Annotated in this window: 54 protein-coding genes, 2 tRNA genes and 1 other RNA gene; 23 read left to right on the plus strand and 34 right to left on the minus strand. The window is 55.2% G+C overall.

Features of this window, described 5'->3' with window-relative positions; genetic code table 11:
* The 3 genes from D5066_RS15475 to D5066_RS15485 all read left to right on the plus strand — a co-directional run.
* Positions 1-342: STM2901 family protein (locus D5066_RS15475; protein WP_119916462.1), on the plus strand; the 342-nt coding region annotated here is incomplete at its 5' end.
* 2 nt (positions 343-344) lie between these two features.
* Complete coding sequence (locus tag D5066_RS15480) at positions 345-662, plus strand: DUF1493 family protein (protein WP_080328283.1); 318 nt, start codon at positions 345-347, stop codon at positions 660-662.
* A 21-nt stretch (positions 663-683) separates the two neighbouring features.
* Positions 684-1169, plus strand: a complete 486-nt coding sequence (locus D5066_RS15485) for an Hcp family type VI secretion system effector (RefSeq protein ID WP_010435904.1) — start codon at positions 684-686, stop codon at positions 1167-1169.
* A gap of 75 nt (positions 1170-1244) precedes the next feature.
* Here the strand turns inward: D5066_RS15485 and D5066_RS15490 are convergent, their stop codons facing one another.
* The 9 genes from D5066_RS15490 to garL all read right to left on the minus strand — a co-directional run bounded on the left by D5066_RS15490 (position 1245) and on the right by garL (position 11528).
* The gene (locus tag D5066_RS15490; protein ID WP_119916463.1) at positions 1245-1655 is read right to left on the minus strand and encodes a Spy/CpxP family protein refolding chaperone; all 411 of its coding nucleotides are present in this window, start codon (positions 1653-1655) and stop codon (positions 1245-1247) included.
* A gap of 151 nt (positions 1656-1806) precedes the next feature.
* Complete coding sequence (gene pflB / locus D5066_RS15495; protein ID WP_119916464.1) at positions 1807-4101, minus strand: formate C-acetyltransferase; 2295 nt, start codon at positions 4099-4101, stop codon at positions 1807-1809.
* Between the two features lie 15 nt (positions 4102-4116).
* The gene (gene tdcD / locus D5066_RS15500) at positions 4117-5325 is read right to left on the minus strand and encodes a propionate kinase (protein WP_119916515.1); all 1209 of its coding nucleotides are present in this window, start codon (positions 5323-5325) and stop codon (positions 4117-4119) included.
* A gap of 30 nt (positions 5326-5355) precedes the next feature.
* Positions 5356-6687, minus strand: a complete 1332-nt coding sequence (gene tdcC, locus D5066_RS15505) for a threonine/serine transporter TdcC (RefSeq protein ID WP_061096983.1) — start codon at positions 6685-6687, stop codon at positions 5356-5358.
* Positions 6688-6696: 9 nt separating this feature from the next.
* Complete coding sequence (gene tdcB / locus D5066_RS15510) at positions 6697-7686, minus strand: bifunctional threonine ammonia-lyase/L-serine ammonia-lyase TdcB (protein WP_119916516.1); 990 nt, start codon at positions 7684-7686, stop codon at positions 6697-6699.
* 115 nt (positions 7687-7801) lie between these two features.
* Positions 7802-8722, minus strand: a complete 921-nt coding sequence (gene tdcA, locus D5066_RS15515) for a transcriptional regulator TdcA (protein ID WP_080328286.1) — start codon at positions 8720-8722, stop codon at positions 7802-7804.
* Between the two features lie 687 nt (positions 8723-9409).
* Positions 9410-9786: RNase P RNA component class A (gene rnpB / locus D5066_RS15520), an RNA gene on the minus strand.
* A gap of 59 nt (positions 9787-9845) precedes the next feature.
* Positions 9846-10736 (minus strand): 2-hydroxy-3-oxopropionate reductase, encoded by an 891-nt coding sequence (garR, locus tag D5066_RS15525; RefSeq protein ID WP_080328287.1) that lies wholly within the window; start codon positions 10734-10736, stop codon positions 9846-9848.
* 21 nt (positions 10737-10757) lie between these two features.
* Entirely contained in the window at positions 10758-11528 is a 771-nt protein-coding gene (gene garL / locus D5066_RS15530; protein ID WP_032659754.1) for a 2-dehydro-3-deoxyglucarate aldolase, read from the minus strand.
* A 357-nt stretch (positions 11529-11885) separates the two neighbouring features.
* Between garL and garD the strand changes: the two genes are divergently transcribed.
* Positions 11886-13457 (plus strand): galactarate dehydratase, encoded by a 1572-nt coding sequence (garD, locus tag D5066_RS15535; RefSeq protein WP_119916465.1) that lies wholly within the window; start codon positions 11886-11888, stop codon positions 13455-13457.
* A 46-nt stretch (positions 13458-13503) separates the two neighbouring features.
* On the opposite strand, the gene D5066_RS15540 is transcribed toward garD, so the two are convergent.
* Positions 13504-14307: a DeoR family transcriptional regulator gene (locus D5066_RS15540; RefSeq protein WP_061096978.1), complete on the minus strand. Its 804-nt coding sequence runs from the start codon at positions 14305-14307 to the stop codon at positions 13504-13506.
* Between the two features lie 239 nt (positions 14308-14546).
* Between D5066_RS15540 and kbaZ the strand changes: the two genes are divergently transcribed.
* From kbaZ to D5066_RS15580, 8 genes are all read left to right on the plus strand, one after another.
* The gene (gene kbaZ, locus D5066_RS15545; RefSeq protein ID WP_119916466.1) at positions 14547-15854 is read left to right on the plus strand and encodes a tagatose-bisphosphate aldolase subunit KbaZ; all 1308 of its coding nucleotides are present in this window, start codon (positions 14547-14549) and stop codon (positions 15852-15854) included.
* 19 nt (positions 15855-15873) lie between these two features.
* On the plus strand, positions 15874-16347 hold the full coding sequence (gene agaV / locus D5066_RS15550; protein ID WP_061096976.1) for a PTS N-acetylgalactosamine transporter subunit IIB: 474 nt from the start codon (positions 15874-15876) through the stop codon (positions 16345-16347).
* A gap of 10 nt (positions 16348-16357) precedes the next feature.
* Positions 16358-17137 carry a PTS N-acetylgalactosamine transporter subunit IIC gene (gene agaW / locus D5066_RS15555; protein WP_119916467.1) on the plus strand — a complete coding sequence of 260 codons (780 nt, stop codon included), beginning with the start codon at positions 16358-16360 and terminating at the stop codon, positions 17135-17137.
* On the plus strand, positions 17127-18005 hold the full coding sequence (gene agaE / locus D5066_RS15560; RefSeq protein WP_119916468.1) for a PTS N-acetylgalactosamine transporter subunit IID: 879 nt from the start codon (positions 17127-17129) through the stop codon (positions 18003-18005). Before agaW ends, agaE begins: the two co-directional genes overlap by 11 nt.
* Before the next feature lie 16 nt (positions 18006-18021).
* The gene (agaF, locus tag D5066_RS15565) at positions 18022-18456 is read left to right on the plus strand and encodes a PTS galactosamine/N-acetylgalactosamine transporter subunit IIA (RefSeq protein ID WP_080328294.1); all 435 of its coding nucleotides are present in this window, start codon (positions 18022-18024) and stop codon (positions 18454-18456) included.
* A 277-nt stretch (positions 18457-18733) separates the two neighbouring features.
* Positions 18734-19882, plus strand: coding sequence for an SIS domain-containing protein (locus D5066_RS15570; RefSeq protein WP_119916469.1), 1149 nt, complete (start codon positions 18734-18736; stop codon positions 19880-19882).
* A gap of 12 nt (positions 19883-19894) precedes the next feature.
* Complete coding sequence (gene kbaY / locus D5066_RS15575) at positions 19895-20767, plus strand: tagatose-bisphosphate aldolase subunit KbaY (protein ID WP_080328296.1); 873 nt, start codon at positions 19895-19897, stop codon at positions 20765-20767.
* A gap of 19 nt (positions 20768-20786) precedes the next feature.
* Positions 20787-22676 (plus strand): alpha-galactosidase, encoded by a 1890-nt coding sequence (locus D5066_RS15580; RefSeq protein WP_119916470.1) that lies wholly within the window; start codon positions 20787-20789, stop codon positions 22674-22676.
* A 64-nt stretch (positions 22677-22740) separates the two neighbouring features.
* Here D5066_RS15580 and rsmI read toward each other — a convergent pair whose 3' ends face one another.
* Positions 22741-23604 carry a 16S rRNA (cytidine(1402)-2'-O)-methyltransferase gene (gene rsmI, locus D5066_RS15585; protein WP_080328298.1) on the minus strand — a complete coding sequence of 288 codons (864 nt, stop codon included), beginning with the start codon at positions 23602-23604 and terminating at the stop codon, positions 22741-22743.
* Between the two features lie 62 nt (positions 23605-23666).
* Here rsmI and D5066_RS15595 point away from each other — a divergent pair, with 62 nt between their 5' ends.
* Genes D5066_RS15595 through dolP form a run of 4 tightly spaced genes read left to right on the plus strand, consistent with a single transcriptional unit; the run spans position 23667 to position 27364 of the window.
* Positions 23667-25814, plus strand: a complete 2148-nt coding sequence (locus D5066_RS15595; RefSeq protein ID WP_119916471.1) for a penicillin-binding protein activator — start codon at positions 23667-23669, stop codon at positions 25812-25814.
* Entirely contained in the window at positions 25772-26167 is a 396-nt protein-coding gene (locus D5066_RS15600) for a YraN family protein (RefSeq protein ID WP_028014533.1), read from the plus strand. The genes D5066_RS15595 and D5066_RS15600 overlap by 43 nt, the downstream gene beginning before the upstream one ends.
* A 21-nt stretch (positions 26168-26188) precedes the next feature.
* Positions 26189-26779 carry a DnaA initiator-associating protein DiaA gene (diaA, locus tag D5066_RS15605; protein WP_119916472.1) on the plus strand — a complete coding sequence of 197 codons (591 nt, stop codon included), beginning with the start codon at positions 26189-26191 and terminating at the stop codon, positions 26777-26779.
* A gap of 9 nt (positions 26780-26788) precedes the next feature.
* Positions 26789-27364, plus strand: a complete 576-nt coding sequence (gene dolP / locus D5066_RS15610) for a division/outer membrane stress-associated lipid-binding lipoprotein (RefSeq protein ID WP_014171764.1) — start codon at positions 26789-26791, stop codon at positions 27362-27364.
* A gap of 48 nt (positions 27365-27412) precedes the next feature.
* Here dolP and D5066_RS15615 read toward each other — a convergent pair whose 3' ends face one another.
* On the minus strand, positions 27413-28450 hold the full coding sequence (locus D5066_RS15615; protein ID WP_080328300.1) for a permease: 1038 nt from the start codon (positions 28448-28450) through the stop codon (positions 27413-27415).
* 40 nt (positions 28451-28490) lie between these two features.
* Entirely contained in the window at positions 28491-29135 is a 645-nt protein-coding gene (locus D5066_RS15620) for an NAD(P)H-binding protein (protein ID WP_119916473.1), read from the minus strand.
* Positions 29136-29263: 128 nt separating this feature from the next.
* Here D5066_RS15620 and D5066_RS15625 point away from each other — a divergent pair, with 128 nt between their 5' ends.
* Positions 29264-29782 (plus strand): type 1 glutamine amidotransferase domain-containing protein, encoded by a 519-nt coding sequence (locus D5066_RS15625; RefSeq protein ID WP_080328302.1) that lies wholly within the window; start codon positions 29264-29266, stop codon positions 29780-29782.
* Here the strand turns inward: D5066_RS15625 and D5066_RS15630 are convergent.
* A complete protein-coding gene (locus D5066_RS15630) occupies positions 29762-30196 on the minus strand; it encodes a YhbP family protein (protein ID WP_080328303.1) in 435 nt (144 codons plus the stop codon). The two genes, D5066_RS15625 and D5066_RS15630, sit on opposite strands and share 21 nt — an antisense overlap.
* Before the next feature lie 14 nt (positions 30197-30210).
* On the opposite strand from D5066_RS15630, the gene D5066_RS15635 reads away from it, so the two are divergent.
* Positions 30211-30540 carry a GIY-YIG nuclease family protein gene (locus D5066_RS15635; protein WP_045260079.1) on the plus strand — a complete coding sequence of 110 codons (330 nt, stop codon included), beginning with the start codon at positions 30211-30213 and terminating at the stop codon, positions 30538-30540.
* Here D5066_RS15635 and D5066_RS15640 read toward each other — a convergent pair.
* Both D5066_RS15640 and ubiT read right to left on the minus strand, forming a co-directional pair.
* Positions 30527-31030: a GNAT family N-acetyltransferase gene (locus tag D5066_RS15640; protein ID WP_080328304.1), complete on the minus strand. Its 504-nt coding sequence runs from the start codon at positions 31028-31030 to the stop codon at positions 30527-30529. The two genes, D5066_RS15635 and D5066_RS15640, sit on opposite strands and share 14 nt — an antisense overlap.
* The gene (gene ubiT, locus D5066_RS15645) at positions 31024-31548 is read right to left on the minus strand and encodes a ubiquinone anaerobic biosynthesis accessory factor UbiT (RefSeq protein WP_119916474.1); all 525 of its coding nucleotides are present in this window, start codon (positions 31546-31548) and stop codon (positions 31024-31026) included. Before ubiT ends, D5066_RS15640 begins: the two co-directional genes overlap by 7 nt.
* 211 nt (positions 31549-31759) lie before the next feature.
* On the opposite strand from ubiT, the gene ubiU reads away from it, so the two are divergent.
* The 3 genes from ubiU (at position 31760) to D5066_RS15660 (ending at position 34727) form a co-directional block, all read left to right on the plus strand.
* On the plus strand, positions 31760-32755 hold the full coding sequence (gene ubiU / locus D5066_RS15650; RefSeq protein WP_014885366.1) for a ubiquinone anaerobic biosynthesis protein UbiU: 996 nt from the start codon (positions 31760-31762) through the stop codon (positions 32753-32755).
* 7 nt (positions 32756-32762) lie between these two features.
* Positions 32763-33641, plus strand: a complete 879-nt coding sequence (locus tag D5066_RS15655; protein ID WP_119916517.1) for a U32 family peptidase — start codon at positions 32763-32765, stop codon at positions 33639-33641.
* 78 nt (positions 33642-33719) lie between these two features.
* A complete protein-coding gene (locus D5066_RS15660) occupies positions 33720-34727 on the plus strand; it encodes a luciferase-like monooxygenase (RefSeq protein ID WP_119916475.1) in 1008 nt (335 codons plus the stop codon).
* Between the two features lie 89 nt (positions 34728-34816).
* On the opposite strand, the gene mtr is transcribed toward D5066_RS15660, so the two are convergent.
* The 12 genes from mtr to D5066_RS15720 form a co-directional block, all read right to left on the minus strand.
* The gene (gene mtr, locus D5066_RS15665; RefSeq protein ID WP_119916518.1) at positions 34817-36061 is read right to left on the minus strand and encodes a tryptophan permease; all 1245 of its coding nucleotides are present in this window, start codon (positions 36059-36061) and stop codon (positions 34817-34819) included.
* Between the two features lie 142 nt (positions 36062-36203).
* Complete coding sequence (locus D5066_RS15670; RefSeq protein ID WP_119916476.1) at positions 36204-38099, minus strand: DEAD/DEAH family ATP-dependent RNA helicase; 1896 nt, start codon at positions 38097-38099, stop codon at positions 36204-36206.
* Positions 38092-38172, minus strand: coding sequence for a protein YrbN (gene yrbN, locus D5066_RS23355; protein WP_100122156.1), 81 nt, complete (start codon positions 38170-38172; stop codon positions 38092-38094). The genes D5066_RS15670 and yrbN overlap by 8 nt, the downstream gene beginning before the upstream one ends.
* Positions 38173-38279: 107 nt before the next feature.
* Entirely contained in the window at positions 38280-39164 is an 885-nt protein-coding gene (gene nlpI / locus D5066_RS15680; protein ID WP_061096959.1) for a lipoprotein NlpI, read from the minus strand.
* Between the two features lie 109 nt (positions 39165-39273).
* Positions 39274-41406: a polyribonucleotide nucleotidyltransferase gene (gene pnp / locus D5066_RS15685; protein ID WP_080328308.1), complete on the minus strand. Its 2133-nt coding sequence runs from the start codon at positions 41404-41406 to the stop codon at positions 39274-39276.
* 242 nt (positions 41407-41648) lie between these two features.
* Entirely contained in the window at positions 41649-41918 is a 270-nt protein-coding gene (gene rpsO, locus D5066_RS15690; RefSeq protein WP_003861789.1) for a 30S ribosomal protein S15, read from the minus strand.
* A 154-nt stretch (positions 41919-42072) separates the two neighbouring features.
* Positions 42073-43023 (minus strand): tRNA pseudouridine(55) synthase TruB, encoded by a 951-nt coding sequence (gene truB, locus D5066_RS15695; protein WP_119916477.1) that lies wholly within the window; start codon positions 43021-43023, stop codon positions 42073-42075.
* The gene (gene rbfA / locus D5066_RS15700; protein ID WP_041907887.1) at positions 43023-43427 is read right to left on the minus strand and encodes a 30S ribosome-binding factor RbfA; all 405 of its coding nucleotides are present in this window, start codon (positions 43425-43427) and stop codon (positions 43023-43025) included. The genes truB and rbfA overlap by 1 nt, the downstream gene beginning before the upstream one ends.
* A 102-nt stretch (positions 43428-43529) precedes the next feature.
* Positions 43530-46217, minus strand: a complete 2688-nt coding sequence (gene infB, locus D5066_RS15705; protein WP_080328310.1) for a translation initiation factor IF-2 — start codon at positions 46215-46217, stop codon at positions 43530-43532.
* 24 nt (positions 46218-46241) lie between these two features.
* The gene (nusA, locus tag D5066_RS15710) at positions 46242-47744 is read right to left on the minus strand and encodes a transcription termination factor NusA (RefSeq protein WP_014885374.1); all 1503 of its coding nucleotides are present in this window, start codon (positions 47742-47744) and stop codon (positions 46242-46244) included.
* 28 nt (positions 47745-47772) lie between these two features.
* Complete coding sequence (gene rimP / locus D5066_RS15715) at positions 47773-48225, minus strand: ribosome maturation factor RimP (RefSeq protein ID WP_165853353.1); 453 nt, start codon at positions 48223-48225, stop codon at positions 47773-47775.
* A gap of 207 nt (positions 48226-48432) precedes the next feature.
* A tRNA-Met gene (locus D5066_RS15720) sits at positions 48433-48509 on the minus strand.
* A 287-nt stretch (positions 48510-48796) separates the two neighbouring features.
* Here D5066_RS15720 and argG point away from each other — a divergent pair.
* A complete protein-coding gene (argG, locus tag D5066_RS15725) occupies positions 48797-50143 on the plus strand; it encodes an argininosuccinate synthase (protein ID WP_119916479.1) in 1347 nt (448 codons plus the stop codon).
* 141 nt (positions 50144-50284) lie between these two features.
* On the opposite strand, the gene D5066_RS15730 is transcribed toward argG, so the two are convergent.
* The 6 genes from D5066_RS15730 to rlmE form a co-directional block, all read right to left on the minus strand.
* Positions 50285-50371 (minus strand) — tRNA-Leu (locus tag D5066_RS15730).
* 9 nt (positions 50372-50380) lie between these two features.
* The gene (secG, locus tag D5066_RS15735) at positions 50381-50713 is read right to left on the minus strand and encodes a preprotein translocase subunit SecG (RefSeq protein ID WP_021242256.1); all 333 of its coding nucleotides are present in this window, start codon (positions 50711-50713) and stop codon (positions 50381-50383) included.
* Between the two features lie 223 nt (positions 50714-50936).
* Complete coding sequence (gene glmM, locus D5066_RS15740) at positions 50937-52274, minus strand: phosphoglucosamine mutase (protein WP_080328312.1); 1338 nt, start codon at positions 52272-52274, stop codon at positions 50937-50939.
* Entirely contained in the window at positions 52267-53115 is an 849-nt protein-coding gene (gene folP / locus D5066_RS15745; protein ID WP_080328313.1) for a dihydropteroate synthase, read from the minus strand. The genes glmM and folP overlap by 8 nt, the downstream gene beginning before the upstream one ends.
* Positions 53116-53211: 96 nt before the next feature.
* Positions 53212-55146 carry an ATP-dependent zinc metalloprotease FtsH gene (gene ftsH / locus D5066_RS15750; RefSeq protein ID WP_013098921.1) on the minus strand — a complete coding sequence of 645 codons (1935 nt, stop codon included), beginning with the start codon at positions 55144-55146 and terminating at the stop codon, positions 53212-53214.
* Positions 55147-55248: 102 nt separating this feature from the next.
* Complete coding sequence (rlmE, locus tag D5066_RS15755) at positions 55249-55875, minus strand: 23S rRNA (uridine(2552)-2'-O)-methyltransferase RlmE (protein WP_003861812.1); 627 nt, start codon at positions 55873-55875, stop codon at positions 55249-55251.
* A gap of 127 nt (positions 55876-56002) precedes the next feature.
* Here rlmE and yhbY point away from each other — a divergent pair, with 127 nt between their 5' ends.
* The gene (gene yhbY / locus D5066_RS15760; RefSeq protein WP_003861814.1) at positions 56003-56296 is read left to right on the plus strand and encodes a ribosome assembly RNA-binding protein YhbY; all 294 of its coding nucleotides are present in this window, start codon (positions 56003-56005) and stop codon (positions 56294-56296) included.
* The last annotated feature ends 150 nt before the right edge of the window (positions 56297-56446 follow it).

The raw sequence follows: 56446 nt of genomic DNA on the forward strand, positions 1-56446 counted from the left end.
TATGGTGGATTAAAGGATGTAGTAATGATGGCCACGATGATTCTTGGCTTACCTATACTTGAAACAAGAACAAAGCCAGAAACGGCAACTATAGGTACATCTGTGGCATCTAAGTACCTGCGAGATCTTCTGAATGTCCAGTTACCACATCGATTACCTACAATTACACTTGCAAGCTTTAAATACAGAAAACCAATGTATACCAAAAATTTAGGTGCGTTCATTGGACGATGGATACCTGCATTAGGGATAACCATACTTGCTGCAGATGTGGCAATGATAAGTTACAAAACGCTTTCAAGATATAATACGATTGCTCACCCAAAAGACCGGATTTGGTGAAGATGAACAGTGAAGCTGATGTTTTAAAATTCTTCAGGGATAATTTACCAGAACAAGGCACATTTACGGGTAAACGGATTCCCCTCGGGATAGATGATGTTTTACAGGATTACACGGATCTGGATGATATCGTATATGCCATTGAGCGATTCGAAAAAAAGTATCTTATTGAAGTTAACACTGGAAATTATTTCCCCTGGACTCAAACCTGGTTTTTCAGGAAATGGTTTACTAAAGAACCGGTTAAGCAAATATCAAAGCCATTGACGGTAAGAATGTTTGCCGAAGCGGTAAAAGCAGGAAAATGGATACACGATTGATTTATAGAAGGAGTTTTTATCATGGCCGTACCTGTTCACATTTGGTTCTATGACGACGGTGGCTCACTCATTAAAGGTTCATGTGATGTTCAGGATCGTGAAGGGAGTGTTGAAATTAGAGGTTTAACCCATAATTTGAGTATTCCAACCGATCCACTCTCCGGAAGATTAACCGGAACGAGGAAACACGCGCCTTTCCTGTTCGAGAAGGAAATTGATAGCTCATCTCCTTATCTTTATAAGGCGGTAGCGACAGGGCAAAACCTTAAGAAAGTTGAAATTAGATATTACCGAATTAATGACGCAGGTTGGGAGGTTGAATACTTTAGAACTGAGCTCGAAGGTGTGAAAGTTGTCTCTATCTCCCCTATTGTTAACGATACACGTAACTGCCCTGGTACTGGCCACCTTGAATCTGTTCAATTGCGCTACGAAAAAGCGACCTGGACCTATTGCGACGGGAATATTCAGTTTGCTGATGCATGGAATGAACGTGCGTCGGCATGATGTTTAGAATTCATTCTCACAGAATCTAATTAAAGCGATTCTGTGAGGTCTCATTTTAAATGATTGATTCCTGAATCACTCTGCCAGCGCGTTAGCCATATCGGTTCTAATCTGCTTACGCTGTTCCGGCGTCAATACCTGGCTGACGTCGAAGTAGTATTTCACACGGTAATAGCGGGTCTGCTCTTCAATTTTGCTGAAGGCGGCAAGCTGGTTTTTCACCGTGCTTTCGTCCCATTTACCCGCCTGGAACATATCAATCAGCGCGCCGTCCTTCACCCCCGTCATCGGGATCTTGCTGACGTTTTCTTCAAGCTGCTTATGCAGGCCTTCAATCTTCTGCACCTGCTCGTTGCTGAGCTTGAGATGCTGCACCAGCGGATCCTGTGATGGGGACGGGGCAGCTTCTACGTTCGCGGCCTGCGCCGTAAAACTGCACGCCGCCAGTGAGGCAGCAACCAAAACAATACGGGTCATTTTCATCATCTTACTGTCCTTACATTCTGTTATAGGAAAAAGCAGGAGCATTGTTTTTCAAGAGCGGATGAATATGTGTGAGTAATTATATAAACAATTTTGTATGGTTAGCGGGCAAAAAAAGCCCCCTGCACTGAGGGGGCATGAGGTGCCATTTGCGTCAGATGGATTGCGTAAACGTCCGCGAAATCACGTCCTGCTGCTGCTCGCGCGTCAGGGCGTTAAACCGTACCGCATAGCCGGATACGCGAATTGTCAGGTTCGGGTAGTTCTCCGGGTGTGCAATGGCATCCAGCAGCATCTCCCGGTTCATGACGTTGACGTTCAGATGCTGCCCACCCTCAATGGACGCTTCGTGATGGAAGTACCCGTCCAGCAACCCCACCAGGTTAGTTTTGCGCACCAGTTCGTCCTTGCCCAGGGCCTGCGGCACGATGGAGAAGGTGTAGGAGATCCCGTCTTTCGCATAGGTGAACGGCAGTTTGGCGACCGAGGTTAACGAGGCCACCGCCCCTTTTCTGTCACGCCCGTGCATCGGGTTTGCGCCCGGGGCAAACGGCGTGCCGCCGCGGCGTCCGTCCGGCGTGTTCCCGGTCTTCTGGCCGTAAACCACGTTGGAGGTGATGGTCAGGATCGACTGGGTTGGCACCGCGTTGCGGTAGGTTGGCAGCGCCTGAATTTTCTTCATAAAGCGCTCCACCAGATCGCAGGCAATGCTGTCCACCCGGTCGTCGTTGTTGCCGTACTGCGGGTAGTCCCCTTCAATCACGAAGTCGACCGCCAGGCCGGTATGGTCGCGCACCGGCTTCACCGTGGCGTATTTAATCGCCGACAGGGAATCCGCGGCTACCGACAGCCCGGCAATGCCGCAGGCCATAGTGCGATAGACGTCCCGGTCGTGCAGCGCCATCAGCGAGGCTTCGTAGCTGTACTTATCATGCATATAGTGAATGAGATTCAGCGCGCTAATGTACTGCACCGCCAGCCAGTCCATAAAGTGATCGAGGCTCGCCATCACGGTGTCGTAGTCCAGCACGTCATCCAGCAGCGGCTCGGTTTTCGGGCCGATCTGGATCTTCAGCTTCTCGTCCACCCCGCCGTTGATCGCGTACAGCAGCGTTTTCGCCAGGTTGGCGCGTGCGCCGAAGAACTGCATCTGCTTGCCGATCACCATCGGGCTTACGCAGCAGGCAATAGCGTAGTCGTCGCTGTTGAAGTCCGCGCGCATCAGGTCGTCGTTCTCATACTGCAGCGACGAGGTGACGATCGACACCTGCGCGGCGTATTTCTTGAACGCGATCGGCAGCTGTTCTGACCAGAGGATCGTCAGGTTCGGCTCCGGCGCAGGCCCCATAGTGTGCAGGGTGTGCAGATAACGGAAGCTGTTTTTGGTCACCAGCGTGCGCCCATCCAGCCCCATCCCCCCGATCACTTCCGTCGCCCAGATCGGATCGCCGGAGAAGAGCGTGTCGAACTCCGGCGTGCGCAGGAAGCGCACCATGCGGATCTTCATGATGAAGTGGTCAATCAGCTCCTGGGCCTGGACTTCGTCCAGCCGTCCTGCCTGCATGTCGCGTTCGATGTAGATATCGAGGAACGACGCCGTGCGCCCCAGCGACATCGCCCCGCCGTTCTGGGATTTTACCGCGGCAAGATAGGCAAAATAGACCCACTGCACTGCTTCCCGGGCGTTCATCGCCGGACGTGAGATATCAAAGCCGTAGTTCGCCGCCATCTGCTGGATCTGGAGCAGCGCGCGCCTGTGCTCCGCCAGCTCCTCGCGCAGGCGGATCGTGGCTTCCAGATCGTCACCGCGCTCCAGCCTGCCCTGCAGATCCGTAAACTGGAGTTCACGCTCGCGCACCAGATAGCTGATGCCATACAGCGCCACGCGGCGATAGTCGCCGATGATGCGCCCGCGCCCGTAGCCGTCCGGCAGGCCGGTCAGCACGCCGGATTTGCGGCAGCGCATCATCTCCGGTGAATAGACGTCAAACACGCCCTGGTTGTGGGTTTTGCGCAGGTCGGTAAACAGGTATTCGAACTGCGGATCCATCTCCCTGCCGTAGGCTTCGAACGAACTGCGGATCATGTTGATCCCGCCGTATGGATGCAGCGCACGCTTGAGCGGCTTGTCGGTTTGCAGGCCGACTATCGTCTCCAGATCCTGGTCGATATAGCCCGGTCCGTGGGCGGTAATGGTGGTGGCAATGTTGGTGTCGAAATCCACCGGGGCGTGGGTGGCGTTCTCCTGGCGAATGCCGACCATCACCTTCTGCCACAGCGCCGTCGTTGCTGGCGTCGCCTGCGCGAGGAAAGCTTCATCCCCTTCATAAGGGGTGTAGTTATGCTGAATAAAATCGCGGACGTTGACGGCGTTTTTCCATTCTTCACCGCGAAACCCGGCCCATGCGTCGCTGTAAGGCGCGACGCCCGTATCGATTGTTACTTTCATGTATTTCTCGCTTTATCAGGCGTAAGCCGCAGCCGGGGTGACCTTCCCAAGACGGAGGGCGTCCAGCGCGATCATTTTTTCTTCGTTGGTAGGAACTACCGCGCAGGCCACGCGGGACGACTCGGTGGAGATCACGCGCTCACCCACGCTGCCCGGCAGGGCGTTTTTGGCGTCGTCGAGGATGATGCCGAACACTTTCAGATGTTCGGCCACCAGCGCGCGGACAAGCATCGAGTTTTCGCCAATGCCACCGGTAAAGATCACCCCGTCCAGACGGTGCAGCGACGCGGCGTGGCCCGCAATGTGCCGCGCAATGCGGTGAACAAAGGTGTGTATTGCCAGTTGTGCCCGCTCGTTACCCTCGTGCCAGGCTTTTTCCAGCGCGCGTAAATCGGAGGAGATGCCGGAGATCCCCAGCAATCCGGACTCTTTATTGACCACGCGCTCCAGGTCCTCAAACGACTGCCCGGTCTGCTGGGCAATCCACGCCATCGCGCCGAAGTCCACGTCGCCGCAGCGCGTCCCCATGACCAGCCCTTCCAGCGGCGTCATCCCCATGGAGGTGTCGACGCTCTCGCCGTTGCGCACCGCGCAGATGGACGCCCCGTTGCCAAGATGGGCAATCACCAGGCCGCTGTCATCAGCGGAGAGTCCGAGAAGCGCGTGCGCCTGCCCGGCCACGTAGCGGTGAGAGGTGCCGTGGAAGCCGTAGCGCCGCACGCCCAGCGCTTCAAAATAGCGGTACGGCAGACCGTACAGATACGCCTGCGGTGGCAGCGTCTGGTGGAAGCTGGTATCAAACACCGCCACCTGCTGCACGCCAGGGAACAGACGTTCTGCGGCTTCCACGCCGCTCAGGTTGGCGTAGTTATGCAGCGGCGCCAGCGGGGAGACCTGGCGGATTTGCTCAATCACCTCTTCCGTGATCAGGGTCGACTCGCTGAAGAGGTCGCCACCGTGCGCAATGCGGTGGCCAATTAAGGCCACGCTGCTCGTCAGGTTACGCTTCTCCAGCTCCAGGGCGATGGCAGCCAGCGCCCCTTCGTAGTCCTGGTGAGCCAGCCTGGCCGGCTCACCCCCGTTCACGGAAATAAAGGCCTTCTCGGTGTTGATGCCCTCCGCGATGCCCGTCATCAGGGCATCGCAGCTTGCTGCATCCAGCACCGAAAACTTAACAGAGGACGATCCGCAGTTAATAACCAGTACTACCGGAAACTCAATCATCATGTGACTCCGCTCTTCCTGAGCTTTGGGTTAGAACAGTTTGTAAACGATATTCAGAATGGTCAGCAGGCCGACCACGGTAACGAAGATGTTCTCGGTGCGGCCTTTGTATTTCGCCAGCGCAGGCGCCTTGCGGATGGCGTACATCGGCAGCAGGCACAGCAGAGAGGCGATGATTGGCGCGCCCATGGCTTCAATAAGGTCCAGAATGTTCGGGTTGGCGTAGGCCACAACCCAGGTGGAGCCCATGATGAACACCATGCTGATAGTGTTCAGCTTGCCAACAGAGACTTTCTTCTTATCGCCCTTGTAGCCGAACTTGAGGATCAGGCCGTTCAGCCCTTCCAGCGTGCCCAGGTAGTGGCCAAAGAAGGATTTGAAGATAGCGACCAGCGCGATGATGGAGGCACCGTATTCGAGCACCGTCGCGAACGTGGATTTGCTTCCGGACATCGACGCGAAGTGGTTCGCCAGGTAAGAGAGCACCGGAATGTTCTGCGCTTTGGCGTCCGCCATGTTCTGCGGAGAGAGCGTAAACAGGCAGCTGAAGGCGAAGAACATCACCACGGCAACCATCAGCATGCTGGCGCGACCGATGATTTTGGAACATTTCTGCTCGGTAAACTCTTTTCCGAACTCCGGCTCGTACTCTTCGCGCTTGGAGACCACGAACGAGGAGACGATAGGTGAGAAGTTGAAGGAGAAAACCATGATGGAGATACCCAGCCACACCGTGACCAGAATGCCGTCATGACCGGTGAAGGCGATATCGCTCAGGTTGACCTGGTCGATTACCGCCGAGTTCCAGTACGGGATCAGCGACAGGGAAATCAGCACCAGGCTGGCGATGAACGGGAACACCAGGTAGCTCATCACCTTCACCATCAGGTCTTTACCGAACCAGATAACAAAAGCCATCAGCAGCAGCAGGAACAGCGCCACCACGCCGCGGTTCAGCGCGGGCATCTGGAGCTGGTTTTCCCAGAAGGTCATAAAGGTGTTGGTAATGGTGACGCCGTAAATCCACAGCAGCGGGCAAATCGCAAAGAAATAGAGGAAAGTGATCACCACCCCACCGGTTTTACCGAAGTGCTCTTCCACCGTTTCGGTGATGTTGCCGGAGACGTTACTGCCAGACAGGCACAGGCGCGCCAGCGCGCGGTGGCAGTAAAACGCAATCGGGAAGGCGAGTACCAGCATCAACAGGATGGGGATCAAGCCGCCAAAGCCTGCGCGAATGGGGAAGAACAGCACGCCTGCGCCAATGGCGGTACCAAACAGGCCAAGCGTCCATGTGGTGTCAGACTTACGCCAGGAGGACGTTTTTGTCTGGCCAACGATAATGCTTTCTGTGTTGCTCATAGGTCACCTTTATGCGTCAACGAAGCCGGTAATTTGGGAAACACGGGAGAGATCGATATTGCCACCGGAAATAATGCAGACGGTTTTACGGCCCTGAATATAGTGGTCAAGCTTGCCGCTTAATAACGCCGCGCAGGCCAGCGCGCCCGCGCCTTCCGTCACCACTTTATTTCGCTGAATAAGCGCGATCATGCTATTGCGAATATCGTCTTCGCTGACCAGTACAATGTCGTCAACTAATTCACGAACAATTTCGAAGGTTAATTTACCCGGACGAGACACGTCGCAGCCGTCGGCTAATGTGCCAGCAACACGATGATTGGTTATTTCTCCGGCCTGATAAGAGACCGCCATCCCGTGAACGTTTTCAGACTGTACACCGATAATATTAATGGTCGGGTTGATGGATTTAATTGCTGTCGCAATACCGGCAATTAATCCGCCACCGCCGATGGGTACAATCACGTTATCCACGTCGTATAAATCTTCGAGGATTTCCAGGCCGATGGTGCCCTGGCCGGCAATCACTTTCGGGTCATCATAAGGCGGGATAAATATGCGCCCTTCCATCTCGACGATTTCGCTCACTTTGGCGATGGTGTCGTTAAAGTTCTCGCCGTGCAGCACCACTTCAGCGGAGTAGTCGCGGGTAGCGGCAACCTTGGATTTCGGCGCGCCCATCGGCATCACCACTTTGCCGTCGATACCGAGCATGGCACAGGAAAGCGATACGCCCTGCGCGTGGTTTCCAGCGGAGCAGGCAACAACGCCTTTGCGTTTTTCCGCGTCTGTCAGCGAGCTTAACTTATTAAACGCACCGCGAATTTTAAACGAGCCGGTGCGCTGCATGTTTTCGAACTTCAGGAATATCTCACCTTTGCAACGTTCACTGAGATAATTTGAGCGCGGCATGCCGGTTTTATAGATTTTTCCTGCCAGCCGCTTTCTGGCATCCTGTATATCTTCAATCGTAACCGGGAGATCGTAAGTAATATGCATAATTTCCTCGTTATAATAATTCATTCTTTTCAGGCAAAGTCAGGGTATCAGAGCATAAAGAAAAAACTCTGGGTGTTTTTTTAAATGATTAAATACTTTCCAGGGAGTTAATATTTCATCGTCGTCTTTCGCTGGTCATTGAGGCATATTGTTTTGCCAGTTCAACTAATACTGACGCCGATTTTTTAATTCTGTAATTTTTCGACCACACGGCGGCATAACGCGCCACGGGTAATTCATCTTCCACCGGCAGCACAATAAATTGATCGGAACCGAACGGCGCAATCATGTCGCGGGGAATGACCGTCAGGTAATCGGCATTCAGCACAAGGTTATAGATGGTGACGACGGAATCGGTCTGGACGATGCTTTCAATGCTGATGTGGTTGTCTTGCAGGGTAGTCAGGAGTTCTTTGTAGTAGCCCATATCGGTTTGCGGCATCACCCACTGCTCATGCGTGAGCGATGCCAGTGTCGTCGGGCCGGTGCACGTTCGTGATTTACTGGCAACCAGCACAAATTCGGACTCAAACAGCGGCTCGACGTGCAGATCCTGCAACAGCATTTCGTCGCTCAGCGTGCCGATGGCGAAATCCAGCCGACCGTCGCGAATGGCCGGAAGGAAAGAGGAGAGCTGGGCTTCGTACATGGATACGCGCGCTTTCGGGAACACTTCCTTGAATTTTTTGATCATTTCAGACAGGAAGGTGAAGCCGATCAGCGATGGATAGCCAAAGGAGACGTCCATGACGGTACTGAAACTGAGGCTGTTAATTTCGCTCACCATGTTTTTCATTTCGCGGGTGATCGACTCTGAGTACGAGAGCAGAACCTGCCCGGCAGCGGTCAGTTTTACGCCGGTATTTTTACGCACCATCACTTCCACGCCGAAGTAAGATTCGATGTCGCTGATGATTTTGCTGACGGCGGGTTGCGTCAGGCCCAGCTGTCTTGCGGCAGAACCTATGGAGCCACTTTTAATGACTTCCTGAAATACAACGAGGTGCTGTGTTTTCGGTAGAATAATAGTGTTCATAATATTCTGCGCTTATTTCCCTATGACGCAGCGGATTCTACCCAATATTGTTTAAGGGGGTATGTGCTGTCACTCACAATTTGCTTTTTCGTGCATTATACGGGAACAACAAGAACCTAAAAAACATCATAAAATCAATATAATAGATAAATACAGGCACACCATTACGCTGATATCGATCAATAAAAGCAGCAGTAATAAATTTATTTTATGGCGATAACTTTGATAAATTTTTCTGCGTTAAAAAAATCAGTAAAGACGATCTTTCAGGCAATTAAAGGCCAATAAATAACCGTTATTCCGTTGAAACATTCTTTCAAATTATCAAATTTTGCAGTGGCTTTTTCGTCGGCGAAGGATAAAGAGTGGAATACGTCACACATTCACATGATGAATGTTTTTAATTTCAATATGTTTATATCAAATAAGAAAATATTTGCGATCGTTCAGTTAACATTCGCAACAAATTAACAATACTGTAAATTCACTCTTTTTTAGCGCGAAATTTTGTGATGACGATCATCTGCGAGAGGCACAGCGATACCGGAAGGGGTAATGCAGTGAAATGTGCTTAATGTCGCAAATATGAGAATTGATGTCGTTTGTGCAAGTTGCCGGGTGGCGATGCGCTTACCTGGCTACGACACCCTAAAAGCAAAAACCCCGCCGAAGCGGGGTTCTGAAAGAAGTTGAAGCTGACCGATAAGCCGGGTTCTGTCGTGGACAGTCATTCATCTAGGCCAGCAATCGCTCACTGGCTCAAGCAGCCTACCCGGGTTCAGTACGGGCCGTACCATGTGAACCCCTATTTGGCCTTGCTCCGGGTGGAGTTTACCGTGCCACGGACTGTTACCAGCCGCGCGGTGCGCTCTTACCGCACCCTTTCACCCTTACCTGATCCCGCTTGCGCGGGCCATCGGCGGTTTGCTCTCTGTTGCACTGGTCGTGGGTTTCCCCCCCAGGCGTTACCTGGCACCCTGCCCTATGGAGCCCGGACTTTCCTCCCCTCCGCCCGTCTCCCCCGAAAGGGACGACGACGAAGCGGCGACTGTCTGGTCAGCTTCGGCGCGCAGTATAGAGGGTTTGCGCGCCGCTGTCACCCTCAGGCGCAGGCAAGATGCTATTAACGCGCCACTTCCACCTTCGCCAGTTTTTCGTAGTAGCACGCAATCGCACTGTGATCGGCCGTGCCCAGGCCATCCGCACGCAGCGCCTGCATCATCTCCATGACCGCAGCGGTAAGCGGCAGCTGTGCACCTACGCCGTGAGACGTATCCAGCGCGTTCGCCAGATCTTTGATGTGCAGGTCAATGCGGAAACCGGGTTTGAAGTTACGATCCATCACCATCGGCGCTTTGGCATCCAGCACGGTACTGCCCGCCAGGCCGCCACGTATCGCCTGATAGACCAGATCCGGATTGACGCCCGCTTTGGTTGCCAGCGTCAGTGCCTCAGACATGGCGGCAATGTTCAGCGCCACAATCACCTGGTTCGCGAGCTTGGTGACGTTGCCCGCACCAATTTCACCGGTATGAACCACGGAGCCGGCCATCGCTTTCATCAGGTCATAGTATTTGTCGAACACGGCCTTATCGCCGCCCACCATTACCGAAAGGGTACCGTCGATGGCTTTCGGCTCGCCGCCGCTGACGGGCGCATCCAGCATCTCGACGCCCTTCGCTTTTAACGCCTCGCTGATTTCCCGGCTCGCGAGCGGGGCGATAGAGCTCATATCAATCAGCACCAGGCCCGGCTTCGCCCCCTCGATGATGCCGTTCTCCCCCAGCGCGACCTCTTTAACGTGCGGAGAATTTGGCAGCATGGTAATGATGACATCGCACTGCTCAGCAATGGCTTTGGCGGTACTGGCTGTTTCCGCGCCCGCCGCCATCACTTCAGCCACAGACTGCGGATTGTGATCGGATACCACCAGTGAGTAACCCGCTTTAATCAGGTTCTTACTCATTGGTTTACCCATGATCCCAAGACCAATAAAACCCACTTTCAGCGTCATAATCTGTTTCCTCAATGATGGTTATTTTTTAAAAGCGTCCGCTAATTTCTGCGTGGCCGAGCGGAATACGCCGAGGTCGCTGCCGACGGCAACGAAGGTCGCGCCCCATTCCAGGTAGCGGCGGGCATCGGCTTCAACCGGCGCCAGAATGCCGCACGGTTTGCCGTGCGCTTTGGCGCGGGCAAAGATGTGCTGGATAGCGCGCTGCACGTCAGGGTGGCTGGCGTTGCCCAGATGGCCAAAGGCGGCAGCCAGATCGCTTGGGCCAACGAAGATACCGTCCACGCCGTTTGTGGCTGCAATCGCATCGACGTTATCAACGCCCTGCTGGCTCTCGATTTGGACCAGAATGGTGATGTTGTTATTGGACTGGGCGAAGTAGTCCGGCACGGTGCCAAACATGTTGGCGCGGTGCGATACGGAGACGCCACGGATCCCTTCTGGCGGATAGCGCGTAGAGGCCACGGCCAGCGCCGCCTGTTCTTCCGTTTCCACAAACGGGATCAGGAAATTGTAGAAACCGATATCCAGCAGACGCTTGATAATCACCGGCTCGTTAGTTGGCACGCGCACCACCGGCGCGCTGGGGCTGCCTTTCAGCGCCATCAGCTGCGGAATAAAGGTGCTGATATCGTTCGGCGCATGTTCACCGTCCAGCACCAGCCAGTCGAACCCGGCCAGGCCCAGCACTTCGGTGCTGATGGGGTTTGCCAGCGCCGACCAACAGCCAATCTGAATCTGGTGCGCCGCGAGGGCGGCTTTAAACTTATTCGGGAAGATATCGTTATTCATCACTTAACCCTTTTTCATTCCGCAGTTTTAGCCAGTATTATTTATTCCAGAACAGATTCTTTATATTTATTTCTCTGACTGAATATTGGCGTTATAAAATCGTCATTCAGTATAATCGGCTCTACACGGCAGCACATTGTTTTGATGCTCAAGTATCGCGCTGCATTTCAACGCTATTTTGAGCATATGCACAAAGCAGTGGGCGCTAATGCACAGAATCAAGGATTAGTCCGCCTGAACCGATCGCGATCACATTTTCACGTTTCCTCTCCTGACATGCTTTATTTCTGCGTTAAGAAAACGATTATCCAACGAGTTATTTTTCATAGCTGAAACTTTGCCGGAGAAGAGTGAATAATGGCCGATATTGCAATTAGAGAGGCATCGCCGACAGCGTTTTATATTAAAGTTCACGATACGGATAACGTGGCGATTATTGTCAACGACAATGGCTTAAAAGCAGGCACCCGCTTCCCGGACGGGCTGGAGCTGATTGAGCATATTCCGCAGGGACACAAGGTCGCGCTGGTGGATATTCCTGCCCACGGAGAAATCGTGCGCTACGGCGAAGTCATCGGCTATGCGGTGCGCGCTATTCCCCAGGGTAGCTGGATTGAGGAGTCTCTGGTGACGCTGCCAGAAGCACCGCCGCTGAATACGCTTCCGCTGGCGACCCGCGTTCCTGAAGCTTTGCCGCCGCTGGAGGGCTATACCTTTGAAGGCTACCGCAATGCGGACGGCAGCGTCGGCACCAAAAACCTGCTCGGCATTACCACCAGCGTGCACTGCGTGGCGGGCGTGGTGGATTACGTGGTGAAAATCATTGAGCGCGATCTGCTGCCGAAGTACCCGAACGTCGACGGCGTGGTGGGTCTTAACCACCTGTACGGCTGCGGCGTAGCGATCAACGCACCAGCGGCGGTTGTGCCTATCCGTACCATTCACAATATCGCCCTGAACCCGAACTTTGGCGGTGAGGTAATGGTGATTGGTCTCGGCTGTGAAAAATTGCAGCCAGAGCGCCTGCTGCAGGGCACCGAAGATGTCAAAGCCATTCCGGCGGATGAGGCCAGCATTGTGCGCCTGCAGGACGAGCGCCACGTTGGTTTCCGGTCAATGGTCGACGATATTCTGCAGGTAGCAGAGCGTCATCTGGATAAACTCAACCGCCGCCAGCGCGAAACGTGCCCGGCGTCGGAACTGGTGGTGGGCACCCAGTGCGGCGGCAGCGATGCGTTTTCCGGCGTGACGGCTAACCCGGCGGTGGGCTATGCGTCCGATCTGCTGGTTCGCTGCGGCGCCACGGTGATGTTCTCTGAAGTGACCGAGGTGCGTGATGCTATCCATTTACTCACGCCGCGCGCCGTCAACGAAGAGGTGGGCAAACGCCTGCTTGAGGAGATGGCCTGGTACGATAACTATCTCGATATGGGCAAAACCGACCGCAGCGCCAACCCGTCTCCGGGGAACAAGAAAGGCGGCCTGGCGAACGTGGTAGAAAAAGCCCTCGGTTCGATTGCCAAATCCGGCCAGAGCGCGATTGTGGAAGTGCTCTCTCCGGGCCAGCGCCCGACGAAGCGCGGCCTGATTTATGCGGCTACGCCTGCCAGCGACTTTGTTTGCGGCACTCAGCAGGTGGCGTCGGGTATTACGGTGCAGGTGTTTACTACCGGGCGCGGCACGCCCTACGGCCTGATGGCGGTCCCGGTGATCAAGATGGCGACCCGCACCGAGCTGGCAAACCGCTGGTATGACTTAATGGATATCAACGCGGGAACTATTGCCACCGGGGAAGAGAGTATTGAAGACGTGGGCTGGAAACTGTTCCACTTCATTCTGGATGTGGCGAGCGGGCGGAAGAAAACGTTCTCGGACCAGTGGGGGCTGCATAATCAGCTGGCGGTGTTTAACCCGGCGCCGGTGACGTGATGGCCCCTCACCCTGCCCTCTCCCCATAGGGGAGAGGGTAAAAAACTTAAACCAGCACCACGTCAATCCCGCTTTTCCGCAGCCCATCCAGGCTTTCCGCAGGAATGCCTTCATCGACAATAATCATATCAATCCGTTGCGTATCAATGATTTTATGCAGGCTTGAGCGGTTAAACTTGCTGGAGTCTGTCACGACAATAATACGCTCTGCCACCTCGCACATTTTGCGGTTCAGGCGTGCTTCATCCTCGTTGTGCGTGCTCACACCGCGATCGAGATCGATAGCGTCAACGCCCAGGAACAGCAGATCAAAGTGATAATTCTGTAAGGACTGTTCCGCCTGGTCGCCGTAGAAGGACTGCGACTGACGCCGCAAGTGCCCTCCGGTCATCAGCAGCTCTACCCCTTCTGCTTCCAGCAACGCATTCGCCACGTTCATCCCGTTGGTCATCGCAATGACGTCCGTGTGCTGGCGCAGCATACGGGCGATCTCAAACGTCGTGGTGCCGGAATCCAGAATAATGCGGTGCCCCGGCTTCACCAGCGCGGCGGCGGCCTGGGCGATGCTACGCTTCACCGCCGTATTGAGCGAGCTTTTATCCTCAACGGAAGGCTCGACGCCAGGCGCATTCCCTTCGCAGATCAGCGCCCCGCCGTAGGCGCGAACGGCAATCCCCTGCTTTTCCAGAAACGCCAGATCGTTACGGATCGTCACCGTCGACACGCCGTACAGATGTGAAAGATCGTTAACCTGCACGCTTCCCTGCGCCCGCAACCGCTGAATGATCTGCTCTCGCCTTTCACTGGTACCGGTGATGCGCTTCTCTGCGGATGAATCGCTGCTGCTCATACGAGATCCTTAATAAATTAACTTTCGTTTCATTTCGTTTTGTCTATTAACGCCTTTCTTTTTAGCGAATGCAAGTGCTGTCTGGCGGACACACGTAAGCCTTCCTATAGCTGAAACCTTTCATTATGTTTCTTTTGTGAAACAGATCGGAAAACCATTATCTTTCGTTTTATTTTTACACCACCATAATGCAGGATTAAATGAAACAAAACGAAAGATAAATATCATTACCATCCGAAATGGAGAGGAAAGTGAAACATCTGACAGAAATGGTGGAACAACATAAACGGGGGAATGCAAACGGGATTTATGCCGTCTGTTCCGCACATCCACTGGTGCTTGAAGCTGCCATTCGTTACGCCCATTCACGCCAGACGCCACTGCTGATTGAAGCGACCTCAAACCAGGTGGATCAGTTTGGCGGCTATACCGGCATGACCCCCGCCGATTTCCACGGGTTCGTCTGTAAGCTGGCGCAATCGCTTGGTTTCCCGACATCACAGCTGATCCTCGGCGGCGATCATTTAGGACCTAACCGCTGGCAAAACCTGCCTGCTCTGCAGGCGATGACGAACGCCGACGATCTGATCAAAAGCTACGTGGCAGCCGGGTTCAAGAAGATCCATCTCGACTGCAGCATGTCCTGCGAGGACGATCCGGTCCCCTTGACCGACGCGATTGTCGCCGGGCGCGCCGCGCGTCTGGCTAAGGTTGCCGAAGCGACCTGTCGCGAGCAGTTTGGTGAATCCGATCTGGTCTACGTTATCGGCACGGAAGTGCCGGTCCCGGGTGGCGCACACGACACGCTCACCGAACTTGACGTCACCACGCCAGAGGCAGCACGCGCCACCCTTGAAGCCCACCGCCACGCGTTCGAAAAGGAAGGCTTAAACGACATCTGGCCGCGCATCATTGGCCTTGTGGTCCAGCCGGGTGTGGAGTTCGACCACGCGCACGTCTGTGACTATCAGCCCAAAAAAGCCGTCGCGCTGAGTGAAATGGTCGAAGGGTACGACACACTGGTGTTTGAAGCGCACTCCACCGATTACCAGACGCCGCAGGCGCTGCGTCAGTTGGTGAACGATCACTTCGCTATTTTAAAAGTCGGCCCTGCCCTGACCTTTGCCCTGCGCGAAGCGCTGTTCTCACTGGCCGCCATTGAAGAAGAACTGCTGCCAGCGAAAGCCAGCTCGGGTCTGCGTCACGTTCTGGAAAACGTGATGCTCGATCGCCCGGAATACTGGCAAAGCCACTACCACGGCGACGGCAATGCGCGGCGTCTGGCGCGCGGCTACAGCTACTCCGACCGCGTGCGCTATTACTGGCCGGACAGCCAGATTGACGACGCCTTTGAACGACTGGTGCGCAACCTGGCAGACGAACCCATCCCGCTGCCGCTTATCAGCCAGTATCTGCCACTGCAGTACAGCAAAGTTCGCGAGGACGCTCTCAAGTCAACGCCACGGGAACTCATCATTGACCACATTCAGGACATACTCCAGCAGTACCATGCCGCCTGCGAAGGCGTAACGACTCCACACGCATAATTAAAAAGAGGAAAACGCTATGCCAAACATTGTCTTATGCCGCATTGATGAACGCCTGATCCACGGACAGGTGGGCGTGCAGTGGGTGGGGTTTGCGGGGGCAAACCTGGTGCTGGTGGCAAATGACGAGGTTGCAGACGATCCGGTTCAACAAAACCTGATGGAAATGGTACTCGCGGAAGGGATCGCCGTGCGTTTCTGGTCGCTGCAAAAAACGATCGACAACATTCACCGCGCCGCTGACCGCCAGAAAATTCTGCTGGTCTGCAAATCACCCGCCGATTTTCTGAAGCTGGTTGAAGGCGGCGTACCTATCACCCGTATCAATGTCGGAAACATGCACTACGCCAGTGGCAAACAGCAAATTGCCAAAACGGTCTCTGTCGACGCGAACGATATCGCAGCGTTCAACGGCCTGAAAGCGGCCGGGGTGGAATGCTTTGTTCAGGGCGTCCCAACAGAGACCGCTTTGGATCTCTTTAAACTGCTTTGAGGGATTCACAATGGAAATCAGTCTGTTGCAGGCATTCGCGCTGGGGCTTCTTGCCTTTATCGCGGGCCTGGATATGTTTAACGGCTTAACACATATGCACCGCCCGGTGGTGCTTGGCCCCCTGGTCGGTCTGATTCTGGGCGATCTGCATACCGGGATCCTGACCGGCGGTACGTTAGAGCTGGTCTGGATGGGTCTGGTGCCGCTTGCGGGCGCGCAGCCGCCAAACGTGATTATCGGCACTATCGTCGGCACCACGTTTGCCATCACCACGGGCGTGAAGCCGGATGTCGCCGTTGGGGTCGCGGTGCCGTTTGCCGTGGCGGTTCAGATGGGTATCACCTTCCTCTTCTCCGTGATGTCCGGCGTGATGTCCCGCTGCGATCGCATGGCGGCCAATGCGGACACCAACGGCATTGAGCGGGTTAACTATCTCGCCCTGCTGGCGCTGGGTATCTTCTACTTCCTGTGTGCATTTCTGCCGATTTACTTCGGTGCGGAACACGCGAAAACCGCCATTGATGTCCTGCCGGAACGTCTGATAGACGGCCTTGGCGTCGCGGGCGGCATCATGCCAGCCATCGGCTTCGCCGTGCTGCTGAAGATCATGATGAAAAACGTCTACATCCCTTACTTCATTATTGGTTTTGTCGCCGCGGCCTGGCTGAAGCTTCCGGTGCTGGCGATTGCAGCAGCGGCACTGGCAATGGCGCTGATTGACCTGATGCGTAAATCACCTGAACCGGCGGCTCCCGCAGCTCAGAAAGAGGAATTCGAAGATGGCATCTAACCAAACCACCCTGCCGGGCATCTCTGAAAATGAAGAGACCCTGCTCACCGGCGTGAATGAAAACGTCTATGAAGACCAGACCATTGGCGCGGAGCTGACGAAGAAAGACATTAACCGCGTGGCCTGGCGCTCCATGCTGTTACAGGCGTCGTTCAACTACGAGCGTATGCAGGCCTCCGGCTGGCTGTATGGGCTACTGCCTGCCCTGAAAAAGATCCACACCAATAAGCGTGACCTGGCGCGCGCCATGAAAGGCCACATGGGGTTCTTTAATACCCACCCGTTTCTGGTGACCTTTGTTATCGGCATTATCCTGGCAATGGAGCGTTCCAAGCAGGATGTAAACAGCATTCAGAGCACCAAAATTGCGGTCGGTGCTCCGCTCGGCGGCATCGGCGACGCCATGTTCTGGCTGACCCTGCTGCCCATCTGCGGCGGTATCGGCGCCAGCCTGGCACTGCAGGGGTCGATTCTGGGCGCCGTGGTCTTTATCGTCCTGTTTAACGTGGTGCACCTCGGCCTGCGTTTTGGCCTGGCGCATTACGCTTACCGGATGGGCGTGGCGGCCATTCCGCTTATTAAAGCCAACACCAAAAAGGTCGGCCATGCTGCGTCCATTGTGGGGATGACGGTGATCGGTGCGCTGGTGGCGACCTACGTGCGCCTGAATACCACGCTCGAAATCAAAGCCGGGGATGCAGTTGTTAAGCTGCAAACCGACGTGATTGACAAGCTGATGCCCGCTTTTTTACCGCTGGTTTACACCCTGACCATGTTCTGGCTGGTGCGCCGCGGCTGGAGCCCGCTGCGCCTGATTGGCATCACCGTAGTGCTGGGCGTTGTCGGTAAATTCTGTCACTTCCTGTAAAAGCAAAGAGGTTGCGATGTTAGGCATTATTTTGACGGGGCACGGCGGCTTTGCCAGCGGGCTTGAACAGGCGATGAGGCAGATCCTTGGCGAGCAGCCGCAGTTTATCGCCATCGATTTTCCGGAAACCTCCACTACTGCCAGGCTGACCGCTCAGCTTGCGCAGGCGGTGAGTGAGCTGGATCCACAGCAGGATATTATTTTTCTCACCGATCTTCTCGGCGGCACGCCGTTTCGCGTGGCGTCAACGCTCGCGATGCAAAGACCGGGTAGCGAAGTGATTACCGGCACCAACCTGCAGCTTTTGCTGGAAATGGTGCTGGAACGTGACGGGTTAAGCAGCGAAGCGTTTCGTCTGCAGGCGCTGGCGTGTGGCCACCGCGGCCTGACCAGCCTGGTGGATGAACTGGGTCGCTGTCGCGAGGAAGCCCCCGCAGAGGAAGGAATATGATTCGGTTACTTTCCCAGCGCTCGCCTTTGTAGTCTTACATAGCGTGTTCCGGTGGCCTTACGGCATCAGATCGTAAGGCCTTTCTTTTCCTTTCCTTGATCCTTCCCTTTCCTTTCACGATCACACTTTTCGTTTTATTTCTTTTCTTTCATTGAACTTTCGATTTCTTTTCTATAGATTTTATTTAACTGCTAATGTGAACAAGTGAAACGAAACGAAAGATAGCGACACGTTTGCCAGCGTCTGATGTGGATTTCACACGACTAAGGACTGAGTTATGCCACAAACCACCGCCGCCGCCACAACCGGCACCTGGACCGAAGAGGAGATCCGCCAGCAGCCTGCCAGCTGGATCCGCTCACTCAACAACATTGATAATCTGCGCACCTCGATTGACGGTTTCCTGACGCCGCTGCTGCGTAAGCACGATCTGCGGATCGTCCTCACCGGCGCGGGCACCTCCGCGTTTATTGGCGAGATAATTGCCCCCTGGCTTGCGAGCCACACCGGGAAAAATGTTTCTGCCATACCGACAACCGATCTGGTCACCAACCCGATGGATTACTTCAGCCCGGCGCACCCGCTGCTGCTGGTCTCTTTTGCCCGCTCCGGCAATAGCCCGGAGAGCGTCGCCGCCGTTGAGCTGGCAAACCGGTTCGTGCCGGAGTGCTACCACCTGTCGATCACCTGCAACGAAGCGGGAAGCCTGTACCAGAACGCGGTCGACGGTGATAACGCCTTTGCCCTGCTGATGCCTGCCGAAACGCACGATCGCGGGTTCGCGATGACCAGCAGCATTACCACCATGATGGCAAGCTGCCTGGCTGTATTCGCACCAGAGACGATCGGCAGCCAAAGCTTCCGTGACGTGGCCGATCGCTGCCAGGCGATCCTCACCTCGCTCGGGGATTTCAGCCAGGGCGTCTTTGGCAACGAACCGTGGAAACGCGTTGTGTATCTGGGAAGCGGCGGTCTGCAGGGCGCGGCGCGCGAATCGGCGCTGAAGGTGCTGGAGCTGACCGCGGGCAAGCTGGCGGCGTTTTACGATTCGCCAACGGGCTTTCGTCACGGACCTAAGTCACTGGTGGATAACGAAACGCTGGTGGTGGTGTTTATCTCCAGCCATCCGTATACGCGTCAGTACGATCTGGATCTGCTGGCCGAACTTCGCCGCGATCGCCAGGCCATGCGCGTGGTTGCCATCGCCGCTGAAAACGATCCGGTTATTGAAGCGGGGCCGCATATCCTGCTGCCGCCTTCCCGTCCGTTTAACGATATGGAGCAGGCGTTCTGCTTCCTGATCTACGCCCAGGTCTTTGCACTGACCCAGTCTCTGCATGTTGGAAATACGCCGGACACGCCATCCGCCAGCGGAACGGTCAACCGCGTGGTTCAGGGCGTGGTTATTCATCCGTGGCAGGCTTAAGAGGATCGTATTATGAGTATTATTTCGACCAAATATCTTCTGCAGGACGCGCAGGCAAAGGGCTATGCCGTTCCGGCCTTTAACATCCATAACGCCGAGACGATCCAGGCGATCCTTGAAGTGTGCAGCGAAATGCGATCGCCCGTGATCCTCGCCGGGACGCCGGGCACCTTTAAACATATTGCGCTGGAAGAGATCTATGCCCTGTGCAGCGCATACTCCCTCAGCTACGACATGCCGCTGGCGCTGCATCTCGATCATCACGAATCGCTGGATGACATTCGTCGCAAGGTACATGCCGGCGTACGCAGCGCGATGATCGACGGCAGCCATTTTCCGTTTGAACAAAACGTGAAGCTGGTGAAATCGGTGGTTGATTTCTGCCACCTCAACGACTGTAGCGTTGAGGCCGAACTGGGGCGTCTGGGGGGTGTGGAAGATGACATGAGCGTCGACGCCGAAAGCGCATTTCTGACCGACCCGCAGGAGGCGAAACGCTTCGTTGAGCTGACCGGCGTGGACAGCCTCGCCGTCGCCATCGGCACCGCGCATGGCCTCTATACCAAACGCCCCAAAATTGACTTCCAGCGCCTGGCTGAGATCCGCGAGGTGGTAACGGTGCCGCTGGTGTTGCACGGTGCGAGCGATGTTCCGGATGACGATGTACGCCGCACCATTGAACTGGGGGTATGCAAAGTTAACGTCGCAACCGAGCTGAAAATCGCCTTCTCAGACGCGGTCAAAGCCTGGTTTGCCGAGAACCCGCAGGGCAACGATCCGCGCTTCTACATGCGCGTCGGGATGGACGCCATGAAAGAGGTGGTCCGAAGCAAAATCACCGTTTGCGGCTCAGCGAACAGGCTGCTGCTTCCGACAGAAGCATAACCAAAAGGATCTTACCCTGATGAAAAAAATCCTCACCCTCTCATTGCTTGCCCTGTGCGTTTCCCATGGCACGATGGCTGCGAACTACACGCTCACTAACGACAAAATTGCCCTGTCCTTTGATGACGCCAATTCAACGGTGGTGGTGACTGATAAAAAGGCCAACCACCCCATCACCCCGCAGGAGTTGTTCTTTCTGACGCTGGCGGACGAAACCAAAATTCACACCGCTGATTTCAAAATCAAGCACGTCGAAAAGCAGGACAGCGCCATTGTCATCGACTTTACCCATCCGGATTTTAACGTGACGGTGAAGCTCAACCTGGTGAAGGATAATTACGCCAGCATCGATTACACCCTCGCGGCTGTAGGCCAGCCGCGTGACGTGGCGAAAATCACCTTCTTCCCGACGAAAAAGCAGACACAGGCCCCTTACGTTGACGGGGCGATCAACAGCTCGCCGATTGTCGCGGACTCGTTCTTTATTCTCCCGGACAAGCCCATCGTTAACACCTACGCCTATGAAGCGACGACCAACCTTAATGTAGAGTTGAAAACGCCGATTCAGCCCGCAACGCCGGTCAGCTATACCACCTACTTCGGCACCTTCCCGGAAACCAGCCAGCTGCGCCGCAGCGTGAACCAGTTTATTAATGCCGTGCGTCCGCGTCCGTATAAGCCTTACCTGCACTACAACAGCTGGATGGATATTGGCTTCTTTACCCCCTATTCCGAACAGGACGTGCTGGGGCGGATGGACGAATGGAATAAGGAATTTATCGCCGGACGTGGCGTGGCGCTGGATGCCTTCCTGCTGGACGATGGCTGGGACGATCTTACCGGGCGCTGGCTTTTTGGCCCGGCATTCAGCAACGGTTTTGGCAAAGTACGGGAAAAAGCCGACAGCCTGCACAGCTCGGTCGGACTGTGGCTCTCACCGTGGGGAGGCTACAACAAACCGCGCGACGTTCGCGTCTCGCATGCAAAAGAGTATGGGTTCGAAACCGTCGACGGGAAGCTGGCGCTGTCAGGACCGAACTACTTTAAGAACTTCAATGAGCAGATCGTTAAGCTTATCAAAAACGAACACATTACCTCGTTCAAGCTGGACGGAATGGGTAACGCCAACGCGCATATCCCGGGCAGCCCGTATGCCTCGGATTTTGACGCCTCTATTGCTCTGCTGCATAACATGCGAAGCGCCAACCCGAATCTGTTTATCAACCTGACAACAGGCACCAACGCCAGCCCGTCCTGGCTGTTCTACGCGGATTCCATCTGGCGTCAGGGTGATGACATCAACCTGTACGGTCCCGGCACGCCGGTACAGCGGTGGATGACCTACCGCGATGCGGAAACGTACCGCTCCATTGTGCGTAAAGGCCCGCTGTTCCCGCTGAACTCGCTGATGTATCACGGCATCGTCAGCGCAGAAAACGCCTATTACGGGCTGGAGAAGGTGCAAACGGACAGCGATTTTGCCGATCAGGTCTGGAGCTACTTCGCCACCGGCACCCAGTTGCAGGAGCTGTATATCACCCCTTCAATGCTGAACAAGGTGAAGTGGGATACGCTGGCGCAGGCCGCGAAATGGTCGCGGGATAATGCCAGCGTGCTGGTGGATACACACTGGATTGGTGGTGATCCAACCGCGCTGCAGGTTTACGGCTGGGCTTCGTGGAGTAAAGAGAAAGCCATCCTCGGCTTGCGTAACCCGTCGGATAAGCCGCAAAGCTACTACCTGGATTTAGCGAAAGAGTTTGAAATCCCCACGGGAGACGCGGCGCAGTTTAGTCTGAAAGCGGTGTACGGCAGTAATTCAACCGTACCGGAGGAGTACAAAAACGCGGTGGTAATTACACTGCAGCCGCTGGAAACGCTGGTGTTTGAGGCGATGCCAGGTAAATAGAAGAGTACATAAATCTGTAGGCCGGGCAAGGCGCAGCCGCCACCCGGCAAAACAGTAGCAGGAGTTACTCCCCCTGCTGCTCCAGCGCATACTTATACAGCGCATTTTTCTTCACGCCATGGATCTCCGCCGCTAATGCCGCCGCTTTCTTCAGCGGCAGTTCGGCCTGTAGCAAGGCCAGCGTACGCAGCGCATCGGCAGGCAGGGCATCCTCTTCCGCTTTATGCCCTTCGACAATCAGCACCATTTCGCCTTTGCGGCGGTTTTCATCTTCCTTCACCCACGCCAGTAGTTCTCCTACCGGCGCGCCGTGAATGGTTTCCCAGGTTTTGGTCAGCTCACGCGCCAGCACCACGTAGCGGGATTCTCCCCAGACGGTCACCATGTCTTCCAGGCTTTCCAGCAGGCGGTGGGTGGATTCGTAAAAGATCAGGGTACGCGGTTCCGCTTCCAGATCCTTCAACACATCACGACGGCCTTTGGATTTGGCAGGCAGGAAACCTTCATAACAGAAACGGTCGGACGGCAGACCGGCCGCGCTCAGCGCAGCAATGGCGGCGCACGGCCCCGGCAGTGGCACAACGCGAATACCGGCTTCGCGACAGGTGCGCACCAGATGGTAGCCAGGATCGTTAATCAGCGGCGTCCCGGCATCGGAGACCAGCGCAATGTTCTGCCCCTCTTTGAGCTTCGCCACCAGCGTGTCGGCTTTTTGTTGCTCATTGTGATCGTGAAGGGCAAACAAACGGGCGTTAATCGCGAAATGTTGCAGCAGTAAACCGGTGTGTCGGGTGTCTTCAGCAGCAATTAAATCAACAGCTTGCAATACGGTGAGTGCACGTTGGGTAATATCAGACAAATTCCCGATAGGAGTAGGTACAATATAAAGCTGGCCTTGAGAATTATCTGCCGTTTCGTGTTGTTTCATTGTTTCGTCCGTATTGCCGATTTAATATTGAGCATTGCGTAAAAAAAATCACTGGATACAGTATGGTACCGTTAACGTTTCTTCGAAAAAAAGCCACGCGCAGCGTGCCGCTGCTGCTCGCAGCCCTGATTTTTGCAGGCTGTGGCACCCAGGCACCTGACCAGAGCACCGCCCATCTTCAGGGCTCCGCTCAGGCTGATTCTGGCTTTTATCTGCAACAAATGTCGCAGAGTACAAATGATACCAGGATCAACTGGCAATTACTCGCCATTCGTGCACTGCTGAAAGAAGGTAAAACCCAGCAGGCTGCTGAGCTGTTCAACCAGCTGCCGAAAGATCTTAACGATACCCAGCGTACAGAGCAGAGTCTGCTTTCTGCCGAGCTGAAGGTTGCGCAGAAAGATTATGATGGCGCGAAAAAGATCCTGGGGAGCATCGACCTGAGCGCGCTGGATAAAAACCAACAGGCGCGCTTCTGGCAGGCGGGCATTACCGCTGAGCAGGGACGCCCTTCCCTGACCCTGCTGCGCGCCTTGATCGCCCAGGAGCCGCTGCTCGCTGGTGCCGACAAGCAGAAAAACATTGATGCCACCTGGCAGGCGCTTGCCTCGATGACCCAGGATCAGGCAAAGGCGCTGGTCATCAACGCCGATGAAAACGTGCTGCAGGGCTGGCTTGATCTGCAACAGATGTGGTTTAACAACCGCAGCGATCCTAAGATGCTGAAAGCCGGTATTACCGACTGGCAGACCCGCTACCCGCAGAACCCGGGCGCGAAAATGCTGCCCACACAGCTGGTAAACGTGCAGAACTTTAAGCCCGCCTCGACCAGCAAAATCGCGCTGCTTCTGCCGCTAAATGGCCAGGCAGCCGTGTTTGGCCGCACTATTCAGCAGGGCTTTGAAGCGGCGAAAAACGGCACGACTCCGGTAACGGGCAGTGCGGTACCGGTACAGGCAGCGCAGGCGGCCAACGTGAACGACGTTGTCAGCCCGTCAGCAGCAGAGACCAGCGACCTGACCACAGCACAAACCCCACCGCAAGGCACGATGCAAAACCCGGTGACGGCACCGACTACGCCTCCGGCTACCTCAGCACCTGCAACACAGCCTCCGGCTGAGACACAGGCGACGCCTGCGCCAGAGGCAACAGCAGAACAGCCTCAACAGCAGCCTGTACAGCCAGCATCCCAACCTGCTGCACAGCCGCAGGCCGTGGCAACCACCAGCGCCAACCCGGGCGCTGAGCTGAAAATCTACGACACCAGCTCGCAGCCGCTTGACCAGGTGCTGGCGCAGGTTCAGCAGGACGGGGCAAGCATCGTTGTCGGCCCGCTGCTGAAAAACAACGTGGAAGAGCTGATGAAGAGCAATACCACGCTGAACGTACTGGCGCTCAACCAGCCGGAACAGGTTCAGAACCGGGCCAATATTTGCTACTTCGCGCTTTCCCCTGAAGATGAAGCCCGCGATGCGGCGCGTCATATTCACGAGCAGGGTAAACAGGCTCCGCTTCTGCTCATCCCACGCAGTGCGCTGGGCGATCGCGTGGCCAACGCCTTTGCCGATGAGTGGCAGAAGCTGGGCGGCGGCGTGGTGCTGCAGCAGAAATTCGGTTCAGTGTCTGAACTGCGCGCTGGCGTAAACGGTGGAGCGGGTATCGCGCTTAACGGCAGTCCTGTCACCGCGAGCCTGCCACAGCAGCAGAGCGTGACGATTGGCGGCCTGACCATCCCTGCCCCGCCTACCGACGCGCAGATTAGCGGCGGCGGGAAAGTAGATGCGGCCTATATCATTGCCACGCCGCAGGAGATCGCCTTTATCAAACCGATGATTGCGATGCGTAACGGCAGTCAGAGCGGCGCAACGCTCTACGCCAGCTCCCGCAGCGCGCAGGGCACCGCAGGCCCGGATTTCCGTCTGGAAATGGACGGCCTGCAGTACAGCGAAATTCCGATGCTGGCAGGTAGCAACCCGGCGCTGATGCAGCAGGCGCTAAGCTCCGTACGTAACGACTACTCTCTGGCGCGTCTGTATGCGATGGGTGTTGATGCGTGGGCGCTGGCAAACCACTTTACCCAGATGCGTCAGGTGCCGGGCTTTGAGCTTAACGGCAACACCGGCGATCTGACCGCCACTCAGGACTGTGTGATTAACAGGAAGTTATCATGGCTCAAATACCAGCAGGGGCAAATCGTCCCGGCCAGTTAAGCCGTAAAGAGACCGGCGATGCGTGGGAGTTAAAAGCGCGTCGCTGGCTTGAAGGCAAAGGACTGCGCTTTATCGCCGCTAACGTCCGCGGGCGCGGCGGCGAAATTGATCTGATCATGAAAGACGGTCAGGTGATTGTGTTTGTAGAAGTCCGCTTTCGACAGTCTTCCCGTTTTGGCGGTGCTGCCGCCAGCGTGACGCTCGCCAAACAACATAAATTATTACAGACTGCCCACTTGTGGCTTGCCCGCCATAATGGGAGCTTTGATACTGTGGATTGCCGTTTCGATGTGATAGCCTTCACCGGAAATGAGATCGAATGGCTTAAAAACGCTTTTGGCGAAGACGCATAATTAAGATTTAAAAGGGATAACGTGCTCGAAAGAATTAAAGTGTGCTTCACAGAAAGCATCCAGACTCAGATTGCCGCGGCGGAAGCCCTTCCGGACGCAATCTCTCGCGCTGCAATGACGCTGGTGCAATCCCTGCTTAACGGCAACAAAATCCTCTGTTGTGGCAACGGAACCTCAGCCGCCAACGCACAGCATTTTGCTGCCAGCATGATTAACCGTTTTGAAACCGAACGCCCGAGTTTACCTGCCGTTGCACTTAATACCGATAATGTGGTCTTAACAGCGATTGCTAACGATCGTCTGCATGACGAAATTTACGCAAAGCAGGTGCGCGCCCTGGGGCATGCCGGCGATGTGCTGCTGGCCATCTCTACGCGCGGCAACAGCCGGGACATCGTCAAAGCCGTTGAAGCCGCCGTTACCCGCGACATGACCATCGTCGCCTTAACCGGCTACGACGGCGGTGAGCTGGCGGGCTTGCTTGGGCCGCAGGATGTGGAAATTCGCATTCCGTCTCACCGTAGCGCACGTATTCAGGAGATGCATATGCTCACGGTGAACTGCTTGTGCGATTTGATCGATAACACGCTTTTCCCTCACCAGGATGATTAAGGAGTTTTTATGAAGGCTTTATCGACCCTCGCAGTCCTTATGTCTGCACTACTGCTGCAGGGATGTATCGCTGCGGCCGTTGTGGGTACTGCCGCCGTAGGCACCAAAGCAGCGACCGATCCGCGCTCTGTGGGAACGCAGGTGGATGACGGTACGCTGGAGCTGCGGGTCAACAGTGCGCTGTCGAAAGACGAACAAATTAAGAAAGAAGCGCGTATTAACGTAACGGCTTATCAGGGCAAAGTCCTGCTGACGGGCCAGTCACCGAATACCGAGCTCTCCAGCCGCGCGAAACAGATCGCAATGGGCGTTGAGGGCACAACGGAAGTCTTTAATGAAATCCGTCAGGGTCAGCCAATCAGCCTGGGCACCGCGTCGTCTGACACCTGGATCACCACCAAAGTCCGCTCCCAGCTGCTGGGCTCAGACCAGGTGAAATCCTCAAACGTGAAAGTGACGACTGAAAACGGCGAAGTGTTCCTGCTGGGTCTGGTGACCGACCGTGAAGGGAAAGCGGCGGCGGATATCGCCAGCCGGGTGAGCGGCGTGAAGCACGTCACCACCGCGTTTACCTACATTAAGTAATCCACGCCTGACTAAAAGCCCGGTAAGCGCGAGCGCTACCGGGCTTTTTTACATCAACGCAATACTCCCCACCATCACCCCGCTCAACGCCACAAGCCCCGCCGTCAGCCACAGCGCTTTCGCCGGAAAAGACTTACGCAGCATGATGAGCGACGGCAGGCTGATCGCCGGCAGCGTAATCAGCAGCGCAAGCGCCGGTGCGGTGCCCATACCGGCCAGCATCATGGTTTGCACGATCGGGATCTCCGCCGCCGTGGGGATCACGAACAGGCAGCCTGCAATGGCCATCGCAATCACCCACATCAGCGAGTTGTCGATGGCGCCATCCGCATGGGGGAACAGCCAGACGCGCGCCGCGCCCAGAACCAGTACCGCCAGGATATACACCGGGATGGTGCTCCAGAAAAGCTGCCAGAGCGCTTTGCCCCAGCGCGTAAAGAACCCTCCCTGCGGTTCGCTGACGTCCAGTTCAACGGAAGCAGGCTCTGGCGCGTTATCCTTCACCAGCTTTTGCACCAGCGTCGCCACCGCCAGCACCGTCACCAGCCCGGCAACCAGACGGATAGCGGCAAAATGCCAGCCGAGCACAAAGCCCATAAACACCAGCGTCGCCGGGTTGAGCAGCGGGTTACCCATCCAGAACGCCAGCGCGCCGCCCATCGACACCCTCTGGCGGCGCATACCCGCCGCCACCGGCGCGGCGCAGCAGGAGCACATCATGCCCGGCAGAGAGAAAATCGTCCCCAGCAGCGTGCCCTGAAAGCGCGGCTGACCAAGCGTTTTCATCAGCCAGTTGCGCGGGATCAGCACCTGAATCAGCGAGCCCAGAATCACGCCTAACACGGCGGCTTTCCAGACGGCAAGGAAGTAGACCATGGCGTAGTCCCATGCCGCCTGAAGCGGGCTGGCATCAGCCTGAGCGAGAATAGATTTACCGATGCTGTGCGTTTCGGCAGCGGTGAAGGCTTTACCGTAGTACGGCTGCCATTTCACATACCAGAGGCCAATGATGACCACGAGAAAGAAGAGTGCGGGCTTCCACCATTGGACAGGTGTTGCCGCCTGAGATGAAGACTGACCAGTCATACCATTCCCCGGAGAGTGTTATTTAATAAGCCGGAGAAGTTTACGCCTCGCCCTGTGCGATTTCACGCAGTTTTGCCGAAGGGATGATATTAACGCCCTCCTGCGACGGTGCCAGCGCCTCTTTCAGCATCGCCTGCGCGACGTCCCGTGCCTCAATGGACTTCCAGTTACCCGGCAGGATGCGAAACAGCGGGGCAAAAAAGGACTCGTTAAAACGCCGTTCGTCGCGGTGGCCAATTAGCATCGAAGGCCGCGCGATGGTCAGGCGCTCCCACTTCTGCGCAATCAGCGCCTCTTCCATCTTGCCCTTCACCTGGTTGTAAAAAAACGGCGAGCCTGCGTTCGCGCCGTGCGAGCTGACCACCAGGAAATGTTTTGCTCCCAGCTTTTTCGCCGTCAGGGCGGTATCCACCACCAGCGTGTAGTCCGCATGGACAAACGCCTCTTTACTCCCGGCCTCACGCCGCGTCGTGCCCAGGCAGCAAAAAGCGATATCAATCGGATCCTGCACCTGCGCCAGCGCGTCGGTGAGCTGCGGATCGTGCGGATTAAAGACGCCTGTGACATCCAGCAGCGGGCGCCGCGTCGGTGCGGCAATGTAGTTGATGTGGCGATCCTGGATCAGCAGCCGCAGCAAATGTCCGCCCACCAGCCCGGTAGCGCCGGTAATCAGTACCTGACTCATCGTATCCCCTTTACAGAATTGTCCGTTTGCGAACTCAGCGTGGTCGGCCACACTTAGAAGTCTGTTACAGGTAAGTATTTACCACAAGCGGAGAAAAATCAGTCTGAAGCCAAAACAACGGAGGAAGCATGGGTAAAAAAATCGCAGTCCTGATTACCGACGAGTTTGAAGATTCAGAATTCACCTCTCCCGCAGAGGCGTTCCGCAAGGCGGGACATGAGGTTATTACCATTGAGAAAGAAGCGGGTAAAACGGTGAAAGGCCATAAGGGCGAGGCCAGCGTGACGATTGATCAGTCTATTGATAACGTCAGCCCGTCCGATTTCGACGCTCTGCTGCTGCCGGGCGGCCATTCACCGGATTCCCTGCGCGGAGATGAGCGCTTCGTGACCTTTACGCGAGATTTTGTTTCTACGGGCAAACCGGTGTTCGCCATTTGCCACGGCCCGCAGTTGCTGATCAGCGCCGAAGTGGTACGCGGGCGTAAGCTCACGGCGGTGAAACCGATCGTTATCGATCTGAAAAACGCAGGGGCTGAGTTCTACGATCAGGAAGTGGTTAACGACAAGGACCAGCTGATCACCAGCCGGACCCCGGACGATCTCCCGGCGTTTAACCGCGAAGCGCTACGCCTGCTCGGCGCGTAGCCAGTGCAGCTTCTTGCCAAAGCCCAGGGTGTTATCGGTAAATTTCAGCTCATCGAGGCGGATTTCCCACACCGGGGCTTTTAGCGCAGCGGCAACCGGGAAGCGGCGCGTGTAGAGCTTACGGCGCGCGTCGCCCTCTTCTCCATCCAGACGACGGATCTCCCCTTTGAACTGCACGCCGCGGATCAGCGCGACGGTTTTCGGCTGCCCGTTTACCGTGCCCGCCACCTTTGCCTGCTGGCCGGTCATCTGCGCATGCCGGGTTTTGTCCTCACTCATGACGTAAAAAGCGACGCGTTCAGGATCGTAGTAGTAAAAGGCGTTGGCGCACCACATTTCGCCCTCGCGATATACGCACCAGGTCACGACATGCTGCTTCGCCAGCCAGCGGTTAATGGCGGCCAGTGTTTCCATTTTCGTTCTCTCTCATGCTATGGTGCGTTCACCTTAACATACTGAATCTGTTTACCGTGTGCTGGTTTCTCTATCTTGTCCGAACCGCTGATAACGCTCTCTACACCGGGATCACTACCGATGTGGCGCGGCGTTTTTTACAACATCAAACGGGGAAAGGGGCAAAAGCACTGCGGGGGAAAGGCGAACTGCAGCTGGCATTTTCAGCCGCGGTGGGCGACAGATCGCTGGCGCTCAGGCTGGAGTACCGCATCAAGCAGCTAACGAAGCGCCAGAAGGAGCGCCTCGTGACCGGAGACGGCTCCTTTGAGGCGCTACGCGAGAGCCTGATTAAAAGCGATTGAAATGATCGTGGTAGTCCACCAGACCATTTACGCCGTTCAGGGCATCATCCGCCAGGCGGTGCACCTGGAAAGCGGACTCGGTGCCCGGCCAGCGGCAGCGCAGATCGTAATGCGCCGCCTGCTCAAAGCCTAAGCGGCCATAGAACGCCGGATCGCCCAGCGTGACCACGGCGGCGTAGCCAAACTCATTCAGCGAGTCCAGCCCTTCATACACCAGCTGGCGCGCCAGACCCTGCCCGCGATAGTTTTCATCTACCGCCAGCGGTGCCATGCCCACCCACTGAATGTCTTCGCCCTGAACGATGACCGGGCTGAAGGCCACATAGCCGACAACCTGACCTTCGTCATCGGTAGCAACCAGCCCCAGCGTAATCAGGCCGTCTTCGCGGAGATCGTGGACCAGTTGGGCTTCCGCGTCGCTCTCAAAAGAGCGGCGTAATAACGCATCGATACCCGGTGCATCAATCCCTATTTCGACTCGAATCAGCATGGCTCACCTACTGAAGTGTGTTTACTGTCCGGCGGGTTTTTCAGCCCAGCCTCAACAAAATCGGCCATTTGCATCAGCATCACGCGCAGCGCTTTCGGCATCTGCTCCAGCTCAATGGCATCCATTAAATTCTTCACGTACAGGCCAAGCTCCGTGTCCCCTTCAATCACCAGACGGCGCTGGAAGAAGAGGGTGTCCGGGTCCTGCTTACGCGCGGCGATCATCAGCAGATCGCTGGCATCTGCGCTAAAGCTCACGTCCGCCTCGGCGGACTCGCGCACGATCAGCTGGTCATTCTCTACGGAGGTAAACCAGCGCAGCCCGATATCACGCACCTCAATGCTCAGCCAGCGGCCTTCCAGAAACTCCAGTTCGCCGTCCTGCAGCGCCTGGCGGAACTGCCAGCTCAGGACCTGCTCCAGCACCTGGCGCTTAAGCGCGAACGGTGCCAGCCTGACCGGCACGCTCAGCATTGATGGACCAAATTGTACGAGACGTGAACGCAGTTTATCCAGCACGAGCTTTACTCCCTGATATCTGTAATCCCGCTATTTTGCCACATCCACTCCAGAACATAGCGGCGTAAATCAACAAACCGTCGTCGGATGTACCTCATTATTGGTGCCATCAATACGCCATTAGCTGCCTTAAATCAAAAATTGTCGCGTATGGGTTAATTAAAATCCCAGCTCGTTAACATTTTTGCGATCGACTACATCAGGATAAATTATGGAGCTGCTCTGCCCAGCCGGAAACCTTCCGGCGCTTAAGGCGGCCATCGAAAATGGGGCCGATGCGGTCTATATCGGGCTGAAGGATGACACCAACGCCCGCCATTTTGCTGGCCTTAACTTTACGGAGAAAAAGCTTCAGGAAGCCGTTAACTTCGTTCACCAGCACCGCCGCAAACTGCATATCGCCATCAACACGTTTGCCCATCCTGATGGCTACGCCCGCTGGCAGCGCGCGGTGGACATGGCGGCACAGCTGGGTGCCGATGCGCTGATCCTGGCCGACCTCGCTATGCTTGAGTATGCCGCAGAACGCTATCCGCATATTGAGCGCCACGTCTCTGTTCAGGCATCCGCAACGAACGAAGAAGCGGTGCGTTTTTATCATCAACACTTCGATGTCGCCCGCGTGGTGCTGCCGCGCGTGCTCTCTATTCATCAGGTTAAGCAACTCGCGCGCGTCACGCCAGTGCCGTTGGAAGTTTTTGCCTTTGGTAGCCTGTGCATCATGGCCGAGGGCCGGTGTTATCTTTCCTCTTATTTAACCGGTGAATCACCGAATACCGTCGGGGCCTGCTCCCCTGCCCGCTTTGTCCGCTGGCAGCAGACCCCTCAGGGGCTGGAGTCTCGCCTGAATGAGGTGCTGATTGACCGCTATCAGGACGGTGAGAACGCCGGTTATCCAACCCTGTGTAAAGGCCGCTATCTTGTCGACGGCGAGCGCTACCACGCGCTGGAAGAGCCCACCAGCCTTAACACGCTGGAATTGCTGCCCGAACTGCTGGCCGCCAATATTGCCTCGGTGAAAATTGAGGGTCGCCAGCGCAGCCCGGCCTACGTGAGCCAGGTGGCGAAGGTCTGGCGTCAGGCCATCGACCGCTGTATGGCGGACCCGCAGAACTACGCCCCGCAGGCGGCGTGGATGGAGACGCTCGGTTCGATGTCCGAAGGCACGCAAACCACGCTTGGCGCGTATCACCGTAAATGGCAGTGAGATCATCATGAAATATTCATTAGGCCCGGTGCTCTACTACTGGCCAAAAGAGACGCTGGAAGATTTTTACCAACAGGCCGCCACCAGCAGCGCCGATGTGATTTACCTCGGCGAAGCGGTATGTAGCAAGCGCCGCGCCACCAAAGTGGGCGACTGGCTGGATATGGCGAAAAGCCTGGCCGGCAGCGGCAAGCAGGTGGTGCTCTCGACGCTCGCGCTGGTGCAGGCGTCTTCCGAACTGGGCGAGCTGAAGCGCTACGTCGAAAACGGCGAGTTCCTGCTGGAAGCGAGCGATCTCGGCGTGGTCAACATGTGCGCCGAGCGTAAGCTGCCGTTTGTCGCGGGCCATGCGCTGAACTGCTATAACGCCGTGACGCTGCGCCTGCTGCTCAAACAGGGGATGACGCGCTGGTGTATGCCGGTGGAACTCTCCCGCGACTGGCTGGCGAACCTGCTCACTCAGTGTGACGAGCTAGGCATTCGCCATCAGTTTGAAGTGGAAGTGCTGAGCTACGGTCATCTGCCGCTGGCCTACTCCGCCCGCTGCTTCACCGCGCGCTCGGAGGATCGCCCAAAAGACGAATGCGAAACCTGCTGCATTAAATACCCGAACGGGCGCAGCATGCTGTCGCAGGAAAATCAGCAGGTGTTTGTCCTGAACGGCATTCAGACCATGAGCGGCTATGTCTATAACCTCGGCAACGAGCTGGCGTCGATGGACGGCCTGGTGGACATGGTGCGCCTGTCGCCGCTGGATACCGGCGTGTTCGCGATGCTGGACGCCTTCCGCGCCAACGAAAAAGGCACCGCTCCGCTGCCGCTGACGGCAAACAGCGAATGCAACGGCTACTGGAAACGGCTGGCCGGGCTGGAATTGCAGGCGTAAAAAAAGCTCACTTTGTTAACAACGGTTATCATTTTTTAATGCAGTATTAAAGATTCACCGTCGACAAAGTGAGCTGTTATGACTGACAAAACCATTCCGTTTTCGGTGCTGGATCTGGCGCCGATCCCACAAGGCTCCTCCGCGCGAGAAGCCTTTTCGCACTCTCTCGATCTCGCTCTACTCGCCGAAAAGCGTGGCTATCACCGCTACTGGCTGGCCGAGCATCACAACATGGTGGGCATCGCTAGCGCTGCGACCTCGGTACTGATTGGTTATCTGGCGGCAAATACTACCACCCTGCACCTGGGCTCCGGCGGCGTGATGCTGCCGAACCACGCCCCGCTGGTGATTGCCGAGCAGTTTGGCACCCTGAATACCCTTTACCCGGGCCGTATTGACCTTGGGCTTGGCCGTGCGCCAGGCAGCGACCAGCCGACCATGCGCGCCCTGCGCCGCCATATGAGCGGTGATATCGACAACTTCCCGCGCGACGTGGCCGAGCTGGTGGACTGGTTCGACGCGCGCGATCCGAACCCGCACGTACGCCCGGTGCCAGGCTACGGCGAGAAGATCCCGGTATGGCTGTTAGGCTCAAGTCTTTATAGCGCGCAGCTTGCCGCACAGCTGGGACTGCCGTTTGCCTTCGCTTCCCACTTCGCACCAGATATGCTGCATCAGGCGCTGCATCTTTACCGCACGAACTTCAAACCGTCCGAGCGTCTGGAGAAACCTTACGCGATGGTGTGTATCAATATCATTGCCGCCGACAGCAACCGCGATGCGGAATTCCTGTTTACCTCCATGCAGCAGGCGTTTGTGAAGCTGCGTCGCGGTGAGACGGGGCAGCTTCCGCCGCCGGTAGAAAATATGCATCTGCTGTGGTCAGCCTCCGAACAGTATGGCGTTCAGCAGGCGCTGAGCATGTCGCTGGTGGGTGATAAGGCAAAAGTGCGTCACGGGCTGGAAGCGGTGCTGCGTGAAACGCAGGCGGATGAAATTATGGTTAACGGGCAGATTTTTGATCACCAGGCGCGCTTGCACTCGTTTGATTTGGCGATGCAGGTGAAAGAGGAGTTGGTGGGGTAGCCATTGTTTCGCCCGGTGGCGCTGCGCTTACCGGGCCTACGGGATCGCGTAGGCCGGATAAGGCGTAGCCGCCATCCGGCACAAAAGACTCACTGATACACAGGCAGCAGATTAAAACTCGACAGCACGTGCACCACGGCATTGCCCGCGCCAAACACCAGGATCAGCGCAATCATCGGCTTGCCGCCCCAGACGCGGAATTTCGGGCTGCCGAAGCGTTGTCGTGATTTGCGCGCCAGCAGCGCCGGCACAATCGCCGCCCAGATGGTGGCCGCCAGCCCTGCATAGCCGATGGCGTACAGGAAGCCGTTCGGCCACAGCAGACCGCCCGCAATCGGCGGCAGGAAGGTCAGCAGCGCGGTTTTGAAACGCCCCATCGCAGAATCATCAAAGCCAAACAGATCTGCCAGGTAGTCAAACAGGCCCAGCGTCACGCCGAGGAATGAACTCGCCACCGCAAAGTTGGAGAAGACCACCAGCAGCAGATCCAGGCTGCGGCTGTTCAGCACACCGCTCAGGGCCTGCACCAGCACGTCGATGTTACCGCCCTTCTGCGCAATGCCGATAAACTCCGGGCGCGGGATGTTGCCCATCGTCCCCAGCAACCAGATGACATACAGCCCCAGCGCCAGCAGCGTGCCGTAAACCAGGCACTTCACGATGGTGCGCGGATCCTTGCCGTAGTACTTCATCAGGCTCGGCACGTTGCCGTGGTAGCCGAATGACGCCAGGCAGAAAGGCAGGGTCATCAGCAGGTACGGCGTGTAGGAGGTATTTACTTCCGCGACGTTAAACAGCGTGGCGGGGGTCACGTGCCCCAGCAGGCTACCAAAGGTCAGGAAGAAGGTAATAACCTTAGCGCCCAGCACGATGGCCGTCATGCGGCTCACCGCTTTAGTACTCATCCAGACGATAAACGCCACGCCCAGTGCAAAACAGAGCCCCGCCAGACGCGCCGGAACGTTCAGCGACATCTCCGAGAACGTGTGATGCAGAATCGAGCCGCTCGCCGAGATATACGCGTAGGTCAGAATGTAGAGCACAAACGCGATGGAAAGCCCGTTCACCAGGTTCCAGCCTTTGCCCAGCAGATCTTTGGTGATGGTGTCGAAGCTGGAGCCAATGCGGTAGTTCAGGTTAGCTTCAAGGATCATCAGACCGGAATGGAGCATACAGAACCATGTGAATACCAGCGCGGCCAGCGACCAGAAGAACCACGCACCGGACATGACCACGGGCAGGGAAAACATCCCGGCACCAATAATGGTTCCGCCGATGATCACCACGCCGCCAAGCAGCGAAGGTGACGTTTGGGTGGTGGTTAGTGTCGCCATACAGCCTTTTCTCCAGTCAATCATGCGGTTCTGCATTTTAATGTGACGCACTGTACCAGTACAAGAGTACAAAGGGAATAAAAAAAGCCCCGATAGCGTCTATCGGGGCTGTATATTTTACTTTACGTCAGAAGCGAAAGGCTTACGCGTCACCGAAACGACGACGGCTGGTGCCTTCTTCACGACGTGGGCCACGGTTTTCACGGCGCTCACCGGAGAAACGACGACCTTCACCACCGCGACCTTCGCGGCGACCGCCTTCACGGCGCTCGCCGCCGAAACCTCGACCACCGCCACGACGTTCACCGCCGCGGTCAGGACGTGGCTGCGCATCGCCCAGCAGCTGCATGTTCATCGGCTTGTTCAGGATACGGGTGCGAGTAAAGTGCTGCAGTACTTCGCCCGGCATGCCTTTTGGCAGCTCGATGGTGGAGTGGGATGCGAACAGCTTGATGTTACCAATGTAACGGCTGCTGATGTCGCCTTCGTTAGCGATCGCGCCAACGATGTGACGAACTTCAACACCATCATCACGGCCCACTTCAATGCGATACAGTTCCATATCGCCCGCGTCACGACGTTCACGACGTGGACGGTCTTCACCACCACGCTCTGGGCGGTCGCCACGTGGACCACGATCGTTACGGTCGCCACGACGTTCGAAGCGATCGTCACGGTCACGGAACTCACGCTTAGGACGCATCGGTGCATCTGGTGGCACGATCAGGCTACGTTCGCCCTGAGCCATTTTCAGCAGTGCGGCAGCCAGGGTTTCCATATCCAGCTCTTCGCCTTCAGCGACAGGCTGAATCTGCGACAGCAGTGCACGGTACTGATCCAAATCGCTGCTTTCCAGCTGCTGCTGTACTTTTGCGGCGAATTTTTCCAGACGGCGTTTGCCCAGCAGGTCTGCGTTTGGCAGGTCCGCTTCTGGAATGGTCAGCTTCATGGTGCGTTCGATGTTGCGCAGCAGACGACGCTCACGGTTCTCAACGAACAGCAGCGCACGACCCGCACGACCCGCACGACCGGTACGACCGATACGGTGAACGTAAGACTCGGAGTCCATCGGGATGTCGTAGTTTACAACCAGGCTGATACGCTCAACGTCCAGACCACGTGCTGCCACGTCGGTTGCAATCAGGATATCCAGACGGCCGTCTTTCAGACGCTCCAGCGTCTGCTCACGCAGAGCCTGGTTCATGTCGCCGTTCAGCGCTGCGCTGTTGTAGCCGTTACGCTCCAGCGCTTCAGCCACTTCCAGGGTCGCGTTTTTGGTACGCACGAAGATAATCGCCGCATCAAAATCTTCCGCTTCCAGGAAACGTACCAGCGCTTCGTTTTTGCGCATGCCGTACACGGACCAGTAGCTCTGGCTGATATCCGGGCGAGTAGTTACGCTGGACTGAATACGCACTTCCTGCGGCTCTTTCATGAAGCGGCGGGTAATGCGACGAATCGCTTCTGGCATGGTTGCAGAGAACAGCGCGGTCTGGTGACCTTCCGGGATCTGAGCCATGATGGTTTCGACGTCTTCGATGAAGCCCATACGCAGCATTTCATCGGCTTCATCCAGTACCAGGCCGCTCAGTTTAGAGAGATCCAGGGTACCGCGCTTCAGGTGATCCAGCAGACGGCCCGGCGTACCGACGACAATCTGTGGGCCCTGGCGCAGGGCGCGTAACTGCACGTCATAACGCTGGCCGCCGTACAGGGCTACCACGTTTACGCCGCGCATATGTTTAGAGAATTCCGTCATGGCTTCAGCAACCTGAACAGCCAGTTCACGGGTTGGAGCCAGAACGAGGATCTGCGGTGCACGCAGGTCCGGATCGATGTTGTTCAGCAGCGGCAGCGAGAATGCTGCAGTTTTACCGCTACCAGTCTGGGCCATGCCCAGTACGTCACGACCAGAAAGCAGGTGTGGAATACACTCAGCCTGGATCGGAGATGGTTTTTCGTAACCCAGATCGTTAAGGGCTTCAAGGATAGGAGCCTTCAGGCCCAGATCTGCAAAAGTGGTTTCGAATTCAGCCATGTAGTACGAGTGCCTCAATGTCAATGGCGGCCAGTCTACTTAGCTCATCGTGAAAATGATTAGCAATTTTCATTGAAAAGTGTGAACCGGCTCAAAGTAGGTGTATTGACGAACAACAACGCCCTCACCAGTTAAGGTGATGGCAATCAAAAGATTACGGGCTGATGTTTATGTCGTCAGCTATTGCTGGTCCGATTCTGCCAGGTCGTCTTGCTCCTGGCCCAAGAGCGATAATTCCAACAATGCATAACGGTGCTCAACGAAATTGTGTACGTTGTTAGCAACCGCTAATTTGAACAGTGCCGTAGCGCTGTCCATATCCCCCAGACTTAGGTAGTACTTACCTAAATAGAAGTTGGTTTCACTGAGATGCTCAGCGAGCGAGGTGTTATCCGTTGCGTCCGCCTTGAGGCGTTCCATCAGCGTTGCTTCGCTAATGTTGCCCAGGTAGAACTCGACAATGTTCCATCCCCACTGTTCCTTGTCCGATTTATCGAAGCGCTGTTTCAGGGCTTCTTTTGCCTGCTTCTCATCGAGCTTACGCTCAACGATGTAAAGCCACAGACTACGGAAAGGATCATTAGGATCGTCTTGATAAAACGCCAGCAGATCATCTTGCGCTAACTTATCACGACCGCCGTAATACAATGCGATACCGCGATTCAAGTGCGCGTAGTTGTAAGTTGGATCAAGCTCAAGTACAGAATCAAACGCTTCATAGGCAGCATCAAAATTGCCTGCCTGCGTTAAATAAATGCCTAAGTAATTGAATACTTCAGGCATATCAGGTCGGATAGCCAGCGCTTGTGAAAAATCATTTCGCGCTAATGCCCTCAGACCGAGACTATCATACAACACTCCGCGCTCATATAAAAGCTGTGCGCGTTCGTCATCGGTTAAAGCCCGACTGGCAAGTATTTGTTCCATGCGTGCCAGAATCACTTCCTGTTGCAAAGTCGGTTGCAATGGCACTGCGAGGACTTCGCTCTTACGCCAGGCAGAGTTGCTGCATCCTGCCAGCGTTAAAGCTGTCGCAACGAAACACCAGCGCAAAAAAGGCTTCATTTCCCACTCCCGAAGACAACTATTGGATGAACGTCCTGTCCCCCGGCGGCTTAACAAGGCGTCCTGCCTGATAATAAACCCTCCGCCGAAGCGGAGGGCAAATGCTACCTTACTCGCCTTGTTCTGCGGCTGGCGCTTCTGGCGCAGCGGCAGGAGACTGCTCGGTTGCTTCTTTAATGCTCAGACGGATACGGCCCTGGCGATCAACTTCCAGAACTTTAACCGGCACTTCCTGACCCATCTGCAGGTAATCGGTCACTTTCTCAACGCGCTTGTCAGCGATCTGAGAGATGTGAACCAGACCTTCTTTACCGCCACCGATGGCAACGAACGCGCCAAAGTCAACGATACGGGTCACTTTACCCGCGTAGACGCGGCCCACTTCGATCTCAGCGGTGATTTCTTCGATGCGACGGATAGCGAATTTCGCTTTCTCGCCGTCGGTTGCTGCGATCTTCACAGTACCGTCATCTTCGATTTCGATGGTGGTGCCTGTTTCTTCGGTCAGCGCGCGGATTACGGAACCGCCCTTACCGATAACATCTTTGATCTTGTCTGGATTGATCTTGATGGTGTGAATACGCGGAGCGAATTCAGAGATATCACCGCGTGGTGCGTTGATAGCCTGTTCCATCACGCCCAGGATGTGCAGACGCGCACCTTTAGCCTGGTTCAGAGCAACCTGCATGATCTCCTTGGTGATACCTTCAATTTTGATATCCATCTGCAGAGCAGAGATACCGTCGCGGGAACCCGCCACTTTGAAGTCCATATCGCCCAGGTGGTCTTCGTCACCCAGAATGTCAGACAGAACAACGAAGTTGTCGCCTTCTTTCACCAGACCCATTGCGATACCCGCAACAGCGGCTTTGATCGGCACGCCTGCATCCATCAGCGCCAGAGAGGCACCACACACGGAAGCCATGGAGGAAGAACCATTGGATTCGGTGATTTCAGACACCACACGTACGGTGTACGGGAATTTGTCTGCTTCTGGCATCACTGCCAGCACGCCGCGCTTCGCCAGACGACCGTGACCAATTTCACGACGCTTCGGTGAGCCAACCATACCGGTTTCGCCCACAGAGTACGGAGGGAAGTTGTAGTGGAACAGGAAGTTGTCAGTACGCTCGCCCATCAGTTCGTCGATGATCTGCGCATCACGTGCAGTACCCAGGGTCGCGGTAACCAGCGCCTGCGTTTCACCACGGGTAAACAGCGCGGAACCGTGAGTACGTGGCAGAACGCCAGTACGCACATCCAGACCACGGATCATATCTTTTTCACGGCCATCGATACGCGGCTCGCCTGCCAGTACGCGGCTACGAACAACGTTTTTCTCGATAGCGTGCAGGATTTCGCTCAGCTCGTTAGCGTCCAGCGCTTCGTCTTCAGCGATCAGGGTGGCGATGGTTTCATCTTTGATCACGTCAACCTGAGCATAACGCTCCTGTTTGTCAGTGATGCGGTATGCATCGCTCAGACGAGATTCTGCCAGTGCAGCAACGCGTGCGTTCAGCGCGTCGTTTGCCGCTTCTGGCTGCCAGTCCCAACGAGGCTTACCGGCTTCTTTCACCAGGTCGTTGATGTTCTGGATAACAATCTGCTGCTGCTCGTGACCGAACACCACAGCGCCCAGCATCTGGTCTTCGCTCAGCAGTTCAGCTTCGGATTCAACCATCAGCACCGCTGCTTCAGTACCGGCAACAACCAAGTCCAGCTTACTTTCTTTCAGCTCTTCCTGAGTTGGGTTCAGCACGTACTGGTCGTTGATGTAACCGACGCGCGCAGCACCGATTGGGCCATTGAATGGAATACCAGACAGTGACAGGGCAGCAGAAGCACCGATCATCGCAACGATGTCCGGGTTAACCTGTGGGTTAACGGAAACAACGGTCGCAATAACCTGAACTTCGTTAACGAAGCCTTCCGGGAACAGCGGACGAACCGGGCGGTCGATCAGACGCGCGATCAGGGTTTCGCCTTCGCTTGGACGGCCTTCACGACGGAAGAAACCACCCGGGATTTTACCGGCAGCGTAGGTGCGCTCCTGGTAGTTAACGGTCAGCGGGAAGAAGTCCTGACCTGGTTTAGCTTTTTTCTGGCCAACTACGGTAACGAATACAGCAGTGTCATCCATGCTTACCATAACGGCAGCAGTAGCCTGACGCGCCATCATGCCGGTTTCCAGCGTGACGGTATGCTGACCATACTGGAATTTACGAACGATCGGATTCAGCAAAATTCTGTCCTTTCTTAAATGTATGACAGCACACCACCGGCGTGCTGTCGATTTAACCCGACCTTCTTCGCATCCTCGCGACTAATGACAACCGACACCCCCATGGGTGAAGCCTCTCATTAGCCGCGCGAACCTCTGCAATGAAGATCATTTATAGCAACAATACAATAGTTTCCCTTGAATTGCTGCCGTCTGGTTGAAAAAAGGGGCCATCAGGCCCCCTTTTCTGAAACTCGCAAGACTTAGCGACGCAGACCCAGACGCTCGATCAGCGCGGTGTAGCGTGCAACATCTTTACGTTTCAGGTAGTCGAGCAGTTTACGACGCTGAGAAACCATGCGCAGCAGACCACGACGGCTGTGGTGATCTTTTTTGTGCTCTGCAAAGTGACCCTGCAGGTGGTTAATCTGTGCAGTCAGCAGTGCAACCTGAACTTCGGTAGAACCGCTGTCGTTAGTACCACGACCAAACTCAGAAACGATTTTAGCTTTAGCTTCAACGCTTAGAGACATTTTCAAACTCCAAAGTATAAAGAATGTAAGGGTGCCGATCTCTAATTCAGCGACCCCATGTACGCCCCGCAAATTGTTAAACAATTTACCGGGCGTTAAGCGGCGATATTCTACTCGTCTCCCCTGCTTATCGCAAGGTGAGGCGTAATCACCGTCACGCGTCGACCGGATATTCGACGACCAGACGACGCGGCGCAACGCGCCCTTCACCGTCCATTTCGCCCATACCGATGAATTTCCCTTCGTCACCTTCCGTCACGCGTACCAGTCCATCCAGCGGCGCATCCGCCGTACGAACCGGGTTTCCGTTCTTAAAGTAAACGGACGATGTTAAAGGAAGATTAACGATCGGGAAGTCCGCTGCCGGACTGTCCATTGGCATCAGCAAAGGATCCAGCAAATCTGCTGGTGCCACTCCCTGCGCTTGTGCCTGTTCAGCCAGCGCGCGCAGTTGCTCAAGCGTCACCATGCGCTCGACCGGATATTTACTGACCGCCAGACGACGCAGATAAATCACATGCGCGCCGCAGCCCAGCTTTTCACCGAGGTCATCAATGATGGTACGAATATAGGTCCCTTTCGAACAATGCACTTCCAGCTCCAGCTCATCGCCTTCGTGGCGAATAAACAGCAGCTCATACACGGTAATCGGACGGGCTTCACGCGGGACGTCAATTCCCTGGCGCGCATATTCGTAGAGCTTCTTGCCCTGATATTTCAGCGCCGAATACATCGACGGCACCTGCATCGTGTCTCCGCGGAAGCTTTCCAGCGCCGCATCAAGCTGTTCGGCGCTGAAGGTCACCGGGCGCTCTTCTACTACCTGACCATCCGCGTCGGAAGTATCCGTACGCTGGCCCAGTTTAGCGATAACGCGGTAGCGTTTATCGGAATCGAGCAGGTACTGGGAAAACTTTGTCGCTTCACCCAGGCAAATCGGCAGCATGCCGGTCGCCAGCGGATCCAGCGCGCCGGTGTGGCCCGCACGGTTAGCGTTATATATACGCTTCACTTTTTGCAGCACGTCGTTGCTGGATGCACCCTGCGGTTTATCCAGCAGCAGCACGCCATGCACGTCGCGACCGCGACGACGAGGACGACTCATCAGTCCTCCTTGCTGTCGTCCGTCGGGTTAACACGACGTTCGTCGTCATGTTTCACCACGCTGGTCACCAGGTTGGACATGCGCATACCTTCGACCAGCGAGTTGTCGTAGAAGAAGGTCAGCTCTGGCACGATACGCAGGCGCATCGCTTTGCCGAGCAGAGAGCGGATGAAACCAGAGGCTTCCTGCAGTGCTTTAATGCCGTTCTTCACCGCCGCTTCGTCCTGATCGTTCAGGAAGGTTACGAACACTTTGGCATAGGCCAGGTCACGAGACATTTCTACGCCGGACACGGTAGTCATCATACCGATACGCGGGTCTTTAATTTCGCGTTGCAGGATGAGCGCAATCTCTTTCTGCATCTCCTGCGCCACGCGCTGCGGGCGACCAAATTCTTTCGCCATAATAAATTCTCCAGACAAAAAAGGGGCTAAAAGCCCCTTTTAAAATTATTGCCGGGTGGCACGAGGCAATCCCGGCCTACATATGGACTTATCCCTAAAGGATTAGTCGATGCTGCGTTGGATCTCGATGATCTCGAACACTTCGATCATATCGCCAACGCGAACGTCGTTGTAGTTCTTCACGCCGATACCACATTCCATGCCGTTACGGACTTCGTTAACGTCATCTTTGAAGCGGCGCAGGGATTCCAGCTCGCCTTCGTAGATAACCACGTTGTCACGCAGTACGCGGATTGGGTTGTGACGCTTGATGGTACCTTCGGTAACCATACAGCCCGCGATCGCACCGAATTTCGGTGATTTGAACACGTCACGTACTTCAGCCAGACCGATGATCTGCTGTTTCAGCTCAGGAGACAGCATACCGCTCATCGCCGCTTTCACTTCGTCGATCAGGTTATAGATGACGGAGTAGTAGCGCAGATCCAGGCTTTCCGCTTCGATCACGCGGCGAGCAGATGCATCAGCACGCACGTTGAAGCCAACCAGAATAGCGTTGGATGCCGCAGCCAGGGTTGCGTCGGTTTCGGTGATACCACCTACGCCAGAACCGATGATCTTCACTTTCACTTCGTCGGTAGACAGTTTCAGCAAGGAGTCGGAGATCGCTTCCACAGAACCCTGAACGTCCGCTTTCAGAACAACGTTCACTTCGTGAACTTCGCCCTCGGTCATGTTGGCAAACATGTTCTCGAGTTTAGATTTCTGCTGACGCGCCAGTTTCACTTCACGGAATTTACCCTGACGATACAGAGCAACTTCACGCGCTTTCTTCTCATCACGGACTACGGTCACTTCGTCACCGGCAGCCGGAACACCGGACAGACCCAGGATTTCCACTGGAATGGACGGACCCGCTTCCAGCACTTCCTGACCCAGTTCGTTACGCATCGCACGAACGCGACCGTATTCGAAACCGCACAGAACGATGTCGCCTTTGTTCAGCGTACCTTCGCGAACCAGAACCGTTGCAACCGGACCACGACCTTTATCCAGGAAGGATTCGATCACCGCGCCGCTCGCCATACCATTACGGATCGCTTTCAGCTCCAGAACTTCAGCCTGCAGCAGGATAGCGTTCAGCAGGTCGTCGATACCGGTACCCGCTTTTGCAGATACAGGGATGAACTGCGCTTCGCCGCCCCACTCTTCCGGCATAACGCCGTACTGAGACAGTTCGTTCTTCACGCGGTCCAGATCGGCTTCTGGCTTATCGATTTTGTTGACCGCAACAACCAGAGGCACCTGAGCCGCTTTCGCGTGCTGGATAGCTTCAATGGTCTGTGGCATAACGCCATCGTCTGCTGCAACAACCAGTACAACGATATCCGTAGCCTGAGCACCACGAGCACGCATTGAGGTGAACGCTGCGTGGCCTGGGGTATCCAGGAAGGTGATCATGCCGTTTTCAGTTTCTACGTGGTAAGCACCGATGTGCTGGGTAATACCACCCGCTTCGCCGGAGGCAACCTTCGTAGAACGAATGTAGTCGAGCAGAGAGGTTTTACCGTGGTCAACGTGACCCATGATGGTCACAACCGGTGCACGCGGTTCAGCCGCAGCGCCAGTGTCACGGTCGCTCATGACTGCTTCTTCCAGCTCGTTTTCACGACGCAGGATAACTTTATGGCCCATCTCTTCGGCAACCAGCTGTGCGGTTTCCTGGTCGATAACCTGGTTGATGGTTGCCATTGCGCCCAGCTTCATCATCGCTTTGATGACCTGAGAGCCTTTAACCGCCATCTTGTTCGCCAGATCGCCAACGGTGATGGTTTCGCCAATTACGACGTCACGGTTAACCGCCTGAGCTGGCTTCTGGAAGCCCTGCTGCAGAGAAGAACCTTTACGCTTACCGCCTTTACCACCGCGAACCGCAGCACGTGCTTCTTCGCGGTCAGCTTTAGATTCAGCGTGTTTGTTACCTTTCTTCGCCGGACGCGCGGCTTTTGCATTACGACCACGGCCACGGCCGCCTTCTACTTCACGGTCGTTATCATCTTCAGCCTGACGCGCATGCTGAGAAGTGGTCACGTGATAGTCGCTGGTATCTTCAGTCGGTTCAGCGGTGTTCACGCCATTCTTCTCGTTTTCTTCAGCCATACGGCGCGCTTCTTCAGCGACGCGGCGAGCTTCTTCTTCCAGCTTACGGCGGGCTTCTTCTTCCGCTTTACGCTTCAGCTCGGCAGCTTCATTTTCACGGCGGGCTTTTTCAGCCTGGGCGGTTTTGGTCATTTCGTCTGTCTGTTGATTGCTCACTTTGTCTTTTTCCGCAGCGTCACGCTTCACTTTATCACTGGCGTCGCGTTTCGCTTTTTCTGCGGCCTCACGTTCAGCTTTTAATTCTGCTTCACGTTTGGCGGCTGCTTCCGCCTCACGCTGAGCTTGTTCTTCCGCTTCACGCTGTGCCTGCTCTTCCGCGGCAAGGCGTTCTGCCTCTTGCGGATCACGTTTTACAAAGGTGCGCGTCTTGCGGACTTCGATTTGTACCGATTTGCTTTTGCCACCGGTACCAGGGATGTTTAACGTGCTGCGCGTTTTGCGCTGCAGCGTTAACTTGTCAGGCGTAGAACCATGTTCGCGGTTCAGATGCGTTAACAAGGTTTGTTTTTCTTGCGCGGTCACCGAGTCATCAGCGGACTTCGGGATCCCTGCATCAGCAAATTGCTGTACCAGGCGGTCCACGGAGGTCTGAATCTCAGCAGCCAGCGATTTTACAGTTACATCAGTCATGCTGTTCCTTCCTGCTACAGTTTATTACGCTTCGTCGCCGAACCAGCAAATATTACGTGCGGCCATGATGAGTTCGCCGGCTTTCTCGTCGGTTAAACCTTCGATATCAGCCAGGTCATCAACGCCTTGCTCAGCGAGATCTTCCAGCGTACAAACACCACGGGCAGCCAGCTTGAACGCAATCGCACGATCAAGACCTTCCAGATTCAGCAGGTCATCAGCCGGCTTCTTATCGCCAAGGCTTTCTTCCTGAGCCAGTGCCAGGGTGGTCAGTGCGTTTTTAGCGCGTTCACGCAGGGCTTCAACGGTTGGCTCATCCAGACCGTCAATTTCCAGCAGCTCTTTCATTGGCACATAGGCCAGTTCTTCCAGCGTAGAGAAACCTTCTTCTACCAGAACAGTGGCGAAGTCTTCGTCAATGTCGAGGTATTTGGTGAAGGTATCGATCGCCGCATGGGCTTCAGCCTGATGCTTAGCCTGCAGGTCATCAACGGTCATGACGTTGAGTTCCCAGCCGCTCAGCTGTGACGCCAGGCGTACGTTCTGACCGTTACGGCCAATTGCCTGCGCCAGGTTGCCCGCTTCAACAGCGATATCCATGGTGTGTTTGTCTTCGTCAACAACGATAGACGCCACATCAGCCGGAGCCATTGCGTTGATCACGAACTGCGCCGGGTTGTCGTCCCACAGAACGATATCGATACGCTCGCCGCCCAGTTCGGTAGAAACCGCCTGAACGCGCGCACCGCGCATACCGACGCAAGCACCGACCGGGTCGATACGCTTGTCGTTGGTTTTCACCGCAATTTTCGCACGAGAGCCTGGATCGCGAGCTGCTGCTTTGATCTCAATAACTTCTTCGCCGATTTCCGGTACTTCGATGCGGAACAGTTCAACCAGCATTTCTGGTTTAGAACGGGTCACGAACAGCTGCGCACCACGCGCTTCAGGGCGCACGGCGTACAGAACACCACGAATACGGTCGCCCGGGCGGAAGTTTTCACGCGGCAGCATGTCTTCACGCAGGATCACGGCTTCAGCGTTGCCCGGCATCCCTTCGGATTTAATTTCCAGAGAGATGTTGTCACGGTTCACTTTCTTCACCACGCCAGTGATGATTTCGCCTTCCTGATCGCGGAACTGATCGACAACCAGAGCGCGTTCGGCTTCGCGCACTTTCTGCACGATAACCTGCTTAGCGGTCTGGGTGGTGATACGGTCGAAGGTCACAGATTCAATCTGATCTTCAACGTAGTCACCCACGTTCAGACTTTCGTCTTCAAAACGTGCAGCTTCCAGGGTGATCTCTTTGGTCGGCTGGGTCACTTCTTCTACGATTACCCAACGACGGAATGTATCGAAGTCACCGCTTTTACGATCGATTTCTACGCGAACATCGATCTCTTGTTCGTATTTTTTCTTGGTTGCTGTAGCCAGTGCACTTTCCAGCGCTTCGAAAATCTTCTCACGCGGCAGTGATTTCTCGTTGGAGACGGCTTCAACAACAGCCAAAATTTCTTTGTTCATCGCGGGCTTTTCACCTCAATCCAGACTGTTAAAAGTGGGGAACCAGGTTCGCCTTCTGGATATTACTCAGCGCGAACATTTCATCTTTGCCTTCGACTGTCACCGTGATCATTTCACCATCAACGGCTTTGATAATTCCCTGCCATTTACGGCGGTTCTGTACGGCCATACGCAGAACGAGAGCCACTTCTTCACCGGTAAAGCGCACATAGTGCTCGGCCGTGAACATCGGGCGATCGAGGCCAGGTGAGGAAACTTCCAGGTTGTACGCAACGGTAATCGGGTCTTCAACATCAAGAACCGCACTCACCTGGTGGCTGACATCAGCACAATCATCAACATTGATGCCATCTTCACTATCAATATAGATGCGCAGCGTCGATGTACGGCCGCGAACGAATTCGATGCCGACCAGTTCGTAGCCCAGTGCTTCGACCGGTGCAGTAATCATCTCTGTTAATTTTTGCTCTAATGTGGACAAGCCCACCCCCAAGACATAAAAAAAGGGCGTAAAGCCCAGTTATTCTGTAGTCAGATAACAAAAAACCCCGATAAATCGGGGCTTTAGATAACTGAACCCTATAGCCACAACTGTGGCCTGGAGCACTCTCCGAAAGAATTTTTTCAAATCCAGCTACGAAGGCTCTAAGTCTTCACAGTATATTTGAAAAAGAACTTTATGGGAAAGTGGTTGCGGGGGCCGGATTTGAACCGACGACCTTCGGGTTATGAGCCCGACGAGCTACCAGGCTGCTCCACCCCGCGCCTGAAACGTGGCAAATTCTACGCGTTTTGGACAGAATTTGCAAATAATGCTGGGATTTGGTACCGAAGACGGGACGTAAAATCGGCGTTTAGTATATTGATAGTTGACCCCACCTGTCAACCCAGCTTCCGCCAGACAGAACAGACCAAATTTTTTACAAAAAACGCACGAGTCTCTTTCGGTCTTCGACAAAAGATGATTAAATGAATACTCACTTATTTTGCATAAAAATGCACACGAGAGCGAAAGCGGTCTCTAATCAGTCAATCAAGCAGGGTTTTATTCTATGACGACGATTCTCAAGCATCTTCCGGTAGGACAACGTATTGGCATCGCTTTCTCAGGCGGCCTGGATACCAGCGCTGCACTGCTGTGGATGCGCCAGAAGGGAGCGGTTCCGTATGCATATACTGCGAACCTGGGTCAGCCGGATGAGGACGATTATGACGCGATCCCTCGTCGTGCTATGGAGTATGGCGCAGAGAACGCACGTCTGATTGACTGCCGTAAGCAGCTGGTTGCTGAAGGTATTGCCGCTATTCAGTGCGGTGCGTTCCATAACACCACCGGCGGCCTGACCTATTTCAACACCACCCCGCTGGGCCGTGCCGTCACCGGCACCATGCTGGTTGCCGCCATGAAAGAAGATGGCGTGAACATCTGGGGTGACGGCAGTACCTATAAAGGCAACGATATTGAACGTTTCTATCGTTATGGTCTGTTGACCAACGCCGAGCTGCAGATCTACAAGCCGTGGCTGGATACCGACTTTATCGACGAGCTGGGTGGTCGCCATGAAATGTCCGAGTTTATGATTGCCTGCGGCTTTGACTACAAAATGTCCGTTGAGAAAGCGTACTCAACCGACTCCAACATGCTGGGTGCGACGCACGAAGCGAAGGACCTGGAATTCCTGAACTCCAGCGTGAAGATCGTTAACCCGATCATGGGCGTGAAGTTCTGGGACGAGAACGTGAAGATCCCGGCGGAAGAAGTGACCGTGCGTTTCGAACGTGGTCATCCGGTTGCCCTGAACGGCAAGACCTTCTCTGATGACGTTGAACTGATGCTGGAAGCAAACCGCATCGGCGGTCGTCACGGTCTGGGCATGAGCGATCAGATTGAAAACCGTATTATCGAAGCGAAAAGCCGCGGTATCTATGAAGCGCCGGGGATGGCGCTGCTGCACATCGCTTACGAGCGTCTGCTGACCGGTATTCACAACGAAGACACCATCGAGCAGTATCACTCTCATGGTCGTCAGCTGGGCAAACTGCTGTATCAGGGTCGCTGGTTCGATCCGCAGGCGCTGATGCTGCGTGACGCGCTGCAGCGTTGGGTAGCGAGCGCGATCACCGGTGAAGTGACGCTGGAACTGCGTCGCGGTAACGACTACTCCATTCTGAACACCGTGTCTGACAACCTGACCTATAAAGCAGAGCGTCTGACCATGGAGAAAGGTGATTCAGTATTCTCGCCGGACGACCGTATTGGCCAGCTGACCATGCGGAACCTGGACATCACCGATACCCGTGAAAAGCTGTTCAACTACGTTGAGAACGGCCTGCTCTCCGCGAATTCAGGTAACGGTCTCCCACAGGTTGAGAACCTGGAACACAGCGATAAGAAATAATCGACAGCAAGATATGCAAAAGGCGCCCAACAGGCGCCTTTTTTATGTGGTATTTATAGGGCGGGTAAGCGCAGCGCCAGTCCACCACCACAATATACAAACGAAAAAAAGACGTCTTTCGACGTCTTTCTTCTGGAATATTGGTACCGAGGATGGGACTCGAACCCACAAGCCCGTTAGGGCACTACCACCTCAAGGTAGCGTGTCTACCAATTCCACCACCTCGGTACGGAATACTTACTGCGGGATATCGCTGGTTGGCTTAGCCGGTGCAGCTGGCTGAGTCTGCTCAGTTTTCGCTGGCGCGCTCAGATTTTCCCACTCGCTTCCTTTACTGGTCTTGTTGCTGTTGATATTGCCAAGTACCAGACTGATGATGAAGAACAGCGTAGCCAGAATCGCCGTTGTGCGGGTCATGAAGTTCGCAGAACCACTTGAACCGAACAGCGTACCGGAAGCGCCTGCTCCGAAGGAGGCTCCCATATCAGCGCCTTTACCTTGCTGCAGCATAATCAGCGCTACGAGAGCGATGGCTACAATAAGGAAAACAACTAAAAGAGCTTCGTACATAATCAACCTGTTCCTTGCGGATTTGCCGCATACCAATGCTTCGACCAATTAGCAGGATTTTTGTTTCCCACTGAAGCGGGTGTGAATACTAACCAAAGCGAATCACCTTCGCAAGGGCATTTTCGACGCATTGTATCAACTGCGGAAAAAAACAGCAAAAAGCCATTAATTGCTTAAAACAAAGGCGGCAAGCGCCGCCTTTTTAAACACTTACTGTGAAGGATTATGCAGCTTTAACGGCATCCGCAATGCGGTGCGCAAATTCCGTTACCTGCGCTTCGTCCTCACCTTCCACCATCACGCGGATTAACGGCTCGGTACCTGACTTACGCAGCAGGACGCGGCCACGGCTGCCCAGAGCCGCTTCAACATCAGCCATCACCGCTTTTACGTTGTCATTTTCAAGCGGATCGCCTTTACCCGCTGTGAAACGCACGTTTACCAGGATCTGCGGGAACATTTTCATGCCGCTGCACAGGTCGTGCAGGCTCATATGGTTGCGCGCCATCGCGGCAACCACCTGAAGCGCGGCAACAATGCCGTCACCGGTGGTGGTTTTGTCGAGGAGGATCACGTGACCGGAGTTTTCCGCACCAATACGCCAGCCTTTCTCCTGCAGCTTTTCCAGCACGTAGCGGTCGCCCACTTTCGCGCGAACAAACGGAATTCCCAGCTGTTTCAGCGCCAGCTCCAGACCCATGTTGCTCATCAGGGTACCGACAGCACCGCCGCGCAATTGCCCCTGACGCAGCCCTTCACGGGCAATGATGTACAGGATCTGGTCGCCGTCGACTTTGTTACCTTCGTGGTCAACCATGATCACGCGGTCGCCGTCGCCGTCCAGCGCAATGCCCAGATCGGCTTTTTCTTCCAGCACGCGGGCCTGAAGAGCACGCACGTCCGTCGCCCCGACCTGCTCATTAATGTTCAGACCATCCGGCTCGCAGCCAATGGCGATCACTTTCGCACCCAACTCGCGGAAAACATTCGGCGCAATGTGATAGGTCGCACCGTTCGCACAGTCCACCACAATTTTAAGATGCGCCAGGCTCAGCTCGTTCGGAAAAGTGCCTTTGCAGAATTCGATATAACGACCCGCCGCATCGACGATACGGTTCGCTTTACCCAGCTCTGCGGAATCAACACAGGTGATCTCTTTTTCCATTTCGGCTTCAATGGCCTCTTCCACTTCGTCCGGCAGCTTGGTGCCGTCGATGGAGAAGAACTTGATGCCGTTGTCGTAGAACGGGTTATGTGAAGCAGAAATCACGATTCCGGCTTCAGCACGGAAGGTACGGGTCAGATAAGCGACCGCAGGCGTTGGCATTGGACCTGTAAACGAAGCAGAAAGCCCCGCCGCCGCCAGACCGGCTTCGAGCGCAGATTCGAGCATATAGCCTGAAATACGGGTATCTTTGCCAATGATGATCTTACGTGAGCCATGACGCGCCAGAACCTTACCCGCAGCCCAACCCAGCTTCAGAACAAAATCAGGGGTGATGGGTGCATCGCCAACACGCCCACGGATGCCATCGGTACCAAAATATTTACGATTACTCATAGCGTTTGTTTTCCTTCGCTGCCAGTGTGGCTTCCACCACACGCATGGCTTCTACTGTTTCTTTGACGTCATGGACACGAATTATATGCGCGCCTTGCATCGCGGCAATCACCGCGCATGCCAGACTGCCGCTCAGGCGCTCGCTCGGCCCAACATTCAGCAATTGCCCAATCATCGATTTTCTCGACATCCCCACCAGCAGGGGCAGGCCGAAATGATGAAATTCCGATAAGCGCGCAAGCAACGCGTAATTGTGAGAGAGATTTTTACCGAAACCGAACCCCGGGTCGAGCAGCAATTTCTCTTTTGGGATGCCCGCACGTTCACAGCGTTCAATGTGCTCAATAAAGAAGCGATTTACGTCGGCATAAACATCGTCATACTTCGGCGCTTCCTGCATCGTTTTCGGCTGCCCTTGCATGTGCATCAGGCATACCGGCAGACCTGTCTCCGCGGCTGCTTCAACGGCACCGGGCTCGGTCAGTGAGCGGATATCATTAATAATGTGAGCGCCCACTCTCGACACTTCACGAATCACCTCTGGCTTGGAGGTGTCCACAGAGATCCAGACCTCAAAGCGCTGAGCGATCGCTTCAACCACCGGTACCACGCGCGCCAGCTCCTCTTCCACAGAAACGTCCGCCGCGCCGGGACGCGTCGATTCGCCGCCAACGTCAATGATGGTGGCGCCTGCATTAATCATTAAATTTGCGTGCTTAACCGCGTCAATTAGCGTGTTGTGCGTGCCGCCGTCAGAGAAGGAGTCAGGAGTGACATTCAGGATCCCCATCACGTGTGGATGTGAAAGATCGAGATGCGAGTCCTGGGCGAATAATTTCATGGCGAAGTCCCTGGTATAGATGGTTAAACAGAAATGAAAAACCCTGGAGCAAGCTCCAGGGTTTGAGGTACAAACAAACGCTTCAACAGCAGTGACTTACTTGTCGCCCAACTGCTCTGACATGGTATTGCCCGGGTTTGGCGTACGCGGTTCATCAACCGGACGCGGCGCACGCGGGGTGCCATTGTTGTCAGAATTGTTGGAAGCGCCTGGGTCTTCCCAGCCTGCTGGCGGACGCACTTCGCGGCGAGCCATCAGATCGTCAATCTGCGGTGCATCGATGGTCTCATATTTCATGAGCGCATCTTTCATCGAATGCAGGATGTCCATATTGTCATTCAGGATCTGACGTGCGCGACCGTAGTTACGTTCAATCAGCGCTTTCACTTCCTGGTCGATGATACGTGCCGTCTCATCGGACATATGTTTTGCTTTCGCCACGGAACGGCCCAGGAATACTTCACCCTCTTCCTCTGCATACAGCAGCGGACCGAGTTTGTCGGAGAAGCCCCACTGAGTCACCATGTTACGCGCCAGGTTTGTCGCCACTTTAATGTCGTTAGACGCGCCGGTAGAAACATGTTCTGGACCGTAGATGATCTCTTCCGCCAGACGACCGCCGTACAGGGTTGAAATCTGGCTTTCCAGCTTCTGACGGCTGGCGCTGATCGCGTCGCCTTCAGGCAGGAAGAAGGTCACACCCAGCGCACGACCGCGCGGAATAATCGTCACTTTGTGCACCGGATCGTGTTCCGGCACCAGGCGACCAATAATCGCATGGCCCGCTTCGTGGTATGCGGTGGACTCTTTCTGCGCTTCCGTCATCACCATGGAGCGACGTTCCGCACCCATCATGATTTTGTCTTTCGCTTTCTCGAACTCCACCATGGACACGACGCGCTTGTTGCCGCGAGCAGCGAACAGCGCAGCTTCGTTGACCAGGTTAGCCAGGTCCGCACCGGAGAAGCCCGGGGTACCGCGCGCGATGATTGCCGCGTCGATATCTGGCGCCAGCGGTACGCGACGCATGTGCACTTTCAAAATCTGTTCACGACCGCGAACATCCGGCAGACCGACCACAACCTGACGGTCGAAACGGCCTGGACGCAGCAGCGCAGGGTCAAGTACGTCCGGACGGTTAGTTGCCGCGATAACGATGATACCTTCGTTACCTTCGAAGCCGTCCATCTCAACCAGCATCTGGTTCAGCGTCTGCTCACGTTCATCGTGACCACCGCCCAGGCCTGCGCCACGCTGGCGGCCCACGGCGTCGATTTCATCGATAAAGATGATGCACGGTGCTGCCTTCTTGGCCTGCTCGAACATGTCACGCACACGAGATGCACCGACACCCACGAACATTTCAACGAAGTCAGAACCTGAAATAGTAAAGAACGGCACCTTCGCTTCACCTGCAATGGCTTTCGCCAGCAGGGTTTTACCGGTACCCGGAGGGCCGACCATCAGGACGCCTTTCGGGATCTTACCGCCCAGTTTCTGGAAACGGCTCGGCTCGCGCAGGTATTCAACCAGTTCACCCACTTCTTCTTTTGCTTCGTCACAACCGGCGACGTCAGCAAACGTGGTCTTGATCTGGTCTTCCGTCAGCATACGCGCCTTGCTCTTACCGAACGACATGGCGCCTTTGCCACCGCCGCCCTGCATCTGGCGCATAAAGAAGATCCAGACGCCGATAAGAAGCAGCATCGGGAACCAGGAAATGAAGATAGAAGCCAACAGGCTTGGTTCTTCTGGCGGCTCGCCTACCACTTTGACGTTTTTGGTCAGAAGGTTATCAAGCAGCTTAGGATCGTTCACCGGGATGTAAGTCGTGTAACGGTTACTATCTTTCTTGGTAACGTTGATCTCACGTCCGTTGATACGCGCTTCGCGAACCTGGTCCTGATTGACCTCTTGCAGGAAGGTAGAATAATCCACCTTGCGGCCATTCGACTCGCTGGGCCCAAAGCTCTGGAATACTGACATCAGCACAACGGCAATGACCAGCCAGAGTATTAGGTTTTTCGCCATGTCACTCAAGGGATTAACCTCATATTACAACTGTGTTAAAAACAGCGTCAGGATACTCTATATCCAGTTTCATTCAAACTTTCGCCTGAAATCTACCGGTTATCATTTTCGCCCGGTCGCTACAATATACACTTCTCGGGAACGGGCCCGGGAAGAGTCCGGCTTACGAACTTTGACCTTCGCAAACAGGGAGCGAATTTCCTTAAGATACTCCTCGAAACCTTCGCCCTGAAACACCTTCACAACAAAACTACCACCAGGCGCTAGTACATCACGACACATTTCTAACGCTAGCTCCACCAGATACATGGCGCGGGGGATATCCACCGCCGGTGTTCCGCACATATTTGGTGCCATATCCGACATGACAACCTGGACCTTACTGTCACCAACACGATCAAGTAACGCTTTCAGCACTAATTCATCACGAAAGTCGCCCTGAAGGAAGTCGACACCGACGATGGGATCCATTGGTAAAAGATCGCACGCGATGATTCGGCCCGTTCCGCCGATCTGCGTTACCGCATACTGGGACCATCCGCCAGGTGCCGCGCCGAGGTCGACAACCGTCATCCCCGGCTTAAAAAGTTTGTCACTTTGCTGTATTTCATCAAGTTTAAACCAGGCACGGGAACGCAACCCCTTTTTCTGTGCCTGTTGAACATATTTATCGCTAAAGTGTTCCTGAAGCCAGCGGCTGGAGCTGGCAGAACGCTTTTTACCTGTCATTTAACATTTCCGTCCTGGTTCATCGTTGCTTGCCTGTGACGTAAATTTCTACGCAGCTATTTGGCGATATAAGGGAGATGGCGGTAGAATGAACCGTTTTCAATCCCAACGTAAGCAAAAATATACGATGAATCTGAGTACTAAACAAAAACAGCACCTTAAAGGTCTGGCACATCCGCTCAAGCCGGTAGTAATGCTTGGCAACAATGGTTTGACCGAAGGGGTGCTTGCCGAGATTGAACAAGCGCTGGAACACCACGAGCTGATCAAGGTGAAAATCGCCTCTGAAGACAGAGACACTAAAAACCTGATCGTGGAAGCCATCGTGCGCGAAACCGGCGCCTGTAATGTACAGGTCATCGGTAAAACGCTGGTGCTCTATCGCCCATCTAAAGAGCGTAAAATCTCGCTGCCACGCTAAGGATATCCTGAATCAATCACATTTTCTGTGTGAAACGAGGGATTTCTTTCAGCAGGCTGAGCAAAATGCCATGCTCCTTGAGTTGATAAAAGGCCGCTATGCGGCCTTTTTCTTTTCTTTACAATGTATCAACATCTTAGTAGAGAAGCG

The organism is Enterobacter chuandaensis (genome assembly GCF_003594915.1).
In the GTDB taxonomy this organism is placed as follows: Bacteria; Pseudomonadota; Gammaproteobacteria; order Enterobacterales; family Enterobacteriaceae; genus Enterobacter; species Enterobacter chuandaensis.

What these genes read in the sequence shown, in the direction of transcription:
- D5066_RS15480 (WP_080328283.1), top strand. Translation starts at nt 345, where the DNA reads ATGAACAGTGAAGCTGATGTTTTAAAATTCTTCAGGGATAATTTACCA.
- D5066_RS15485 (WP_010435904.1), top strand. Translation starts at nt 684, where the DNA reads ATGGCCGTACCTGTTCACATTTGGTTCTATGACGACGGTGGCTCACTC.
- D5066_RS15490 (WP_119916463.1), bottom strand. Translation starts at nt 1,655, where the DNA reads ATGATGAAAATGACCCGTATTGTTTTGGTTGCTGCCTCACTGGCGGCG.
- pflB (WP_119916464.1), bottom strand. Translation starts at nt 4,101, where the DNA reads ATGAAAGTAACAATCGATACGGGCGTCGCGCCTTACAGCGACGCATGG.
- tdcD (WP_119916515.1), bottom strand. Translation starts at nt 5,325, where the DNA reads ATGATTGAGTTTCCGGTAGTACTGGTTATTAACTGCGGATCGTCCTCT.
- tdcC (WP_061096983.1), bottom strand. Translation starts at nt 6,687, where the DNA reads ATGAGCAACACAGAAAGCATTATCGTTGGCCAGACAAAAACGTCCTCC.
- tdcB (WP_119916516.1), bottom strand. Translation starts at nt 7,686, where the DNA reads ATGCATATTACTTACGATCTCCCGGTTACGATTGAAGATATACAGGAT.
- tdcA (WP_080328286.1), bottom strand. Translation starts at nt 8,722, where the DNA reads ATGAACACTATTATTCTACCGAAAACACAGCACCTCGTTGTATTTCAG.
- garR (WP_080328287.1), bottom strand. Translation starts at nt 10,736, where the DNA reads ATGACGCTGAAAGTGGGTTTTATTGGTCTTGGGATCATGGGTAAACCA.
- garL (WP_032659754.1), bottom strand. Translation starts at nt 11,528, where the DNA reads ATGAATAACGATATCTTCCCGAATAAGTTTAAAGCCGCCCTCGCGGCG.
- garD (WP_119916465.1), top strand. Translation starts at nt 11,886, where the DNA reads ATGGCCGATATTGCAATTAGAGAGGCATCGCCGACAGCGTTTTATATT.
- D5066_RS15540 (WP_061096978.1), bottom strand. Translation starts at nt 14,307, where the DNA reads ATGAGCAGCAGCGATTCATCCGCAGAGAAGCGCATCACCGGTACCAGT.
- kbaZ (WP_119916466.1), top strand. Translation starts at nt 14,547, where the DNA reads ATGGAGAGGAAAGTGAAACATCTGACAGAAATGGTGGAACAACATAAA.
- agaV (WP_061096976.1), top strand. Translation starts at nt 15,874, where the DNA reads ATGCCAAACATTGTCTTATGCCGCATTGATGAACGCCTGATCCACGGA.
- agaW (WP_119916467.1), top strand. Translation starts at nt 16,358, where the DNA reads ATGGAAATCAGTCTGTTGCAGGCATTCGCGCTGGGGCTTCTTGCCTTT.
- agaE (WP_119916468.1), top strand. Translation starts at nt 17,127, where the DNA reads ATGGCATCTAACCAAACCACCCTGCCGGGCATCTCTGAAAATGAAGAG.
- agaF (WP_080328294.1), top strand. Translation starts at nt 18,022, where the DNA reads ATGTTAGGCATTATTTTGACGGGGCACGGCGGCTTTGCCAGCGGGCTT.
- D5066_RS15570 (WP_119916469.1), top strand. Translation starts at nt 18,734, where the DNA reads ATGCCACAAACCACCGCCGCCGCCACAACCGGCACCTGGACCGAAGAG.
- kbaY (WP_080328296.1), top strand. Translation starts at nt 19,895, where the DNA reads ATGAGTATTATTTCGACCAAATATCTTCTGCAGGACGCGCAGGCAAAG.
- D5066_RS15580 (WP_119916470.1), top strand. Translation starts at nt 20,787, where the DNA reads ATGAAAAAAATCCTCACCCTCTCATTGCTTGCCCTGTGCGTTTCCCAT.
- rsmI (WP_080328298.1), bottom strand. Translation starts at nt 23,604, where the DNA reads ATGAAACAACACGAAACGGCAGATAATTCTCAAGGCCAGCTTTATATT.
- D5066_RS15595 (WP_119916471.1), top strand. Translation starts at nt 23,667, where the DNA reads ATGGTACCGTTAACGTTTCTTCGAAAAAAAGCCACGCGCAGCGTGCCG.
- D5066_RS15600 (WP_028014533.1), top strand. Translation starts at nt 25,772, where the DNA reads ATGGCTCAAATACCAGCAGGGGCAAATCGTCCCGGCCAGTTAAGCCGT.
- dolP (WP_014171764.1), top strand. Translation starts at nt 26,789, where the DNA reads ATGAAGGCTTTATCGACCCTCGCAGTCCTTATGTCTGCACTACTGCTG.
- D5066_RS15615 (WP_080328300.1), bottom strand. Translation starts at nt 28,450, where the DNA reads ATGACTGGTCAGTCTTCATCTCAGGCGGCAACACCTGTCCAATGGTGG.
- D5066_RS15620 (WP_119916473.1), bottom strand. Translation starts at nt 29,135, where the DNA reads ATGAGTCAGGTACTGATTACCGGCGCTACCGGGCTGGTGGGCGGACAT.
- D5066_RS15625 (WP_080328302.1), top strand. Translation starts at nt 29,264, where the DNA reads ATGGGTAAAAAAATCGCAGTCCTGATTACCGACGAGTTTGAAGATTCA.
- D5066_RS15630 (WP_080328303.1), bottom strand. Translation starts at nt 30,196, where the DNA reads ATGGAAACACTGGCCGCCATTAACCGCTGGCTGGCGAAGCAGCATGTC.
- D5066_RS15635 (WP_045260079.1), top strand. Translation starts at nt 30,211, where the DNA reads ATGCTATGGTGCGTTCACCTTAACATACTGAATCTGTTTACCGTGTGC.
- D5066_RS15640 (WP_080328304.1), bottom strand. Translation starts at nt 31,030, where the DNA reads ATGCTGATTCGAGTCGAAATAGGGATTGATGCACCGGGTATCGATGCG.
- ubiU (WP_014885366.1), top strand. Translation starts at nt 31,760, where the DNA reads ATGGAGCTGCTCTGCCCAGCCGGAAACCTTCCGGCGCTTAAGGCGGCC.
- D5066_RS15655 (WP_119916517.1), top strand. Translation starts at nt 32,763, where the DNA reads ATGAAATATTCATTAGGCCCGGTGCTCTACTACTGGCCAAAAGAGACG.
- D5066_RS15660 (WP_119916475.1), top strand. Translation starts at nt 33,720, where the DNA reads ATGACTGACAAAACCATTCCGTTTTCGGTGCTGGATCTGGCGCCGATC.
- mtr (WP_119916518.1), bottom strand. Translation starts at nt 36,061, where the DNA reads ATGGCGACACTAACCACCACCCAAACGTCACCTTCGCTGCTTGGCGGC.
- D5066_RS15670 (WP_119916476.1), bottom strand. Translation starts at nt 38,099, where the DNA reads ATGGCTGAATTCGAAACCACTTTTGCAGATCTGGGCCTGAAGGCTCCT.
- yrbN (WP_100122156.1), bottom strand. Translation starts at nt 38,172, where the DNA reads ATGAAAATTGCTAATCATTTTCACGATGAGCTAAGTAGACTGGCCGCC.
- nlpI (WP_061096959.1), bottom strand. Translation starts at nt 39,164, where the DNA reads ATGAAGCCTTTTTTGCGCTGGTGTTTCGTTGCGACAGCTTTAACGCTG.
- rpsO (WP_003861789.1), bottom strand. Translation starts at nt 41,918, where the DNA reads ATGTCTCTAAGCGTTGAAGCTAAAGCTAAAATCGTTTCTGAGTTTGGT.
- truB (WP_119916477.1), bottom strand. Translation starts at nt 43,023, where the DNA reads ATGAGTCGTCCTCGTCGTCGCGGTCGCGACGTGCATGGCGTGCTGCTG.
- rbfA (WP_041907887.1), bottom strand. Translation starts at nt 43,427, where the DNA reads ATGGCGAAAGAATTTGGTCGCCCGCAGCGCGTGGCGCAGGAGATGCAG.
- infB (WP_080328310.1), bottom strand. Translation starts at nt 46,217, where the DNA reads ATGACTGATGTAACTGTAAAATCGCTGGCTGCTGAGATTCAGACCTCC.
- nusA (WP_014885374.1), bottom strand. Translation starts at nt 47,744, where the DNA reads ATGAACAAAGAAATTTTGGCTGTTGTTGAAGCCGTCTCCAACGAGAAA.
- argG (WP_119916479.1), top strand. Translation starts at nt 48,797, where the DNA reads ATGACGACGATTCTCAAGCATCTTCCGGTAGGACAACGTATTGGCATC.
- secG (WP_021242256.1), bottom strand. Translation starts at nt 50,713, where the DNA reads ATGTACGAAGCTCTTTTAGTTGTTTTCCTTATTGTAGCCATCGCTCTC.
- glmM (WP_080328312.1), bottom strand. Translation starts at nt 52,274, where the DNA reads ATGAGTAATCGTAAATATTTTGGTACCGATGGCATCCGTGGGCGTGTT.
- folP (WP_080328313.1), bottom strand. Translation starts at nt 53,115, where the DNA reads ATGAAATTATTCGCCCAGGACTCGCATCTCGATCTTTCACATCCACAC.
- ftsH (WP_013098921.1), bottom strand. Translation starts at nt 55,146, where the DNA reads ATGGCGAAAAACCTAATACTCTGGCTGGTCATTGCCGTTGTGCTGATG.
- rlmE (WP_003861812.1), bottom strand. Translation starts at nt 55,875, where the DNA reads ATGACAGGTAAAAAGCGTTCTGCCAGCTCCAGCCGCTGGCTTCAGGAA.
- yhbY (WP_003861814.1), top strand. Translation starts at nt 56,003, where the DNA reads ATGAATCTGAGTACTAAACAAAAACAGCACCTTAAAGGTCTGGCACAT.